At 68.8% G+C, this 57671-nt stretch carries 56 protein-coding genes and 1 riboswitch (2 of these 57 running past the window's edge); of the genes, 24 read left to right on the top strand and 32 right to left on the bottom strand.

Translation table 11 applies throughout. From position 1 onward, the window contains the following. The 4 genes from IU452_RS23195 to IU452_RS23180 form a co-directional block, all read left to right on the top strand. Nucleotides 1–332, top strand: the final stretch of a protein-coding gene (locus IU452_RS23195) for a TldD/PmbA family protein (RefSeq protein WP_416382352.1). Its footprint begins 1195 nt before the window's first position; 332 of the gene's 1527 nt are visible here — the last part of the coding sequence; its start codon lies beyond the left edge, outside the window; the stop codon is at nt 330–332. A 2-nt stretch (nt 333–334) separates the two neighbouring features. Continuing rightward, complete coding sequence (locus tag IU452_RS23190) at nt 335–1717, top strand: metallopeptidase TldD-related protein (RefSeq protein ID WP_195111319.1); 1383 nt, start codon at nt 335–337, stop codon at nt 1715–1717. A gap of 151 nt (nt 1718–1868) precedes the next feature. Further along, nucleotides 1869–2282, top strand: a complete 414-nt coding sequence (locus tag IU452_RS23185; RefSeq protein ID WP_195111207.1) for a hypothetical protein — start codon at nt 1869–1871, stop codon at nt 2280–2282. Continuing rightward, the gene (locus tag IU452_RS23180; protein ID WP_195111206.1) at nt 2282–4978 is read left to right on the top strand and encodes a hypothetical protein; all 2697 of its coding nucleotides are present in this window, start codon (nt 2282–2284) and stop codon (nt 4976–4978) included. The genes IU452_RS23185 and IU452_RS23180 overlap by 1 nt, the downstream gene beginning before the upstream one ends. A 49-nt stretch (nt 4979–5027) precedes the next feature. Here IU452_RS23180 and IU452_RS23175 read toward each other — a convergent pair whose 3' ends face one another. From IU452_RS23175 to IU452_RS23165, 3 genes are read right to left on the bottom strand one after another with little or no spacing between them, the layout of a single operon-like run. After that, nucleotides 5028–5771 (bottom strand): succinate dehydrogenase/fumarate reductase iron-sulfur subunit, encoded by a 744-nt coding sequence (locus IU452_RS23175; RefSeq protein WP_195111205.1) that lies wholly within the window; start codon nt 5769–5771, stop codon nt 5028–5030. 15 nt (nt 5772–5786) lie between these two features. Next, entirely contained in the window at nt 5787–7724 is a 1938-nt protein-coding gene (locus IU452_RS23170; protein ID WP_195111204.1) for a fumarate reductase/succinate dehydrogenase flavoprotein subunit, read from the bottom strand. A 2-nt stretch (nt 7725–7726) separates the two neighbouring features. Further along, on the bottom strand, nt 7727–8416 hold the full coding sequence (locus IU452_RS23165) for a succinate dehydrogenase cytochrome b subunit (RefSeq protein ID WP_195111203.1): 690 nt from the start codon (nt 8414–8416) through the stop codon (nt 7727–7729). A gap of 178 nt (nt 8417–8594) precedes the next feature. Between IU452_RS23165 and IU452_RS23160 the strand changes: the two genes are divergently transcribed. Next, the gene (locus IU452_RS23160) at nt 8595–9557 is read left to right on the top strand and encodes a LysR family transcriptional regulator (RefSeq protein WP_195111202.1); all 963 of its coding nucleotides are present in this window, start codon (nt 8595–8597) and stop codon (nt 9555–9557) included. Between the two features lie 38 nt (nt 9558–9595). Here the strand turns inward: IU452_RS23160 and IU452_RS23155 are convergent, their stop codons facing one another. Continuing rightward, nucleotides 9596–10105 (bottom strand): HXXEE domain-containing protein, encoded by a 510-nt coding sequence (locus IU452_RS23155; protein ID WP_195111201.1) that lies wholly within the window; start codon nt 10103–10105, stop codon nt 9596–9598. Between the two features lie 257 nt (nt 10106–10362). Here IU452_RS23155 and IU452_RS23150 point away from each other — a divergent pair, with 257 nt between their 5' ends. Both IU452_RS23150 and IU452_RS23145 read left to right on the top strand, forming a co-directional pair. Next, entirely contained in the window at nt 10363–11292 is a 930-nt protein-coding gene (locus IU452_RS23150; RefSeq protein ID WP_228818629.1) for a S1C family serine protease, read from the top strand. Between the two features lie 63 nt (nt 11293–11355). Further along, on the top strand, nt 11356–12303 hold the full coding sequence (locus tag IU452_RS23145; protein ID WP_195111199.1) for a phosphotransferase: 948 nt from the start codon (nt 11356–11358) through the stop codon (nt 12301–12303). Here the strand turns inward: IU452_RS23145 and IU452_RS23140 are convergent, their stop codons facing one another. After that, a complete protein-coding gene (locus tag IU452_RS23140) occupies nt 12304–12567 on the bottom strand; it encodes a helix-turn-helix transcriptional regulator (RefSeq protein WP_195111198.1) in 264 nt (87 codons plus the stop codon). A 76-nt stretch (nt 12568–12643) separates the two neighbouring features. Here IU452_RS23140 and map point away from each other — a divergent pair, with 76 nt between their 5' ends. Next, nucleotides 12644–13408: a type I methionyl aminopeptidase gene (map, locus tag IU452_RS23135; RefSeq protein ID WP_195111197.1), complete on the top strand. Its 765-nt coding sequence runs from the start codon at nt 12644–12646 to the stop codon at nt 13406–13408. A gap of 6 nt (nt 13409–13414) precedes the next feature. On the opposite strand, the gene IU452_RS23130 is transcribed toward map, so the two are convergent. Further along, a complete protein-coding gene (locus IU452_RS23130) occupies nt 13415–14137 on the bottom strand; it encodes a glyoxalase (RefSeq protein WP_195111196.1) in 723 nt (240 codons plus the stop codon). A gap of 111 nt (nt 14138–14248) precedes the next feature. Between IU452_RS23130 and IU452_RS23125 the strand changes: the two genes are divergently transcribed. Together IU452_RS23125 and IU452_RS23120 are read left to right on the top strand one after the other, a co-directional pair. Continuing rightward, a complete protein-coding gene (locus IU452_RS23125; protein ID WP_195111195.1) occupies nt 14249–14818 on the top strand; it encodes a PadR family transcriptional regulator in 570 nt (189 codons plus the stop codon). 9 nt (nt 14819–14827) lie between these two features. Further along, complete coding sequence (locus tag IU452_RS23120; protein ID WP_195111194.1) at nt 14828–15211, top strand: PPOX class F420-dependent oxidoreductase; 384 nt, start codon at nt 14828–14830, stop codon at nt 15209–15211. A 15-nt stretch (nt 15212–15226) separates the two neighbouring features. Here IU452_RS23120 and IU452_RS23115 read toward each other — a convergent pair whose 3' ends face one another. From IU452_RS23115 to cobN, 3 genes are all read right to left on the bottom strand, one after another. Then, complete coding sequence (locus IU452_RS23115; protein ID WP_195111193.1) at nt 15227–15607, bottom strand: PPOX class F420-dependent oxidoreductase; 381 nt, start codon at nt 15605–15607, stop codon at nt 15227–15229. Between the two features lie 99 nt (nt 15608–15706). Continuing rightward, the gene (locus tag IU452_RS23110) at nt 15707–16237 is read right to left on the bottom strand and encodes a hypothetical protein (RefSeq protein ID WP_195111192.1); all 531 of its coding nucleotides are present in this window, start codon (nt 16235–16237) and stop codon (nt 15707–15709) included. A gap of 254 nt (nt 16238–16491) precedes the next feature. Continuing rightward, complete coding sequence (gene cobN, locus IU452_RS23105; protein ID WP_195111191.1) at nt 16492–20094, bottom strand: cobaltochelatase subunit CobN; 3603 nt, start codon at nt 20092–20094, stop codon at nt 16492–16494. A 32-nt stretch (nt 20095–20126) separates the two neighbouring features. Further along, nucleotides 20127–20249: riboswitch (cobalamin riboswitch) on the bottom strand. A gap of 240 nt (nt 20250–20489) precedes the next feature. Between cobN and IU452_RS23100 the strand changes: the two genes are divergently transcribed. The 3 genes from IU452_RS23100 to cobG all read left to right on the top strand — a co-directional run bounded on the left by IU452_RS23100 (nt 20490) and on the right by cobG (nt 22385). After that, nucleotides 20490–20732 carry a hypothetical protein gene (locus IU452_RS23100; RefSeq protein ID WP_195111190.1) on the top strand — a complete coding sequence of 81 codons (243 nt, stop codon included), beginning with the start codon at nt 20490–20492 and terminating at the stop codon, nt 20730–20732. A gap of 4 nt (nt 20733–20736) precedes the next feature. Continuing rightward, entirely contained in the window at nt 20737–21057 is a 321-nt protein-coding gene (locus IU452_RS23095) for a hypothetical protein (protein WP_195111189.1), read from the top strand. A gap of 134 nt (nt 21058–21191) precedes the next feature. Then, nucleotides 21192–22385: a precorrin-3B synthase gene (cobG, locus tag IU452_RS23090; protein WP_195111188.1), complete on the top strand. Its 1194-nt coding sequence runs from the start codon at nt 21192–21194 to the stop codon at nt 22383–22385. Nucleotides 22386–22492: 107 nt separating this feature from the next. On the opposite strand, the gene ddaH is transcribed toward cobG, so the two are convergent. Further along, nucleotides 22493–23365, bottom strand: a complete 873-nt coding sequence (gene ddaH / locus IU452_RS23085) for a dimethylargininase (protein ID WP_416382351.1) — start codon at nt 23363–23365, stop codon at nt 22493–22495. A 157-nt stretch (nt 23366–23522) separates the two neighbouring features. On the opposite strand from ddaH, the gene IU452_RS23080 reads away from it, so the two are divergent. The 4 genes from IU452_RS23080 (at nt 23523) to IU452_RS23065 (ending at nt 27043) form a co-directional block, all read left to right on the top strand. Beyond that, nucleotides 23523–23960: an Lrp/AsnC family transcriptional regulator gene (locus tag IU452_RS23080; protein WP_195111187.1), complete on the top strand. Its 438-nt coding sequence runs from the start codon at nt 23523–23525 to the stop codon at nt 23958–23960. Between the two features lie 67 nt (nt 23961–24027). Further along, entirely contained in the window at nt 24028–24663 is a 636-nt protein-coding gene (locus IU452_RS23075; protein WP_195111186.1) for a precorrin-8X methylmutase, read from the top strand. Then, entirely contained in the window at nt 24660–26459 is a 1800-nt protein-coding gene (locus IU452_RS23070; RefSeq protein WP_195111185.1) for a precorrin-2 C(20)-methyltransferase, read from the top strand. The genes IU452_RS23075 and IU452_RS23070 overlap by 4 nt, the downstream gene beginning before the upstream one ends. 38 nt (nt 26460–26497) lie before the next feature. After that, nucleotides 26498–27043 (top strand): PadR family transcriptional regulator, encoded by a 546-nt coding sequence (locus IU452_RS23065; RefSeq protein WP_195111184.1) that lies wholly within the window; start codon nt 26498–26500, stop codon nt 27041–27043. Here the strand turns inward: IU452_RS23065 and IU452_RS23060 are convergent. The 4 genes from IU452_RS23060 to IU452_RS23045 form a co-directional block, all read right to left on the bottom strand. After that, nucleotides 27027–27785, bottom strand: coding sequence for a cobalt-precorrin-6A reductase (locus IU452_RS23060; protein WP_195111317.1), 759 nt, complete (start codon nt 27783–27785; stop codon nt 27027–27029). The genes IU452_RS23065 and IU452_RS23060 overlap by 17 nt on opposite strands. Further along, a complete protein-coding gene (locus IU452_RS23055; protein ID WP_195111183.1) occupies nt 27782–28396 on the bottom strand; it encodes a DUF456 domain-containing protein in 615 nt (204 codons plus the stop codon). Before IU452_RS23055 ends, IU452_RS23060 begins: the two co-directional genes overlap by 4 nt. 73 nt (nt 28397–28469) lie before the next feature. Then, a complete protein-coding gene (cbiE, locus tag IU452_RS23050; RefSeq protein ID WP_228818533.1) occupies nt 28470–29777 on the bottom strand; it encodes a precorrin-6y C5,15-methyltransferase (decarboxylating) subunit CbiE in 1308 nt (435 codons plus the stop codon). A 474-nt stretch (nt 29778–30251) separates the two neighbouring features. Further along, entirely contained in the window at nt 30252–31007 is a 756-nt protein-coding gene (locus tag IU452_RS23045) for an SDR family NAD(P)-dependent oxidoreductase (protein ID WP_195111182.1), read from the bottom strand. Nucleotides 31008–31051: 44 nt separating this feature from the next. Between IU452_RS23045 and IU452_RS23040 the strand changes: the two genes are divergently transcribed. After that, on the top strand, nt 31052–31459 hold the full coding sequence (locus IU452_RS23040) for a PPOX class F420-dependent oxidoreductase (RefSeq protein WP_195111181.1): 408 nt from the start codon (nt 31052–31054) through the stop codon (nt 31457–31459). A gap of 6 nt (nt 31460–31465) precedes the next feature. Here IU452_RS23040 and IU452_RS23035 read toward each other — a convergent pair whose 3' ends face one another. Further along, complete coding sequence (locus IU452_RS23035) at nt 31466–32593, bottom strand: M24 family metallopeptidase (RefSeq protein ID WP_195111180.1); 1128 nt, start codon at nt 32591–32593, stop codon at nt 31466–31468. Between the two features lie 85 nt (nt 32594–32678). On the opposite strand from IU452_RS23035, the gene IU452_RS23030 reads away from it, so the two are divergent. After that, the gene (locus IU452_RS23030; protein WP_195111179.1) at nt 32679–33641 is read left to right on the top strand and encodes a 5'-3' exonuclease; all 963 of its coding nucleotides are present in this window, start codon (nt 32679–32681) and stop codon (nt 33639–33641) included. 316 nt (nt 33642–33957) lie between these two features. Here the strand turns inward: IU452_RS23030 and IU452_RS23025 are convergent, their stop codons facing one another. From IU452_RS23025 to dop, 12 genes are all read right to left on the bottom strand, one after another. Next, nucleotides 33958–34629, bottom strand: coding sequence for a DUF4333 domain-containing protein (locus tag IU452_RS23025; protein ID WP_195111178.1), 672 nt, complete (start codon nt 34627–34629; stop codon nt 33958–33960). A gap of 177 nt (nt 34630–34806) precedes the next feature. Then, complete coding sequence (locus IU452_RS23020; protein ID WP_195111177.1) at nt 34807–37503, bottom strand: DEAD/DEAH box helicase; 2697 nt, start codon at nt 37501–37503, stop codon at nt 34807–34809. Nucleotides 37504–37505: 2 nt separating this feature from the next. Then, nucleotides 37506–38498 (bottom strand): twin-arginine translocase subunit TatC, encoded by a 993-nt coding sequence (gene tatC, locus IU452_RS23015; RefSeq protein ID WP_195111176.1) that lies wholly within the window; start codon nt 38496–38498, stop codon nt 37506–37508. An 89-nt stretch (nt 38499–38587) separates the two neighbouring features. Next, a complete protein-coding gene (gene tatA / locus IU452_RS23010) occupies nt 38588–38848 on the bottom strand; it encodes a Sec-independent protein translocase subunit TatA (protein WP_195111175.1) in 261 nt (86 codons plus the stop codon). 33 nt (nt 38849–38881) lie between these two features. Beyond that, complete coding sequence (locus tag IU452_RS23005) at nt 38882–39916, bottom strand: 2-dehydropantoate 2-reductase (protein WP_195111174.1); 1035 nt, start codon at nt 39914–39916, stop codon at nt 38882–38884. Beyond that, nucleotides 39913–40908: a helix-turn-helix transcriptional regulator gene (locus IU452_RS23000; RefSeq protein ID WP_195111173.1), complete on the bottom strand. Its 996-nt coding sequence runs from the start codon at nt 40906–40908 to the stop codon at nt 39913–39915. The genes IU452_RS23005 and IU452_RS23000 overlap by 4 nt, the downstream gene beginning before the upstream one ends. After that, complete coding sequence (locus tag IU452_RS22995; protein WP_195111172.1) at nt 40908–41906, bottom strand: helix-turn-helix transcriptional regulator; 999 nt, start codon at nt 41904–41906, stop codon at nt 40908–40910. The genes IU452_RS23000 and IU452_RS22995 overlap by 1 nt, the downstream gene beginning before the upstream one ends. A 98-nt stretch (nt 41907–42004) precedes the next feature. After that, nucleotides 42005–43363, bottom strand: coding sequence for a Pup--protein ligase (pafA, locus tag IU452_RS22990; RefSeq protein ID WP_195111171.1), 1359 nt, complete (start codon nt 43361–43363; stop codon nt 42005–42007). Between the two features lie 173 nt (nt 43364–43536). After that, nucleotides 43537–44337 (bottom strand): proteasome subunit alpha, encoded by an 801-nt coding sequence (prcA, locus tag IU452_RS22985; protein ID WP_195111170.1) that lies wholly within the window; start codon nt 44335–44337, stop codon nt 43537–43539. Continuing rightward, a complete protein-coding gene (prcB, locus tag IU452_RS22980; protein ID WP_195111169.1) occupies nt 44334–45173 on the bottom strand; it encodes a proteasome subunit beta in 840 nt (279 codons plus the stop codon). Before prcB ends, prcA begins: the two co-directional genes overlap by 4 nt. Before the next feature lie 14 nt (nt 45174–45187). Continuing rightward, the gene (locus IU452_RS22975; protein ID WP_062503939.1) at nt 45188–45382 is read right to left on the bottom strand and encodes a ubiquitin-like protein Pup; all 195 of its coding nucleotides are present in this window, start codon (nt 45380–45382) and stop codon (nt 45188–45190) included. A 202-nt stretch (nt 45383–45584) separates the two neighbouring features. Then, nucleotides 45585–47084: a depupylase/deamidase Dop gene (gene dop / locus IU452_RS22970; RefSeq protein WP_195111168.1), complete on the bottom strand. Its 1500-nt coding sequence runs from the start codon at nt 47082–47084 to the stop codon at nt 45585–45587. A gap of 140 nt (nt 47085–47224) precedes the next feature. On the opposite strand from dop, the gene IU452_RS22965 reads away from it, so the two are divergent. Beyond that, complete coding sequence (locus IU452_RS22965; RefSeq protein ID WP_195111167.1) at nt 47225–48424, top strand: DUF418 domain-containing protein; 1200 nt, start codon at nt 47225–47227, stop codon at nt 48422–48424. On the opposite strand, the gene IU452_RS22960 is transcribed toward IU452_RS22965, so the two are convergent. Both IU452_RS22960 and IU452_RS22955 read right to left on the bottom strand, forming a co-directional pair. Then, nucleotides 48425–49573 carry a lipase family protein gene (locus IU452_RS22960; protein ID WP_228818532.1) on the bottom strand — a complete coding sequence of 383 codons (1149 nt, stop codon included), beginning with the start codon at nt 49571–49573 and terminating at the stop codon, nt 48425–48427. It lies immediately after the preceding gene. Between the two features lie 97 nt (nt 49574–49670). After that, a complete protein-coding gene (locus IU452_RS22955; protein ID WP_324192768.1) occupies nt 49671–50399 on the bottom strand; it encodes a TetR/AcrR family transcriptional regulator in 729 nt (242 codons plus the stop codon). A gap of 100 nt (nt 50400–50499) precedes the next feature. Here IU452_RS22955 and IU452_RS22950 point away from each other — a divergent pair, with 100 nt between their 5' ends. Together IU452_RS22950 and IU452_RS22945 are read left to right on the top strand one after the other, a co-directional pair. Further along, entirely contained in the window at nt 50500–51399 is a 900-nt protein-coding gene (locus tag IU452_RS22950; protein ID WP_195111166.1) for an AurF N-oxygenase family protein, read from the top strand. Further along, nucleotides 51396–52334: a DUF4873 domain-containing protein gene (locus IU452_RS22945; RefSeq protein WP_195111165.1), complete on the top strand. Its 939-nt coding sequence runs from the start codon at nt 51396–51398 to the stop codon at nt 52332–52334. Before IU452_RS22950 ends, IU452_RS22945 begins: the two co-directional genes overlap by 4 nt. A 182-nt stretch (nt 52335–52516) precedes the next feature. Here IU452_RS22945 and IU452_RS22940 read toward each other — a convergent pair whose 3' ends face one another. From IU452_RS22940 to glnA, 3 genes are read right to left on the bottom strand one after another with little or no spacing between them, the layout of a single operon-like run. Continuing rightward, on the bottom strand, nt 52517–52873 hold the full coding sequence (locus IU452_RS22940) for a nuclear transport factor 2 family protein (protein ID WP_195111164.1): 357 nt from the start codon (nt 52871–52873) through the stop codon (nt 52517–52519). A 35-nt stretch (nt 52874–52908) separates the two neighbouring features. Next, nucleotides 52909–53289: an ArsC/Spx/MgsR family protein gene (locus IU452_RS22935; RefSeq protein ID WP_228818531.1), complete on the bottom strand. Its 381-nt coding sequence runs from the start codon at nt 53287–53289 to the stop codon at nt 52909–52911. Nucleotides 53290–53323: 34 nt separating this feature from the next. Next, the gene (gene glnA, locus IU452_RS22930) at nt 53324–54760 is read right to left on the bottom strand and encodes a type I glutamate--ammonia ligase (protein ID WP_195111163.1); all 1437 of its coding nucleotides are present in this window, start codon (nt 54758–54760) and stop codon (nt 53324–53326) included. Between the two features lie 567 nt (nt 54761–55327). Between glnA and IU452_RS22925 the strand changes: the two genes are divergently transcribed. Both IU452_RS22925 and IU452_RS39245 read left to right on the top strand, forming a co-directional pair. Then, on the top strand, nt 55328–57094 hold the full coding sequence (locus IU452_RS22925; RefSeq protein ID WP_195111312.1) for an AMP-dependent synthetase/ligase: 1767 nt from the start codon (nt 55328–55330) through the stop codon (nt 57092–57094). 19 nt (nt 57095–57113) lie between these two features. Next, a protein-coding gene (locus tag IU452_RS39245; RefSeq protein ID WP_195111162.1) for a PucR family transcriptional regulator crosses the window boundary here: on the top strand, nt 57114–57671 show its start. 636 nt of this gene lie beyond the right edge of the window; the window shows 558 of its 1194 coding nt (coding positions 1–558); the start codon lies at nt 57114–57116; the stop codon falls past the right edge of the window.

The following is a 57671-nucleotide window of genomic DNA, read 5'->3' as shown; positions in this document are numbered from 1 at the left end:
CGCGGGTGGACAACGGCATCTACATCGTCGGCGACAAGTCGTGGTCGATCGATATGCAGCGCTACAACTTCCAGTTCACCGGGCAGCGGTTCTTCCGGATCCGCAACGGCCGCTTGGCCGGTCAGCTGCGCGATGTCGCCTACCAGGCCACCACCACCGACTTCTGGGGATCCATGGAGGCCGTCGGCGGCCCCTCGACCTGGGTGCTGGGCGGGGCGTTCAACTGCGGTAAGGCGCAACCGGGCCAAGTCGCCGCGGTCAGCCACGGCTGCCCGCCGGTGCTGGTGCGGGGAGTCAATATTCTCAATACTCGGACGGAGGCCGGGCAGTGACGGTGCTACACGGCGGCGAGGTCGTCGAGCGGGCGCTGGCGGCCTCGCGCGCGGATGAGGCGATCGTGATCGTCACCGACGCACACGAGGCGTCGCTGCGGTGGGCCGGTAATTCCATGACCACCAACGGATCGTCGGTGGCGCGGGACTGGGCGGTGGTGTCGGTGGTGCGCGACGGGCCGCGCTCGGCCCGGGTGGGCAGTGTCTCCTCCACCAGCGTCGATCCGGGTGAGATCGAGGCCGTGGTGCGGGCCAGTGAACAGGCCGCGCAGGCCGCGGCCCCGGCCCGCGACGCGATGCCGCTGCTGGAATCCGACAGCGCCCCGGCGGCTTCCGACTGGGCCGCCGCGCCCGCCGAAACCGATATCGGGGTGTTCGGCGGCCTGGCCCGCGATATGGCCGCCGGATTCGACGGCGCCGATCGGCTCTACGGCTTCGCCCACCACCAGTTGCACACCACCTGGCTGGGCACCTCCACCGGCATCCGCCGCCGCTTCACCCAGCCCACCGGCTCGATCGAGATCAACGGCAAGCGCGGCGCGCCCGAGGACGCGGCCAGCGCCTGGGTCGGCGCCGGGACCGTCGATTTCACCGATATCGACGTGCCGTCGCTGCTGGCCGAACTCGGGCGGCGCCTGGACTGGTGTAAACGCCGGGTGGACCTGCCCGCCGGACGCTACGAGACGCTGCTGCCGCCCTCGGCGGTCGCCGATCTGATGATCTACATGGTGTGGTCGATGGAGGGCCGCGGCGCCCAGGAGGGCCACACCGCCTTCTCCCGCGCCGGCGGCACCCGAATCGGCGAGCGGCTCACCGGCATCCCACTCACCCTGTACTCCGATCCGAAGGCTACCGGTTTGCAATACCGGCCGTTCGTCGCGACCGCGGCCTCCTCGGAGTCGCTGTCGGTGTTCGACAACGGTTTACCGGCCGAGCGTGTCGACTGGATCCGCGAGGGCGTCATCGAATCGCTGGTGTACCCGCGCGCCACCGCGGCCGAATTCGATGCGCCCGTGACGGTTCCGGGGGACAACCTGCTCATGACCGGCGGTTCGCAGGCCTCGCTCGCCGAGATGATCGCCCGCACCGACCGGGGCCTGCTGCTGACCTGCCTGTGGTACATCCGCGAGGTCGACCCGGCGACCCTGTTGCTGACCGGCCTGACCCGCGACGGCGTCTACCTGGTCGAGGACGGTGAGGTCACCGCCGCGGTGAACAACTTCCGCTTCAACGAGAGCCCCCTGGATCTGCTGCGACGCACCGCCGAGGCGGGTGCCACCGAAACCACCCTGCCGCGCGAATGGAAGGACTGGTTCACCCGAACCGCGATGCCCCCGTTGCGGATTCCGGACTTCCACATGTCCTCGGTCAGCCAGGCCACCTAGGAGCGACCTTATTCCGCGGGCATCGGCCCGGATTCCCGCCTACTGTGGCAGAATCGCCCCACCGGCACGACAGGTTCGCCCGAGGGAACCGTGCGCGCCGCGGCCACGTCGTATCTATGACGAACGGGCACACACTCGAGGTGGGGACAGCATGGCAGAGGACGGCCGCGCGGGCTTCGGTCCACTGATCGATCAGGCCAGGACCGGCGGGGTGACACTGAAGGTCGATCCGCAGGCCTTTCTGGCGCTGGATCGCGCGATGCAGCAGCGCAAGACCGAGATCGAGGCCATGCAGCAGCTGGTGCGCAAGGTCTCCGAGCACGAATCCTGGGGTCTGGGCGAACAGTCCGGCGTCCTGACCTCGGCCCACACCCTGGTGCAGCGCTTCCGCGGGAAGGGCATGGGCGGCCCCAACAGCGCCTTCGACACCCTGCAGGACCACTGGCGGGTCGCCGACGAGTTGCAGACCCTGTTCCGCACGATTCGCCGACGCCTCGAGCAGACCGACGCCGACTTCGCCGCCCGGCTGCGCGCGGTGCAGGCCTCCACCATCGAGAGCGTGTGATGACCGACTACGACCAACCCGCGATCACCAACCGGGAAAACGTCGATGCGCTGACCCACCAGCAGATCTATGACGCGTTCCAGACGGTCACCGATCACACCGCCGATGTGGTGGGCACCTGGGAGCAGGCCCGCACGCAGTGGCGAGAGTCGACCACCACGATGCTGCAGGCCGTGCGCACGGCCGTCGACGGGCAATGGACCGGCGTGGCCGCCGATGCCGCGGTCCAGGCGCTGACGGGGTACACCACCCACGCGAGCGCGCTGGCGGATCTGTTCGAGCAGACGGGCCGGGCGGTGACCGCGACGGCGCAGGCGGCGTTGACGACCAAGGCCTACATCCCGAAACCCGTGCCGCCCACCGCGGATCCGACGCAGGATCCGACCGGGTACGACAGCCAGATGCGTGCCGCCCAGAAGGCGCAGGACGAGGCCCGGCAGGTGATGCAGCAGCACTACCTGGTCCCTTTCACCGATCAGGACGCTCGAATCCCCACCTTCCCGCCCGCAATGTCGGCGGCGGATGGAAATGGTGGTGCGGCAACGGATTCGACGGGCTCGACGGACGAGTCCGGCACAGCGGTGGCCGGTGCCCGGCCGAACACCACGGTCCCGGTGTCCGCGACCGATTCGGTAGTCGACGGCCTGTGGAGGCCGCCGACGCAAGGCGTGCCCGGTGAGACCCTCCCGGCCGCGGCCTCCGGCGAGGCCCACCTCGGTTCGCCGGTCAGCGGACTGTGGAATCCCGCTACCGGAGCCCTTCCGGGTTTGCCCGGTTCCGAGCACGGCGGGAATTCGTCGCCGGGCACTCATGGCGGTGCGTTCGCGGCAGCCCCGACCGCCCACTACGGCACACCGGGCCCCCAGCAGGGAACGCCGGGAACGCAGCAAGGGGCCGCTTCCGGCGTGCAGCAATCGGGCAATACCTCCCCGGCCGCCGAAAAACCTAGTGGCGCCTCGTCGGTCGGCTCCGATTCCGCCCAGGCCCAGAGCGGCAACGGCACACCGCCACCCCCGCCTTCCGATGCGGCGAATCGAGCTCCGCACCACCAAGTTCCGATAACGCCGACCGGCGACGCTCCGGAAGTACCTTCGGCCACCAGCCCGGACAGCTCTCGTCTCCTCGGCGACCAACCGATCGCGACGGCGCCCGCCAACAATGCCGTCACCCCTGCGACGCATCATGTCCCGGTCCCACCCGGCTCCGGCGGCGAAACGGGCGCCCCCGGAAGCAGCGGCTCACCGTCACACGGCTCGGCCCCGTCCTCCCCGGCTCCCGCACCGGCCTCCAATCCCTCTGCGCCACCACCTAATTCCCCGGTTACCGGCCCGCAGGCGCCTACGTCACCGAGTCCCGGATCGGCCGTCGGCCCCACGACGCCTGCGCCGAGCACCCAAGCACCGGCATTCGTCCCCTCTCCCCCGGCGCCCACCGCCCAAACACCGGCACCGACTTTCGGTCCCACGGCACCCGCGCCGACCGCCCAGACCCCCGCGCCGAACGCCGCAATACCGGCACCGAGCGCTCAACCACCCGCATCGACCTTCGGCCCCACCACACCGACACCCGCACCGAGCACGCAACCACCGGCATTCGGCCCCTCGACCCCTGCGCCGAGCACCCCCGGACCGAGCGCACCGGCTCCAGCTCCCGCACCGGCACCGAGCCCGGCACCCGCACCACCGCCGCCACCGAGCGCCCCGGCCCCGACACCGATGCCGCTGGCGGCGACGCTGCCACCCGTCCCGGCGGTGCCCGTACCCGGCGTGCCGATCTCCCCTCCGTCGCTCACCCCTCTGCCACCGAATCCACCGGCACCGCTGCCGAATACGCCGACCCCACCTCCTCCCCCCGCTCCGACGGCACCCGCACCGACACCGGGTGCCCCGGCACCGACACCGGCCTCCCCACCGCCGACATCGAACACCCCGGTACCACCGAACGCACCCACTCCGGCCCCCACACCGAACACACCGGCACCAACTCCCCACACCCCGAAACCCGTGCCGTTGCCGGGCCCGGGAGCACACACCCCCATGCCCGATCCGGCGAAACCCGCTGTGCCGCCCCCGGACACGCCCCCGGTCGACATCATGCCCACAGCCGGCCCGGCCGCCGCGGGCATCATCGGCGCCGCAGCGGCCTTCGCCTCCGACGACCCCGGCTACCCGATGGATCACCGGGCACCCCGCCCCCACATCCGATTCCGAAGCGAGTGGGACAAGACAGGCAAGCAGGTCGACCTGCGCCACGAATCCCACACCGCCACGGGCGAAAACGAGACCGTCCAGCCCACGCTCGGCGAAACCGCCCCCACCGATGACACGAACGCTACAGAGGCGCCCCCGGGTCTGGCCGACATCCCAGGGCTGCTCGCCCCCGCCGACCACTCCGGCACAGCAGATCGCAAGCCCGCCGAACCAGCCGCGAGCGAAACACCGCCAGAGGTCGAGCCGACGCAGGACAACGGCACCGATGCGCGCGACGATCACAGTGAACGCCCCGCACCGGAGGAGTACGCCGGTCGAGTCTTGGACGCAACATATACGCAGCAGCCCACCCCGCCCGAACGCGAAGACCGTGAACCCACGGCCCCGCACGAACCGACACCGATCCTCACCCAGGAAGACGATCACCCAGGCCAGGACGCCGACGGCGATCGCCAGGACAGCGAGGCAGAACGCCCTCAGGACTAGCAATCCCGGTGTCGTTCACAAAATAGGCTGCCCTCGTGTAAGCCCGTGGTCAGCGGCCCTTCACGGTGGCGCGCAGGAAGTCCTTGTTCAGGCTTGCGATGACGTCCTGGGGGATCTCCTTCGGGCAGGCGGCCGTGCACTCGCCGGTGTTGGTGCAGCCGCCGAAGCCCAGTTCGTCGTGGGTCTCCAGCATGTCGACGACGCGGGAGTACCGTTCCGGCTGTCCCTGGGGCAGCAGGCCGAGATGGGTGACCTTGGCGGCGGTGAACAGCATTGCCGAGCCGTTGGGGCAGGCCGCCACGCATGCGCCGCAGCCGATGCACTCGGCCGCCCGAAAAGCGGCGTCGGAGTCGGGCTTGGGCACGGGCACCGCGTGGGCCTCGGGCGCGGTGCCGGTCGGCGCGGTGATGTAGCCGCCCGCCTGGATGATCCTGTCGAAGGCCGAGCGGTCGACGACCAGATCCTTGACGACGGGAAATGCCTTGGCCCGCCACGGTTCCACCGTGATGGTCTCGCCGTCGGAGAACTTCCGCATGTGGAGCTGACAGGTCGTCGTGGCCTTCTCCGGACCGTGCGGGGTTCCGTCGATGACGAGTGAGCACATGCCGCAGATACCCTCGCGGCAGTCGTGGTCGAAGGCGACGGGTTCCTCACCCGCACCGACGAGACGCTCGTTGAGGACATCCAGCATCTCCAGAAACGAGGCGTCGGGGGAGATTTCGACGGGATAGTCGACCAGCCCTCCCCTGGCCTGCGGACCCTGCTGCCGCCAGATGCGCAGTGTGAGTTTCACGATGACACCTCGTCTTCACTTGTAGGACCGGGTGGTCGGGTGGACGTACTCGAAGGTCAACGCCTCCTTGTGGAGGGTCGGCGGCTTGCCCGCGCCGTTGTATTCCCATGCGGCGACGTAGGAGAAGTTCTCGTCGTCGCGCCGGGCCTCGCCGTCCTCGGTCCGGGACTCGGCGCGGAAGTGACCGCCCGCGGATTCGGTGCGGTGCAGGGCGTCGACGACCATGAGCTCGGCCAGTTCGAGGAAGTCGGCCACCCGGCCCGCGCGCTCGAGCGATTGGTTGAGGTCGTCGCCGGACCCCGGCACGGTGACCCGCTCCCAGAACTCCGCGCGCAGGGCGGGAATGAGTTCGAGCGCCTTGCGCAGGCCCTCCTCGGTCCGCTCCATGCCGCAGTACTCCCACATGATGTGGCCGAGCTCGCGGTGGAAGGAGTCGACGGTGCGGTCGCCCCTGATCGACAGCAGCGTGTCGATCATCGCGGTGACCCGATTCTCGGCCTGCTCGATCACCGCGTCGGGAACCTCCCCGACCGGACCGCGGGCGAGGTAGTCGCCGATGGTGGCCGGGAGGACGAAGTACCCGTCGGCCAGGCCCTGCATGAGCGCCGACGCGCCGAGCCGGTTGGCACCGTGATCGGAGAAGTTGGCCTCGCCGATCACGAACAGGCCGGGGATGGTCGACTGCAGGTCGTAGTCGACCCACAGGCCACCCATCGTGTAATGCACGGCGGGATAGATGCGCATCGGCATCTGGTACGGGTCCTCGCCCGTGATCCGCTCGTACATCGAGAAGAGGTTGCCGTACTTGGCCCGCACCGTCTGCACGCCGAGCCGCTCGATCGCCTCGGCGAAGTCGAGGTAGACGCCGAGCCCGCCGGGCCCGACGCCGCGCCCCTCGTCGCAGACGTTCTTGGCCGCCCGGGAGGCGATATCGCGCGGAACCAGATTGCCGAAGGCCGGATAGATGCGCTCCAGGTAGTAGTCGCGCTCGTCCTCGGGGATGTCGCCCGGCGCGCGGTGGTCGCGGGCCTTCTTCGGCACCCACACCCGGCCGTCGTTGCGCAGCGATTCCGACATGAGGGTCAGTTTCGACTGATGATCACCCGAGACCGGGATGCAGGTCGGATGGATCTGAGTGAAGCACGGATTGGCGAAGTACGCGCCCTGCTTGTGGGCACGCCAGGCGGCCGTGGCGTTCGATCCCATGGCATTGGTCGACAGAAAGTAGACATTGCCGTACCCGCCGGAGGCCAGCACCACCGCGTCGGCGGTGTAGGACTCGATCCGCCCGGTGATCAGGTTGCGCACGACCACGCCTCGGGCCACCCCGTCGACCATGATCAGATCGAGCATCTCGTGGCGGGCATGCAATTCGACGTTGCCCGCATCGACCTGACGCATCAGGGCCTGATAGGCGCCCAGCAGGAGCTGCTGCCCCGTCTGACCACGGGCATAGAAGGTGCGCGAAACCTGCGTGCCGCCGAAGGAACGGTTGTCGAGCAGCCCGCCGTACTCCCGTGCGAACGGAACACCCTGCGCCACACAATGATCGATGATCTGTGTGGAGATCTCGGCGAGGCGATGCACATTCGACTCGCGGGAACGGTAGTCGCCGCCCTTGACCGTGTCGTAGAACAGGCGATGCACGCTGTCGCCGTCGTTGCGATAGTTCTTGGCGGCGTTGATACCGCCCTGCGCGGCGATCGAGTGGGCCCGGCGCGGAGAGTCCTGGAAGCAGAACTGGATGACGTGGTAGCCCTGTTCACCGAGCGTGGCGCCGGCCGAGCCACCGGCCAGGCCGGTGCCGACGACGATGATCTTCTTCTTCCGCTTGTTCGCGGGGTTGACCAGCTTGGCCTCGAATTTACGGGTCGTCCAACGATCCGCGATCGGTCCGGCCGGGGCCTTGGCGTCGGCGATCGGCTCGCCGCTGATGTAGAAACTATCGCTCATCTCTATTTCACCCATCCGAATGTGACGCCGACCGGGACGGCCAGAAAGCCGACCACCAGCAGCGTCGAGACGACGGCCGCGAGCAGGTCGTAGCCGGTGTTACCGCGCCTGCCGGCCCTGCCCAGGGTCTGGAAGGCGCTGCGGATGCCGTGCCTGAGGTGCACGCCCACCAGGACCACGGCGACGACGTAGAACAGCGTGATGTACCAGTGCGACGGCGCGAAGTCGGCGACGACCTTGGCGTACGGGGTCGAGTCGTGGCCCTTCGGGTTCACCGCGCCGAAGGTCAGGTCGAGCAGATGCCAGACGATGAACAGCGCGATGATGACGCCGCCGTAGCGCATGGTGTGGACGGCATAGCCATTGGCCTGCGACTTCTTCGCGGCCGCGTACTTGACGGGCCTGGCCTGTCGCGCCCTGCGGGCGAGCGAGACCGCCGACCACAGGTGCAGGATCACGCTCGCGGCGAGCACGATTTCCACCCCCGACAGAAACCACCGAGGGGGAAGCGCGGGCTCGCCGATCGTGCGCAGCCACGCGGCGTAGTGGTCGAAGTCCGACTCCCCCAGGAAGATCTTCAGGTTCCCGGCCATGTGCGCGACCAGGTACAGCACGAGAACGCCGCCGGTCACCGCCATGACGGCCTTCTTGCCGACCGTCGAGCGGTACAGCGCCGGTATTGCGATAGCCACGAGCGGAACGTACGGCCGAGTTGTTCGGCGGGTCCAAGTCCGTGACGGTCTGGTCTCGATGGCCGCGGTCTATGAACCGAGCTGTCGCTGTAATTACTACTGCGCGTAGTCAATTCGCGGCGTGAGTCTTTTCACGCGGAATCATGCAGCGCAACCCCATAGTCCTAGGCTATCGACTGTGCAGTTGCAGCAGTTGTCGTACTTCCTGGCCGTGGCGCAGACCAGGCACTTCACCCGGGCGGCCGAGACGCTGGGGGTCGCGCAGCCCTCGCTGTCCAAGCAGATCCGGACGTTGGAGACCGAGCTCGGCGCCGCGGTGTTCAGCCGCGCCAGGGGCAATATCGCGCTGACCCCGGCGGGCGAGGCGCTGCTTCCGCTCGCCACCCGGATCCTCGCCGATGTGGACACCGCGAGGCTCGCGGTACAGGAACTCGCCGGACTGCGGCGCGGCCGGGTCAGGCTGGGTGCCACCCCCTCGCTCTGCGCCGGACTGCTGGCCGAGACCCTGCGGCGCTTCCACGACACCTACCCGGGGATCGAACTGCTCGTGGAGGAGGGCGGCTCGCGCGATCTGGTGCGAGACCTGACCAGAGGAGCGCTCGACCTAGCCCTGGTGATCCCGCCCCTTGCCGACGACACACCCCTGGTCACCAGCCCGATCCTGCGGGAGAACCTGGTCGTCGCCTCGCGGGTGGAGGACACTTCGCTGCCGAACCGCCCCCACCTGCGCATCACGGACCTGCGAGACAGGCCGCTGGTGATGTTCAGGACCGGGTACGACCTGCGCGAGGCGACGATCGCGGCCTGCCGGCAGGCCGGGTTCGAGCCCCGTTTCGCCGTCGAGGGCGGGGAGATGGACGCGGTCCTGCGGTTCGTGGAGGTGGGGCTCGGCGTGGCGGTGGTGCCGAGCATGGTCCTGGCCGGGCGGCCCGGGCTGCGCGGCACCCCGCTCTCGCCGGACGACGGGCGCGGTTCGCACAGCCTGCACCGTACGGTCGCGCTCGCCCACCGCAAGGATGTCGCCCCCACCCACGCCGCCACCGCCTTCCGCGCGACGCTGGAAGCCTTCGTGGTCGACGCGGCTGTCGGCCACAGCCTTCCGCCCGGGGTCGAGTCGCTGCTCGCTCCAGCCCCCCGGTGACGGCGAGATCGCTGGTCCCACACGGTGTTTCGGGAGGTTCAGCCGAGGAACAGCACGCCGATGGCCGCGGCGGCGACCGCGGTACCGATCGCCAGGGCGGTGATTACCTGGGGGCCGGTGAGAATGCGCTCGCGCCGGACCCAGGTGAAGACCGCGAGGGTGACCGGCAGCGCCACCGTGGCGGCGGTGACCATGCCCGGCGAGTAATCGCCGAACCAGGCCGCGCTACCGAGGTGGAACACCGCGTTGACCGCGAACTGCCATTGGAACGCGACGGCCATGATCACCCACCCGGTCCGGGCGTCCGGCCGCAGCGCCCGCCACGAGCAGAGCAGTACGAGCAGGATCAGCGGAATATGGCTGACCGCAAACTTTTCGGTGGTCAACGGCGCGAAGTGCGCGCTCACCCAGGACGCGAAACCCGGCATCTCCTCGAGGGTGTGCACGACGAACACGACGAACGGAGCCACCAGCATCAGCGGGCGCACCACCCTCGCATCGAATGCCGCACCGGACGGCGGCCGCGCGGTGGCAGATGAGACGACCATCGGAGATCCCTCCTAGAGTTAATACATGCGAATGTGACTATATATCTCAGCGGCGCGCGGTCAACCCTCTCCACTCCACGGGCACGGTTGCGCTGGGGGCGAACACGGTGGCGGGCGGCCGATTTCGGAGCATGCTGGAGGAGCAACGCTGTAATCGTGTAATCAGGGTGGTGGTCGTCGTGGACGACGAGACGATCGCATGGACCGCGAACGAGCCGGACGGACCGGATGAGGCGGCGGCCCGCGGGCCCGAACTGCTGGGCGGCACCCCGGACGCGGCAGCGCTGGACGCGTATTCGCGGACGGTGATCGCGGTGGCACGGGCGGTCACTCCGCATGTGGCCAGCGTGCAGACGCGCCGGGGCGGCGGCTCGGCGGTGGTGTTCACCGACGACGGATTCCTGCTCACCAATGCGCACGTGGTGGGCTCGGCGACCACCGGAACGATCGTCTTCGCCGAGGGAACCGAGTCGCGCTTCGACGTGATCGGCATCGACCGCCTTTCGGATCTCGCGGTCCTGCGGGCCCGCACGGGCGCCCCGCGGGCCGTGACGCTCGGCGATGCCGACGGTTTGGTGGTGGGTCAGTTGGTGGTAGCGGTCGGCAGCCCCCTGGGCCTGGCCGGTTCGGTGACCGCGGGCGTGGTCAGCGCACTGGGCCGTGCGGTGCCGGTCGGAGGCCGCCGCACGGTCCGGGTGATCGAGGACGTCATCCAGACCGACGCCGCCCTCAACCCGGGCAATTCCGGTGGTGCGCTGGCGGATTCGGCCGGTCGCGTGGTCGGGGTGAATACGGCGGTCGCCGGAATCGGCCTGGGCCTGGCGATTCCGATCAACACCACAACCCGCCGCATCGTCACCACCCTGCTCGCCGAGGGACGCGTCCGGCGCGCCTACCTGGGCGTGGTGGGCGTCCCCGCTCCCCTGCCCGCCGCCGTCGCCACCCGCACCGGCCAATCGGCCGCCCTGCGCATCATGGAGGTCGTGCGCGACGGGCCCGCCGAGCGCGCGGGTCTACGCCGCGGCGATCTGGTACTCAGCGTCGACCGCACGAAAATTCGCGACGCCCAAGGCATTCAGCGCCACCTCTTCGCCGAGGCCATCGGCCGTCCCCTCCCCGTCACCGTCCTCCGCAACGGCGCCATGGTCGACGTCATCGCCGTCCCCACGGAACTACCCCCCGACTGACGACAGCACCCGTCGCCCGACCCGGAACCCGGACACGTCGGGGCGGTGCGGGAGACTGGCCGCATGCGGGCGGCGGAGACGAAGCGCATCGGCGACCTTCTGGGCGATACCGTGCTGGATTCGCGGGCACTGGCCGGTGGTCACTCGCACGAGACCTGGCTGCTCGTGCTCTCGCAGAGGTCCGTCGTGGTCCGCTTGGGCGATGCCGATCATGCGACCGAGGCGGCGGTCATGGCCGCGGCGGAAAAGCATGTGCCCGTTCCGGCGGTGATCACCGTCCTGCCCGCGATTCCGGCGGACGAGCAGCTTCGGTCGGCCATGGTGCTCGACCATGTCGCGGGCACCCCGCTCAGCCACGTCCTGTCCGACGATTCGCTGAGTAGCACGGATTTTCACCGGCTCGGCTGCGAAGTCGGCAGGGTGGCGGCAACGGTCGGCTCGGTGCGGTTCGATCGCCCGGGCTTCTTCGCCGGCAGCGATCTCGCCGTCTCGCCGATGCCGCCGTGGTCGGAGCAACTCCCCGCGTTCGCCGACCAGTGCATGGCCGCCACACCGGAGACACGTCTGGACCTCCCGACGCGCACGGCGTGGGCCGATCTGTGCACGGCTCACTCCCCGGCCTTGACCGCGGTCGACCATCACGCCCGCCTGGTGCATTCGGACCTGAACCCGAAGAATCTGCTGGTCACCCGCGCATCGCAGCACTGGCAGGTCGCCGCCGTCCTCGATTGGGAATTCAGCTATTCCGGATGCCCCTACGCCGATGCCGCCAACATGGCGCGCTTCGGCCGCGACTATCCCGAACCGTTCCTGGACGGCTTCACCGACGCCTTCGCCGACCACCTGCCCGACGACCTCGCGGCGTCGGCCGACTTCGCCTACCTGGGCCGAGTCCTCGACATGTTCGCGATGAGCGACCTCGTCACCCGTCCGCCCGGCCATCCGGTCGCCGACCGAGCCGCCCTGCAGATCCGGCAGTGGCTCGCCACCGGCGTCCCCACGTCGCTCTGATCAGGCCGACTCGGCAAACGCCGCCGACTGCCACACCTCGGCCAGATCCTCCAGTGGCACGCCCAAGGCGCGACTGAGGCCGACGACGGTTCCGAACGCCGGGCTGGGCAGGCGACCGGCCTCGATCTTGCGCAGCGTCTCCGGGGAGATCCCGGCCGCGCGCGCGATCTCGCCGAGGTCGCGGCCCGCGCGCGTGGCCCGCAGATAGGCGCCGAGGCGGCGCCCGGCCTCGACCTGGGCGGGAGTGAGCGGCAATCGGACCATGCGGCCAGACTACGGGTTGGTATTCAAATACCGCAACCGCTATGGTCGGTATTTAAATACCGATACGGAGGTGCACATGGTCGAGTTGAAAACGACCCAGGAGATCGAGCGCATGCGGGTGACCGGGCAGTTCGTCGCCGAGGTCCTGGGCGAGCTGCGCGAGCGCGCGCAGGTGGGGGTGAATCTGCTGGAGCTGGAACGGCATGTGCGCCAGCGCATTCGGGAGCGCGGTGCCACCTCTTGCTATTGGGACTATGCCCCCTCCTTCGGCCGCGGGCCGTTCCGCAACACCGTCTGCCTGTCGGTGAACGACGCCGTGCTGCACGGACTTCCGTTCGACTACACGCTGCGCGACGGCGACGTGCTGAGCATGGATCTGGCCGTCGGCATCGACGGCTGGGTGGCCGATTCGGCGGTCACGGTGATCGTCGGCACGGGCAGCGAGGAGGACCGGCAGCTGGTCCGCGCGACCGAGGAGGCGCTCGCGGCCGCCATCGCGGTCGCCCTGCCCGGCAACCGGATCGGCGACATCTCCGCCGCGATCGCGGCCGTCGCCGAGAAGTACGGCTACCCGGTGAACACCGAATTCGGCGGCCATGGCCTGGGCCGCACCATGCACGAGGATCCCCACGTGCCCAACGACGGCCCGGCCGGGCGCGGCTATCGACTGCGGCCCGGCCTGACCATCGCCCTCGAGCCATGGTTCGCCCGCACCACCGACCGCATCGTGACCGATCCCGACGGCTGGACCATCCGCTCGGCCGACGGTTCGCGCACCGCCCATTCCGAGCACACGGTGGCCATCACCGCCGACGGGCCGCAGGTGCTGACGGCTCGCTGAGCTGGCTCACTCCCCGCCGGTGAGCCATTCCGTCAGATCGTCCGCGGCCCGAAGCTCTTTCGCCATGATCGCCCGATCCTCCGCGGACAAGCCGAGATCGGCGATATCGCGCCGCAGCGCCGCGGCACGGTCGGAATCGCCTTCAGCGATACAGATTTCGACCAGCATCGCCAGGGCCCGCCCGCGGTCCACCGGCGACGACATCGCCCCGAACCGGCCCAGGCCCGCCTCGAGCGCCCGCGCGGCCGCCTTGTCGTCGTTGCGGAAATCACGCAGATTGCGGGCGTTGTCGATCACCTTCGCCAAGCCCTCCAACGCCTTCGAGCCGAAGTATTCGATCTCCGGCTCGTCGTGACGGATGTAGATGATCGAGTTTCCGGCCGGGTCGACGACGGTGAACCGGGACTGTCCCGGCCGGAATCGCGTGATCCGCGGCGCTCCCTTGGCGGGCACGCGACCGTACTTGCCGCGCAGCGCGGCGGTGAAGTCCTTGTGCAGGTCCTCGACCTCGTCCACGTACACCAGACATCCCACGTGCGCCCGCTCCGCATCGATGCCGAGCCCCTTGGGTGTCGGGCCGAAATGCACTTCGTAACCCTCACGAGTCACGGTCGCATAGGTGTACGGCCGGAACTGTTCGCTGGTCACCTCGTAGCCGAGCGTGCGATAGAACTCGAGTGTCGCGGCCAGATCGCCGCTCCAGAGCACGGGAATCGAGGTGGCACCCACCCATCCCCTCCTTCGCCATCAGGTAATCAAATTTGACTAGCCAATGGTAGGCCCTCGACGCAGGGGAAGTCAAACTTGATTAGTATGCAGAGACCCTCGGAAAGGAGTCCCGTGTCCGCCGTCCGTCTGCTCGTCCTGGGCGTGATCCGGCTGCATCAGCCCACCTACGGGTATGCGGTCCGGCAGGAACTGCTGTCCTGGCGCGCCGAAACCTGGACCAACGTCAAGCCCGGTTCGATCTATCACGCGCTCAAACAGCTGACCCAGGAGGACAAGCTGCGCGCGGTGCGCACCGAGGACAGCAGCCAGGGCCCGGGCCGCACCCTGTTCGAGCTGACCCCGGCCGGGGAGGCGGAATTCTTCGAACGGCTCGAATCCGCGCTCGGCAGCGTCGATATGGAGGAGTTGGGGGCGGGTATCGCCTTCATGGACGCGCTGCCGCGGGAGCGCGTCGTCGAGTTGCTCACCGCACAGCGCGAGCGCGCCGCCGAGATCCGCGACGGTCTGCTGGCGATGATCCCCGAATTCCCGAACCGCTACGACGCGCCGTACTCCCCCGATCTGCTGGAGCTCTGGAGCGGTGTGTTCGCCAATTTCACCCAGTGGACCGGCCGGTTGTTGGCCCGTCTCGAGTCCGGCGAGTACCGGATGGCCGATGATCGAACGGACCGGCCGGGTTAGGCTGCCCTCGTGGACAACCCCTTCGGCGCCGTCGGCACCGCGAATTATGTTCTGCTGACCAGCTTCCGCAAGAACGGCAGCCCGGTGAGCACCCCGGTCTGGGCGGTGCTCGACGACGGGCGGCTCTACGTGTGGACGGTCTCCGACAGCTGGAAGGTCAAGCGGATTCGCCGCAATCCGGCGGTGACGCTGCAACCCTGCTCGGTCACGGGCACGCCCCGCGGCGCGGTGATCGACGGCACCGCCCGCATTCTCGACGACCCCGGCAGCGACCGGGTCCGTGCCCTGATCAAGCGCAAATACGGGCCGATGGGCTGGGTGACTGTCGCCGGAAGCACCCTCCGGCGCGGGAAACGCGGCACCCTCGGCATCGAAATCACCACTGGCGCCTGAGGGTTCGAACTCGGGTCACTCCCGGCGGTCGATCGCCAGCCCCACCGAGCGATTCTTGCCGAGGATCAGCTTGTGCCCCTGAATGGCCAGCCTGCCCAGCAGCCCGTACTTGCGCCCGACCAGCCCGCGGACCCGCTCGGTGCCCGCGGCATCGAGCACTTCGGCGGTGCCGGTCACCACCTCGCCACCTTTCGGACGGCCCCGGTTGTCGCACATCTGCAGCGTCACCGCGGCATTGCGGCGAATCCGCTTGACCTTCCACGACCTCGGGCTCGTCCACACCACGATGCGGTCGCCGTCGGGAGCCACCCACACCGGCGCGCCGACCGGAGTTCCGTCCTTCTTGTAGGTCGTCAACAGTGCATATTTGCTCTGCGCCACGTCGTTCCACGTCATAGCAGCAACGGTAGCCAGTGGCATCCCAACTCACGCCGGACATGAGTGAACCGCCGGCGCCGTGGCGCCGACGGTCCAGTTCTGCTGCCGCAACCGCGATCAGGGCTGGTTCGCGCCGACGATACCGCCGATGATGCCACCGATGATGCAGCCCGGAATCAGACCCACGATGAGGAAGATCAGGCCGATCAACACGCCGATCGCACAGCCGATCAGAACGCCGGCGACGGTCGTTCCGGCATCGCCGATGAACTGCGGCGCACCGGGTTCGGGCACCGCCGCGCTGACGGGCGTCAGCGTCAACGTGGTCGCGCTGGCGTCGACCTGCGGCGCCACGGTCACCTGCTGGCCGGTGGCGGTCTGCAGCGATGTCGGCACCGCGGCGACGACCGAGCCGTTGGGCGCCTGCACCGAGATACCCGCCGGTGTTACGACGAATTTGCCGGAGGCCAGGGTGACGGTGGCACTGGACCGGTCGGGCGCCACGGCGGCGGTATAGGCAACGCCCTGATCGACGCTGCTCACCACCGGCACCGCCGCAACGGCCGCCTCACCGTGAGCGGTGGCGGCGGCGATGCCCAGCGCGGCAGTCGAGACTGCCGCTGCGGCGGCTACTTTGGCGATTCTCATTATTTGTCACCTGCAATCGAAGAGAGCAATCCACCCCGCGACTCGGGCGTTGAACACGCGATCGGCTGATCACGGCGACTCGGGCTCGATCGCGGAGACGAATCGGGAAACGGAATCCACTTGTCTTGCCCCCGAAGGGCTTCCTGCATTCCGGCGATCGTCCCCGAATCGGTCACCGGACGATTCTCATGCTCCTCTTAAACTTCGATGGCCCAAAGCCCCTTGTTTCGGGGGACATACGCCGCCGCGGCCGCCTATTCCAGTTCGCCCTCGGTCTCCAGATACACCTGCCGCAGCCGCTGCAGCGTCTCGGCCTCGGGGTGCTCCCACAGCCCGCGTTCGGCGGCCTCGAGCAACCGTTCGGCGATCCCGTGCAGCGCCCACGGATTCGACTGCTCCATGAACTTGCGGTTCACCTCGTCGAAGACGTAACTCTCGGAGAGCTTTTCATACATCCAGTCGGCGACCACATTGGTCGTGGCGTCGTATCCGAACAGATAGTCCACCGTCGCCGCCATCTCGAACGCGCCCTTGTATCCGTGCCGGCGCATCGCCTCGAGCCAGCGGGGATTGACCACGCGCGCCCGGAACACGCGCGTGGTCTCCTCGGACAGGGTGCGGGTGCGCACGGCGTCGGGCCGGGTGCTGTCGCCGATATAGGCCTCCGGGTTCTTCCCGGTCAACGCGCGCACGGCCGCGACCATGCCGCCGTGGTACTGGAAGTAGTCGTCGGAGTCGGCGATGTCGTGTTCGCGGGTGTCGGTGTTCTTGGCGGCCACCGCGATTCGCCGGTAAGCGCTGCGCATATCGTCGGCGGCCGGGGCGCCGTCGAGGTCGCGGCCGTAGGCGTAGCCGCCCCAGGCGGTGTACACCTGCGCCAGATCGTCGTCGGTGCGCCAGCTCTTGGAATCGATCAGCTGCAGCAGGCCCGCGCCGTAGGTGCCCGGCTTGGACCCGAAGATGCGGGTGGTGGCCCGCCGCTCGTCGCCGTGTTCGGCCAGCGCGGCGCGGGCATGGGCGCGAACATAATTCGACTCCGCGGGCTCGTCCAGATCCGCGACCAGCCGCACCGCGTCGTCGAGCAGCGCCACCACATGCGGGAACGCGTCGCGGAAGAAGCCGGAGATGCGGACGGTGACATCGATGCGGGGGCGGCCCAATTCGCCGAGCGGGATCGGTTCGAGAGTGGTGACGCGGCGGCTGGCCTCGTCCCACACCGGCCGCACGCCCAGCAGCGCGAGCACCTCGGCGATATCGTCGCCGGAGGTGCGCATGGCCGAGGTGCCCCACACCGACAGGCCCACCGAGCGCGGGTATTCGCCGTGGTCACCGAGATAGCGCTGCAGCAGCGAATCCGCCATGGCCTGACCGGTTTCCCACGCCAGCCGCGACGGCACCGCCTTCGGGTCGACGGAGTAGAAGTTGCGGCCGGTCGGCAGCACGTTGATCAGCCCACGCAGCGGTGACCCACTGGGTCCGGCCGGGATGAAACCACCGTCGAGAGCGTGCAGGATGCGGTCGATCTCGACTCCGGTCTGCCGCAGCCGCGGCACGACCTCGGTGGCCGCGAACCGCAGCACGCGGCGCAGCGTATCGATCCGCTCGGCGGGAACGGCGATGCCGCTCGCGGCGATCGCCTCGTCCACCGCCTCGGGCGACCAGTCCGCGGCCTGCAGTGCGCCGAGCACCCGGCGGGCATCGGTCTCCACCACGTCCACCCGCTCGCGGGATTCGCCGCCGGATTCGTCCAGTCCCAACGCCTCTCGCAGGCCGGGCACCGCGACCTCACCGCCCCACAGCTGGCGGGCGCGCAGCATGGCCAGCACCAGATCCAGTTCGCCCTCCCCGGCCGGCGCCTGCCCCAGCACGTGCAGGCCGTCGCGGATCTGCACATCCTTGATCTCGCACAGCCAGCCGTCGACGTGCAACAGCATGTCGTCGAAGGAGTCCTCGTCGGGGCGTTCGGTCAGGCCCAGGTCGTGGTCCATCTTCGCCGCCCGCATCAGCGTCCAGATCTGCTGGCGGACCGCGGGCAGTTTGGCCGGGTCCAGGGCGGAGATGTTGGCGTGCTCGTCGAGCAGCTGCTCCAATCGCGCGATATCGCCGTAGGTTTCGGCGCGTGCCATCGGCGGGATCAGATGGTCGACGAGGGTGGCGTGGGCGCGGCGCTTGGCCTGGGTGCCCTCACCCGGATCGTTGACCAGGAACGGGTAGATCAGCGGCAGATCGCCCAGGGCGGCGTCGGTGGCGCAGGCCGCGGACATGCCCAGCGTCTTACCGGGCAGCCATTCCAGATTGCCGTGCTTGCCCAGATGCACCAGGGCGTCGGCGCCGAACCCCTCCGGGTCGGCGATCCATCGGTAGGCGGCCAGATAGTGGTGGCTCGGCGGCAGATCCGGATCGTGGTAGATCGCGACCGGGTTCTCGCCGAAACCGCGCGGCGGCTGCACCATCAGCACCACATTGCCGAAACGCAGGGCGGCGATGACGATTTCGCCCTCCGGGTCGGCGGAGCGGTCGACATACAGTTCGCCCGGTGGCGGCCCCCACGCCTCGATCACCGCCTCGCGCAACTGCTCGGGCAGCGTCTCGAACCAGGCCGCATACCGGCGGGCACCGATCCGAATCGGATTGCCCTCCAACTGTTCGGCGGTCAGCCAGTCCGGATCCTGCCCGCCCGCCGCGATGATCGCGTGAATGAGCGCATCGCCGTCGCGTTCCTCGAGTCCGGGCAGTTCCCCCGGCGCGCCGAGATCGTAACCGGCGGCCCGCATCTCGGTGAGCAGCCGGATGGCGCTGGCCGGAGTGTCCAGGCCGACCGCGTTGCCGATGCGCGCGTGCTTGGTCGGATACGCCGACAGCATGAGCGCGACCCGCCGCTGCGCGGCCGGGATGTGCCGCAGTCGCGCGTGCCGCACCGCGATGCCCGCTACCCGCGCCGCGCGCTCCGGATCCGGCACATAGCTCGACAGTCCGTCGGCGTCGAATTCCTTGAACGAGAACGGCACCGTGATGATGCGGCCGTCGAATTCCGGCACCGCCACCTGCGTGGCGACGTCCAACGGTGTCAGCCCGTCGTCGTTGTCCTCCCACTGGGCGCGGCCACTGGTCAGGCACAGCCCCTGCAGGATCGGCACATCCAGTTCCGCGAGCGCGCCGATATCCCAGGCGTCGTCGTCACCGCCCGCCGAGGCCGTCGCGGGCTTGCTGCCGCCCGCCGCGAGCACGGTCACCACCAGGGCATCGGCACCGCGCAGCGTTCGGATCAGCTCCGGCTCCGCGGTCCGCAGCGAGGCACAGTACAGCGGCAGCGGGCGGCCCCCGGCGTCTTCGATGGCCGTGCACAGTGCGTCGATATAGGCGGTGTTCCCGGCCAGGTGCTGGGCGCGGTAGTAGAGAACCGCGATGGTGGGCCCGTCGACCGGGCGGGCCGTCCGCTCCAATTCGCCCCAGTTGGGCAGTTGCATCGGCGGCTCGAAGCCGTGGCCGGTCAGCAGCACCGTGTCGGACAGGAAGTTGTGCAGCTGGCGCAGATTGTCCGGTCCGCCCGCGGCCAGATAGTTGTGCGCGTCGGCGGCCACACCGCCGGGCACCGTCGAGCATTCCATCAGCTCGGCGTCGGGTGCCATCTCACCGCCGAGCGCCACGACCGGAATACCGCTGGCGCGCAGCGCTTCCAGGCCCTCCTCCCAGGCGCGGCGACCGCCGAGGATGCGCACGATCACCAGATGGGCGCCGTCGAGCAGGGCGGGCAGATCGTCGATCAGCAGGCGGGCCGGGTTGCCGAGCCGATAGTCGGAGCCGCTGGCCCGCGCGGACAGCAGATCGGTGTCGGAGGTGGACAGCAGCAGAATCACGGTTCGGCCTTCCTCGGGTGACGCGCCCAGCACGGATGTCGCGCTCGCCGGGAGGGTCTGACTGTCACAGTGGCGCGACCGCACCGGAATTGCACCGGTTTCCTCGTTGTCGGCAAGCCCCCGGATGCTACCGCGCCCAGGTGGGCCCAACCCACAGCCGCACCCTTTGCGTACTCCCGCACCCTCTACATCGGGTGCGGAAGCACACAAAGGGTGCGGATACGTCGGTGGGCACGGGGGGTGTTTCCGCGCGACGCAGCGGGGAACCGCTCGGAGGGATCACCTGCGGTTTTCCGGTTTTCCAGGAGGCGACAGGGGCGTACGCTGTGAATATGCCGAACTCACCAGGATGGGCCAGGCGGAACCGCTTCGCTGCCTGGTCGGGAATTGTCTGCATGATGGTTGCCGTCGCGTTGCTTGCGATGGCTCTGGCGGCCGCGGCCGGGCACCACACCGGTTTCGCGCTCGTCGCCGCCGGGCTGTGTGTGGCGGTCGCGATCACGGGGCTGCTCGTCTTCCAGTCGACCGTGCGCCGCGATCATGTCGAACACCACGACACTCCACACCTGTTGTCCGACAGCTACGTTCCGGTCCCGTCGTGGAAGCGCCGCAATCGGATCGAGGAGAGAGGACGGTGACTCGATGCCCGGCACTCCGACCTGGGTGCGCCGCAACCGATTCGTCGCCTGGGCCAGCTACTTCTGCGTGCTAATCGGCTTCGCGACATTGGCCTTGGCCATCACCGCCGCGGGCAACGGGAATTACCGCTGGGCCCTGCTGGCCGGTGGGATCTGTGCCGCAACCGCCCTGGTGGGAGGCACGCTGCTGGCCACCACGGTGCACCGCGACCATGCCGAGCATCACTCTCCCCCGAACCTGCTCAACGACACCTGGGAGCGAACCCCGGCCTATGCCCGCCGCCGGGGCGCCCCACCGGAAACCCGACCACGCCGCAACGGCTGATTCTCCGATCCCCGCGCACGACCCGGCTCGCGAACTCCCGCGCTCGGCCAGGCCTCTCGACTCCCGCACCCGGCCCGGCCTGTCGACTCCCGCACCCGGCCCGGCCTGTCGACCCGCCGTAGGCTGGGTGGGTCATGACCCGATCCACACCCGACTCCTGTCCCGGCGTGCTGCGCCTGCACGAGGCCGCCGACGGACCGCTGGCCCGCATCCGGCTGCCCGGGGGCAGGCTGCGGCCCGACCAGCTGCAGACACTGGCCGAGGCCGCGCGGGACCTGGGCGAGGGCAGTATCGAACTCACTTCGCGCGGGAATGTGCAGCTGCGCCGGATCCACGACGCGGGTGCGCTGGCCGACCGGCTCGTGGCCGCCGACCTCCTGCCCAGTCCCACCCACGAGCGGGTGCGCAATATCGTCGCCTCCCCGCTGTCGGGCCGGGTGGGGGGCTGGACCGACGTGCAGCAGTTGGTCGGAGCCCTGGATAGCGGCCTGCGTGCCGCCCCCGAATTGGCCGAACTGCCCGGCCGGGTGCTGTTCACCCTCGACGACGGACGCGGCGATGTCAGCGGCCTGGGAGCCGATATCGGCCTACATGCCACCGACACCGACGAGTACGCGCTGCTACTGGGCGGCCGGGACAGCGGCATCCGCATCCCCGCCGAGGACGCCGTGCCGGTCGTGCTCGCCGCCGCCCACGCATTCCGGACCATCCGCGGCGAGCAGTGGCGCCTGCACGAGATTCCGGACGGCCCCACCCGCATCGCCGCACACCTGGGTCTCTCGCCGTCGGCCGAGCCGCTGGAATTGACTGTGCGCCAAGACATCCCGATCGGCTGGTTCGCCCAGTCCGACGACCGCGTCACCCTGGGCGCCGGAGTCGCGCTGGGCAGCCTCCCGGCCCGCACCGCCGAATTCATTGCGGCCGTGGAACGTCCGGTGATCGTGACGCCGTGGCGCGGCCTGCTCCTCACCGATCTGGACGAGTGGGCGGCCGAACAGGTGGTCCGCGTCCTGGCCCCGATGGGCCTGATCTTCGACGCCGACTCCCCGTGGCTGCAGGTCACCGCCTGCGCGGGCCGCCCCGGCTGCGCCAAATCCCACACCGATGTCCGCGCCGACGCCACCGCGGCCGTGTCCACGGGCCGCGTCCTGCCCGGACCTCCCCCACTCTCCGCCCGCGACAACCTGGACACCGATGACGTCCAGATCCCCGGCCGCCAGCACTGGTCGGGCTGCGAGCGCCGCTGCGGCCGCCCCCGCGGCGCTGTCACCGATATCGTCGCCACCCCCACCGGCTACCGCATCACCCCGCCCAGCGCACCCGACTGATCTGCAGCGCACCCGATCAACACAGATGCACCCTTTCCGCCTCTTCGCACCGTCTGCGGGGGGTGCGAAGGGACGAAAAGGGTGCGCGAGGACGTACCGTCCGGCGGTCAGGCCCGGGCGGGCGCCGCGGTGACCCGGGTCGGATGCAGTTCCAGCGTGCAGCATTTCACGCTGCCGCCCGCCTTGAGCAGTTCGGACAGGTCGATGCCGACCGGCTCGTAGCCGCGCTCACGCAGCCGGGCCGCGAGCGCGGTCGCGCGGTCGCTGAGGAAGACGTGGTACCCGTCGCAGACGCCGTTGAGGCCCAGGACCTCCGCGTCCTCGGCGGTGGCGACGATCGCGTCCGGATACAGGTTCGCCAGCAGTTCGGCACTCTCGGCACTGAATGCCGCCGGGTAGTAGGCGATCGTGTCGCCGAGCACCATGATCGCGGTATCGAGGTGGTAGAAGCGCGGATCCACCAGCTCGAGGGAGACGACCGGCATGCCGAAGAACCCCTCGACCTCCCGGTGCGCGGCCAGGGAACTGCGGAAACCCGTCCCGGCCAGGATGCGGTCGCCGACGACCGCGAAATCGCCCTCACCCTCGTTGGTCTCGCTCGCGGCGGCCACCTCGAATCCCTGGCCCGACAGCCAGCGATGATAGGCCGGACCCTCCGCGGCGCGTTCGGCATTGGCGAACCGTGCCGACAGCGCCCGGCCACCGATCACCAGACCGCCGTTGGCGGCGAACACCATATCGGGCAGGCCCGCTTCACCGTCGATCACGTCGACCCGGTGCCCGTGCCGCTCGAAGGTGGCACGCAGGGTCTCCCACTGCGCCAGCGCCCGGTCCCGATCGACCGATGTGGCGAGGTCCATCCAGGGATTGATCGCGTAGTAGACGTCGAAATGGTCGGGGCGGCACATGAGGAAACGGCGCGGCGTCGGCCGGCGGACACCGGCCGGTTCGGGGGCGTGCAGCGTGGCTACGGAGGTCAACGGGACTCCCTCGGATCGGCGCTTTCAGGACTGGATACGACGGTAAATGGCGTAGTGTTGCGTCAGAAACATCCATTCGTTGCGCAGTTGGTGCCTTCAGCGGCGATTCATTGCACCGAACAAGAGCATTCTTTGCGTCCAGGAGAGCGGGGTCACAGTGGACGACATCGACCGGCGCATCCTTGCGCATCTGCTGCGGCAGGCGCGCGCCTCGTTTCAGGAGATCGGTGCGGGCGTGGGATTGTCCGCGCCCGCGGTCAAGCGGCGCGTCGACAAGATGATCGCCGGAGGGCAGATCACCGGCTTCACCGCCCAGGTCAACCCGGCGGCGCTGGGCTGGCGGACCGAGGCCTACGTGGAGGTCTACTACCGCGACAACATCTCCCCCGCAGAACTGCGGCGCGGCCTGGAACCGATCCCCCAGGTGGTCGGCGTGTGGACGATCGCCGGTGAGGCCGACGCGCTCGTGCACGTGATGGCCACCGATATGGCCGAGATCGAGTCGACGGTGGAGCGGATCCGGGAGAACGCGCGGGTCGGGCGCACCCGCAGCAGCATCGTGATGTCGCGGCTGCTGGAGCGTCCGCGAACATGATGGCGCGCGGGCCGATTCGGCCGCCCCCTGCGCTCGGGCGTCCGGCGGCGCTTCTAGGGTGGACGCCATGTCCGACGTGCGCACCAGCTACCTCACCGACGGGGCCGAGATCTACCGGCGCTCGTTCGCGACCATCCGGGCCGAGGCCGATCTGGCCCGGTTCCCGGCCGATGTCGCGCAGGTGGTGGTGCGGATGATCCACGCGTGCGGTCAGGTCGATCTGGCCGCCGACGTCGATCACAGCGCCGAGGTGGTGGCGCGGGCCCGGGCGGCGCTACGGGGCGGAGCGCCGATCCTGTGCGATGCGACCATGGTGGCGGCCGGGGTGACCCGTCGCCGCCTTCCGGCCGACAACGAGGTGCTGTGCCTGCTCGCCGATCCGCGGGTGCCGGAGCTGGCGCGGTCCATGAACAACACCAGATCCGCTGCGGCACTGGAACTGTGGCGCGATCGGCTGGAAGGGGCGGTGGTCGCGATCGGCAATGCGCCGACCGCGCTGTTCCATCTGCTCGACATGTTCGACGCCGGCGCCCCGCGACCCGCGGCGGTGCTCGGAATTCCGGTCGGTTTCGTCGGTGCGGCGGAATCCAAACAGGCACTCGCCGAGGACGGCAGAGTCGAATTCCTGACCGTGCGGGGCCGTCGCGGCGGCAGCGCCATCACCGCGGCCGCACTGAATGCGATTGCGAGCGAACAGGAATGACCGGGAAACTGTGGGGTATCGGGCTCGGGCCCGGCGATCCGGAACTGGTGACGGTGAAGGCGGCGCGCCTGATCGGCGAGGCCGATGTGATCGCCTTCCACAGCGCCCGCCACGGGCGCAGCATCTCGCGCGGCATCGCCGCACCCTATATGCGTCCGGATCAGGTGGAAGAACATCTGATCTATCCGGTCACCACCGAGACCACCGACCATCCCGGCGGATATCAGGGCGCGATCGAGGACTTCTATGAGGAATCGGCGGCCCGGCTCGCCGCCCACCTCGAGGCCGGGCGCACGGTGGCGCTGCTGGCGGCGGGCGATCCCCTGTTCTACAGCTCCTACATGCATATGCACCGCCGCCTGGCCGATCGGTTCGACGCCGAGATCGTGCCGGGCATCACCTCGGTGAGTGCGGCCTCGGCGGCGCTGGGCACACCGCTGGTCGAGGGCGAGCAGGTGCTGACCGTACTGCCCGGCACCCTGCCCACCGACGAGTTGGCCCGCCGCCTCGCCACCACCGAGGCCGCCGCCGTCATGAAGCTCGGCCGCACCTATCCCACTGTGCGGCAAGCGCTCTCGGATTCCGGACGGCTCGACGACGCGTATTACGTCGAACGCGCCAGCACCGATCGACAACGCGTGCTGCGCGCCGCCGATGTCGATGACGCGGACGTGCCGTACTTCTCGATCGCGCTCGTGCCGGGCCCACGCCCGACCACCGAGATTCCGCTCACCCCAATCGCTTCCGCTACCTCGAGCCACTACACCTCCCCATCCACCTCGATACGGGAAGCGACCCCGGAACCGGCAACCGTCACCGAGCCCGCGCCGCGAAACCCCTGTTCCGATGTACCCTTCCCCACCTCCGGAGATACTGTGCCGCAGCGGGTTCCGCATATTGCTGCGGACACGATCGCACCGGTTCGCCGCGCCGAGCCGATCGGCAGTACCGCCGAGGCAGCCGAAGGCGCTGCACGACAGCATGTATCCTCCGTCGGCGAGGTGGTCGTAGTCGGATTGGGGCCAGGTGCGGTGGAATGGACCACCCCGGAGGTACAGCGCGTTCTCGCCGAGGCCACCGACATCGTCGGCTACACCACCTACGTGCATCGAATCCCGGTGCGGCCGGGACAACAGCGGCACGCCAGCGATAATCGCGTGGAATCCGAACGGGCCGCCATGGCCCTGGATCTGGCCAAGCGCGGCGCCCGGGTGGCGGTCGTGTCCTCCGGCGATCCGGGCGTATTCGCCATGGCAGCCGCGGTGATCGAGGAGTCCGCCGACCCGCAGTGGCGCGACGTGCCGGTGCGGGTCCTGCCCGGCGTCACCGCCGCGAGTGCGGTCGCCGCCCGGGTCGGCGCGCCGCTGGGCCACGACTTCGCCCTGATCTCACTGTCGGACCGCCTGAAGCCGTGGGAGACCGTGGCCCAGCGCATTTCGGCCGTCGCCGCCGCGGACATGGCCATCGCCGTCTACAACCCGGCCTCGTCCCAGCGCACCTGGCAGGTCGCGGCCCTGCGCGATCTAGTGCTCGAACATCGCAAACCCGATACGCCGGTGATCCTCGGGCGCGATGTCGGCGGCCCCACCGAATCCGTGCGCGTGGTCGCCCTCGCCGACCTGGACCCGGCCGAGGTCGACATGCGCACCCTGCTGATCGTCGGCGCGTCCACCACCGCCGCCTTCGAGACCCCGACCGGCACCCGGGTCTACACCTCTCGCCGCTACCGCCTCCCCCGAGCGCTCGACACGCCCGCGGGAGGCGCTCATCCGGCGCAGCCGGACATCGGCACGTAACATTCCAATGTGGAGTGTTGGCACGGGAAGGGGCGGTAGTGACCGACGGTGCGTCGAAGCGGGGGCTGAATTCCACGGCGGCATCGCTGCTGGGGTTCCTGCACGAGGGGCCGATGTCGGGGTGGGATCTGGTCAATCTCGCGCAGGAGCGGATCGGGGATTTCTGGACGATCACCCAGAGCCAGGTGTATCGGGAATTGGCGACCATGGATCGGGCCGGGTTGGTGACCAAGGGTGAGACGGGGGCACGGGAGCGGACGCCGTATCACCTCACCGAGGCCGGGCGCGAGGCGTTCGCGGAGTGGATCGCCCGCGATCCGGGCGCGGAGACCATCCGGGTTCCGCTGTTGCTGACCCTGTCGTTCGGGCGTTTCGTGGAGCCGCGGCGACTGGACCGTATCATCGCCGCCAATCGCGAGATCCACGAACAACGGCTGGCCGGCTACCTCGCCGAGGACCTCGACTCCTGCTCGGTGTACGAGCGCGCCACACTGGATTTCGGCATCCGCTACGAGCGTGCGGTGCTCGAGTGGTTCGACCGGTTGCCCGCCCTGCTGGACCGCTCGGTCACCGGTCGCGCCTGATTCCCGCCTGGAGGGCGCGTAACCAGTCCCATGCTTGCGCGGGCGATTCGACCTGACGTGCGCCCGCGGGCAGGGGCGGGCGATCGATCATCACGACCGGCCGCCCCAGGGCGCGGGCGGCGACCAGCTTCGCTGTCGTCGCCTCTCCCCCACTGTCTTTGGTGACCATTACGTCGATTTTCCGCTCGGTCAGCAGCCGCAGCTCGTCGTCCACCTCGAAAGGCCCACGGGCGAGCAGGATCTCGTGGTGAGGCGGTACCTCACCGGTCGGTGGATCGATGGCTCGGATGAGGAACCACTGACGGTCCAGGTGAGCGAAGGCGCCCACCCCCTGACGGCCGATCGTGAGGAAGACCCGATCGCCCAGTCCGGCAACGGTTTCGGCTGCGGCGCTCAGGTCCGGAACCCGCAGCCACCGGTCGCCGGGAAGCTGCTGGAAACCCGGCCGCCGGACGTGCAGCACCGGGAGATCCAGAGCGGCGGCGGCAGTGGCGGCATGCGCGGAGATGGTTCCCGCGAACGGATGGGTGGCGTCGACGAGGGCGGCGATGTCGTTGTCGGCCAGCCAATCCCGAAGCCCGTCGACCCCGCCGAACCCGCCGACGCGCACCTCCCCCACCGGGAGGACGGGCTCGCGCACGCGACCGGCGAGCGAGGACACGATCTCGAAACCTCGCTCGCCGGTGGCTTTTTCGGCCAGCTCCCGGGCCTCCCGGGTGCCGCCGAGAATCAGTACTCTCAGGGCTGCCCGCTGAAGTAGGCCTGGCCCGCGGCCAGCAGCGACGGGCCACCGGCAACCAGCAGGCCGATGACCGCGCCCAGCAGCGCGCCGGGGATCGCGCCGATACCGATGAAGAAGAAGCCGATCAGGCCGCCGATGACGGCACCGACCGCGGCGCCCAGCGAAGCGCGCTGCAGCTCGTCGAAGAACCACTGCTGCGCCGAGATGTCCTTCACCGACGCCACCGCCTCACCCTTGGGGGTGAGGGTCAGCCGGCTGCCGTCCGCGTCGACCGCGGCGGCGATCTCGGCTGTCTTACCGGCGTTCTGCACCGACAGCGGGTAGCTCATCACCACCTGACCGGCGTCGTTGGTCAGGGTGACCGCGTTGGCGCCGGTGTCGAGGGCAAACTTGCCGCCGGTCACCGTGGTGACGATCGACTTGCCCGCGTCGGCGAGCTGCGTGGTGTAACCGACACCCTGGTCCTCACCGTGCACCGCGGGTGCGGCCTGGGCCTGCACCTGCTCGGTACCCGGCTCGGCTGCGCCGGGGGCAGCGGTGGCGGTCGCGGCGGTGATGCCGGTCGCGGCGGTGGCGAGCAAAGCGGTCGCGGCGAACTTGCTGAATCTCATCTATCTCCCCATCGGGTCGTGCGCTCCGATCACGATCGGATTACGGACTGTGACACTACCCGGTGATCAAAATTCACTCACCATCTGCCGCAGGTTTTTTCGTTGTTTCCGAGTGGAAATACGGCGGGGTGTCGGGCGGTTTCACAACCGCCCACTGGGTGATCGGCAGATGCGGCCGCCAAGTGGTGAAGCCGCCGAGTGGTTCGCCGCGGTAGATCTGGAACTTGCGCAGTGAACCCCCGGAGGTGGCCGCCCAGGCGACCAGCAGGGCCTCCGATTCGGCAGTCACCGCATTGGCGACCAGGCGCCCGCCGGGACGCAGTCGGGCCCAACAGGTTTCGAAGACGCCCGGCTCGGTGAGCCCGCCGCCGAGGAAGATCGCATCGGGTGACGGGAGGTCGACGTCCAGGTCGGCGGGCACCTCGCCGCGGACGTCGATGCCGGGCACGCCCAATGCCGTTGCGTTGGCGGCGATCTGACCGCGGCGCGGTTCGGACCTCTCGAAGGTGACGGCGCGGCAGGACGGATGAGTGCGGCACCATTCGATGGCGATGGTGCCCGATCCCCCACCGACGTCCCACAGCAGTTCGCCCGGTGCCGGGGCCAGGGCCGCGAGGGACAGCGCGCGCACCTCGGTCTTGGTGAGCTGGCCGTCGCCGGAGTAGACCGCGTCCGGCAGGCCGGGCATACGGGTCAGCCGCGGCGCGGTCGGGTCGGCCGCACAGTCGATCGCGACGATGTTCAGCCGATCGCCGGGCGGCTCGGACCACGCGTGCGCCCGCCCGGTCACGAGCCGTTCGGCCGGTCCACCCAACTGTTCCAGGACGGTCAGAGTGGAGGCACCGAATCCGTTGTGCGACAACAGCTCGGCCAGCTGAGCGGGAGTCTTCTCGTCGGCCGACAGCACCAGCAGCCGCCGCCGGTCGGCCAGTTCCGGCAGCACGGTCGCCAGCGGTCGCCCGACCACGCTCACCACGGGCGTATCCGCCAGCCCCCACCCGAGCCGCGCACAGGCCAGTGACGCCGACGACGGCTGCGGCAGCACCCGCAGCGCCCTCGCACCGACCAGCTTCGCCAGCGTTACCCCGATCCCGTAAAACATCGGATCCCCGCTCGCCAGCACGCCGACCCGCGAACCCCGATGCGCCACAAGCAGATCCGGCAGCGCGGACACCAAAGGCGACGGCCACCCCACCCGCTTCGCCCACCCCACATCCCCCGGCACCATCCCGAGCTGCCGCTCCGACCCGAACAACACCTCCGCGTCACCAACCGCCCGCCGAGCCACCCCACCGAGCCCCTCCCACCCATCGGCCCCGATCCCGACAACCACGATCGGCACACCCACGGGCCACTCGATCCGCCCCGCCACCTCCGTCATCGCACCCCTCCCACCTGACGTCGACCCTCGTCCCGGCGCTGGCGCGCCGGGACGAGGGAATCTGTAGAGCGCAAGCGCGCGGCAAGAGAACTACCGGAACCCAAGCGCACGAGGGGGGAACCTATGGGGCACATATACGCGGGATGGGAACCGGTGTGGCACACGCACGTGGCAATAGAACCCGTGCAGGCGGCAAGGGAACCCGTGGGACTCTGGCGCGCCGGGACGAGGGAATCAGAAGTGTGCTGGCGCGGGTGAGAGTGGTGTGCCACCATCGTCATTCGGGCCTCCTGATCCACAATCTCTGTGGTTCCGGCAAGCTTTGGGCCAGAACAAATTGGGATTCCAGCCCGAGCATGACGAAATCACGGAGCGGTAGTGGTCCTCCGGTGACAGCGGCACCGCTGGGTCGAAGCGCCGACGGTGGCTTGGCAGGCGCAGCGGGCGGTTCTGCTTGCGGCACAGCGGTATTCCTCATCGGGGCAGTCGGCGCCAGATGGCTTGCGGTGCGAAGCGGGCGATCGCGTAGATCGGGCGCAGGATGGGCGGGACCCAGATGCGGGTGGAGCGGCGGTGTAGGGCGGTGACGACCGCGGTGGCGACCTGGTCCGGGGTGCGCGAGAACGGGGCCGGGGTCATGCCTTGGGTCATGCGGCCGGTGACGAAGCCGGGGCGGACCAGGAGGAGGTGTACGCCGGTGCCGTGCAGTGCGTCCGACAGGCCGCTCGCGAAACCGTCGAGACCGGCCTTCGCCGAGCCGTATACGTAGTTGGCGCGGCGCACTCGCACTCCAGCCACCGAGCTGAATACCGCGATCTGGCCGCTGCCCTGGGCGCGCAGCTGATTCGCCAGCACGGTGAGGATGCTGGCCTGGGCCACGAAATCGGTGTGCAGCACGGCTACCGCGGCGGCCGGATCGCGTTCGGCGCGGGCCTGGTCGCCGAGCACACCGAAGGCCAGCACCGCCACCCCGATCCGGCCGTGATCGGCGGCGATCTTCTCCAGCAGCGGCTGATGGCTCGCCAGATCGTCGGCGTCGAACTCCACCGCGTGCACGGCCGTGGCACCGGCGCGCTCGAGACGTTGCCGCTCCTCGGCCAGATCACCGCTGCGTCGCGCGGCCAGGATCACATCTCGCCCCGGCGCCAGCCGCTGCGCGATCTCCAACCCCATCTCACTGCGCCCGCCCAGCAGCAGGATCGCACCCTCGTCCACCTCGCGTCCTCGCATGGCCCACAGTCTGCCATTCCCGCCCGATTGCTACCGTCACTGGAATGACGAGCACCGACACCGGTATCGAACTGTCCCCCGCGGCCCTCGAGTTCGTCGCCGAGCGGCATCTGGCGACGCTGACCACGCTGCGGGCCGATGGCACACCCCATGTGGTGGCGGTGGGTTTCACCTGGGATGCCGAGGCTCGCACAGCCCGCGTGATCACCTCCGCCCACATGGTGAAGGTCCGCAATGTGCTGCGCCGCGGCTACGCCGCCATCAGTCAGGTGGACGGACGTCGCTGGCTCACCCTCGAGGGCCCGGCCGAGATCCTCACCGACGCGGCGGCGGTCGCCGAGGGCGAGCGCCGCTACGCCCAGCGTTACCGCATGCCCCGCGAGAATCCCAACCGGGTCGTCATCGCCGTCCGGCCCACCCGGCTGCTCTCCAGCAGCACCCTGCGCGACTGAGCCGGATCAGAGCACCGTCAGCCCGTGCGGCCGCTGGTTCATCGACTCGCAGCCGTCCTCGGTGACCACCACGATGTCCTCGATGCGGGCACCCCATTCGCCCCGGAAGTAGATGCCGGGTTCGATGCTGAAGGCCATGCCGGATTCGAGCACGATGTCGTTGCCGGACACGATGTAGGGCTCCTCGTGTACCGACAGTCCGATGCCGTGGCCGGTGCGGTGGATGAATGCGTCGCCGAAACCGGCCTGTTCCAACACATTTCGGGCCGCGGCGTCCACCGACTCGGCGGTCACCCCCGGGCGGACGGCGGCGACCGCGGCGGCTTGCGCACGCTCGAGCTCCGCGAAACGGGCGGCGATATCGGCACTCGGCTCGCCGAGCACGTAGGTGCGGGTGGAGTCGGAGAAGTAGCCGGGTGCCACCGGGCCGCCGATATCGACCACGACCACGTCGCCGGCCTCGATGCGGCGGTCGGAGACGGCGTGGTGCGGATCGGCGCCGTTGGGCCCGCTGCCGACGATCACGAAAGCGGCCGCGGTATGCCCCTCCTCGACGATGGCCGCGGCGATATCGGCGGCCACCTCGGCCTCGGTGCGACCCGGCCGCAGCCATTCACCCACCCGCGCATGCACCCGATCGATGGCCGCACCCGCCCGGCGCAGGGCATCGACCTCGCTGGCATCCTTACGCATACGCAGCTGCCGCAGCACGGGGGTGGCCGAGACCGGCAATGCGTTGAGCGCCGCGGCGATCGGCAGCAGATGCAGAGCGGGCATGGCGTCGTCGACGGCCACCCGCGCACCGGCGTTGAGGGCCGACTTCACCATCCGATAAGGGTCCAACCCGTCGACCCAGTCCAGCACCTGCAGACCCAATTCCCCGGCGGCCGAATCCTCCAGCGACGCCAGCTCCAGCTTCGGGATCACCACCGACGGCGTCTGCCCGCTCGCCGGGATCACCAGGCAGGTCAGTCGCTCGAAAGACTGGGCGCGAGAACCGATCAGGTACCGCAGATCCGGTCCCGGCGTGATCAGCAGCGCGTCCAGATGCGCGGCGCGGGTCAGCTCCGCCGCTCGCTCCAGTCGCTTGCCGTAAACCTCCGCCGCGAACCGCGACTCCGTATTCGCACTCATGCACCCGACGTTACCTGTCCGTCACGAGCGAACCACCGAGATTGCGGCGGAGGTAGGGGGCGCAGCGGCGGACTAGCCTGAGGCCATGACCTCACCTACCGCCGGTCCGCTGGTGCTGCTCGACGGGGCCAGTCTGTGGTTCCGGGCCTTCCATGCGATTCCGGAGAAGATCACCGCCCCGGACGGACAACCCGTCAACGCCCTGCGCGGATTCACCGATATGGTGGCGGCACTGGTCAAACAGCATGCCCCGAAGCGACTGGTGGTGTGCCTGGACCTGGACTGGCGCCCGCAGTTCCGAGTGGATCTGGTGCCCTCCTACAAGGCCCATCGCCTCGACGGATCCGCCGACGCCGAGCCCGGCGCGGAGGTGGTGCCCGATACCCTCACCCCGCAGGTGGACATGATCCTGCAGGTGCTGGAGGCGGCCGGGATCGCCACCGCCGGCGCCGAGGGCCTGGAGGCCGACGACGTCATCGGCACCCTCGCCACGCGGGAACGCACCGACGAGGTGATCGTCGTCAGCGGCGACCGTGACCTGCTGCAGTTGGTGCGCGACGACCCGCCGCCGGTGCGGGTGTTCTACGTGGGCCGCGGCCTGGCCAAGGCCGAACTGTACGGCCCGGCCGAGGTTTCCGCGAAATATGGTGTCCCGCAAGAGAATGCGGGCCCGGCCTACGCCGATATGGCGACGCTGCGCGGCGACGCCTCCGACGGCCTGCCCGGCGTCCCCGGCATCGGCGACAAATCCGCGGCCGCCCTGATCACGCGTTTCGGCAGCCTGGACGCGCTCATCGCCGCCGCGAAGGACCCGGACTCCGACCTGGCCCGCGGCGTCCGCGCCAAACTCACCGCCGCCGACGACTACCTGACGGCCGCCGCCCCGGTCGTCCGCGTGGTCCGCGACGCCCCCATCGACCTGTCCGGCCCCGACCTGCTCCCCACCACCCCCGCCGACCCCGACCGCCTGCACACCCTCGCCGCGGCCTACAACGCCGAAAGCCCCGTCAAACGCCTCATCACCGCCCTGGCCGCCCGCTCCGCCTGACCCTGCGGCGGAGACCCAACACAAACGCACCCGCCATTCGCAAACGCACCCCCTCCAGAGCCTGCACGGGGTGCGTCTACCAACAAAGAGTGCGGCTGAGGTTGGCCCCCTCCGCGCAGCGAGGCCCACGCAAACGCACCCGCTATTCGCAAACGCACCCCCTCCAGAGCCTGCACGGGGTGCGTTTACCAACAAAGGGTGCGGCTGGGGTGGCCCAGCGCGTAGGGAGGGCTGGGCAGACGCACCCCGTGTATGTAGACGCACCCCGGCCGGGGCCTGCACGGGGTGCGTCTTGCAAGAGGGGGTGCGGCTGGGGTTAGTTGGGGCGGCCCACCTCGTAGGTGCCGTCGTCCTTGGTGATCTTGACGGTGACCTTCTTCTGTTCGCCGCCGACCTTCAGTGAGCAGTCGAAGGTCTTGCCGATCTCGACCTTCTGGCCGGAGGGGCAGTTGACGTCCTGGACGTCGTCGATGCCGTAGGAATCCTTGAGCACCTTCTGCACGCCGCTCTGCACGGCCTTGTTGTCCAGCTTGTCGCTGCCCAGGAACACCACCGCGAGCACGACCGCCACCACGATCACGACCACCGCGGCGCCGAGGGCGATGAACAGGCCCTTCTTGGACTTCTTGGCCGGGGTGGGCTGCAGCTGCTGCTGGTCCCACGACTGCTGCGGCTGCCCCCACTGCTGCTGGGGTTGACCCCACTGCTGCTGCGGCTGGCCCCACTGCTGTTGCTGCTGGGTCGCATCCCACGGCTGCGACTGCGGCGGCTGCTGGGGCCAGGACGGCTGGCTCTGCCCCCACTGCGGCTGCGGCGCCGGGGTCCACCCGTGCTGCTGCGGGGGCTGGCCCCATTGCTGCTGCGGAGGCTGCTGACCCCACTGGCCGGCCGATCCGGGCGGCTGCTGCTGGCCGCCCCACTGCGTCGGATCGTTACCGTGTCCCTCCCCTGGACCAGGGTTGTCGTTCGGACCGTACGGGCCGCTCATCTGCCTGCCTCCACTCGCATTCGTCGTACACACACTTGCCCCCCGCGTGAGGTCACCGGTCCCTCAACCACGGTCGGTACACGAAAGCATCCAATCACAGTCGATTCACCCATGTCCGCATTGGCGGTGTTCGCCGTGCTGAGTCGACGGCGGCGTCCGCCCGTCGCGCTCCCACCGCTAGGCGGCGTCGACCGCGACCACACCGCGGCGAATCGCCCGCACCGCCTTGGCCGCGGTGGCGGCGACCTCGACATCGTCGGCGGTCTGGTGGATCTGGTCGAGCAGATCGATCACCTGCCGGCACCAGCGCACGAAATCACCCGCCGACAGCGGATTGCCCTGTTCGCCGCTGGCCAGCAGGGATTCGGCCAGTTGATCGCCGCGGGCCCATTTGTACACGCCGGTGACGAAGCCCAGATCCGGTTCCCGGGTGGGTTGCAGCTTGTGGCGGGCCTCGTCGGTGCGCAGGTCGGCCCACACGCCGACGGTCCCGCCGACCGCCCGCCGAATGGGCGCGGTCGGCCCGGACGGCCCCAGATATCCACCGGTCTCCTGCCGCGACTCGTATACCAGGATCGACACCACCGCCGCCAGCTCGGCCGCGCCCAGCCCCCGCCACACGCCCTGCCGAAGGCATTCGGCGACAACGAGATCCGCTTCGGTGTAGATGCGGGCCAGCCGCCGCCCGTCGGCGGTCACCTCACCGTCCTCGACGTAGCCGCGTTCCTCCAGCAGGCCGACGATCCGGTCGAAGGTGCGGGCCAGCGAATTGGTGGTGGCGCGCACCTTCTGCCGCATGGTCTCGGTCTCCCGCTCCAACCGGCCGTACCGCTCGCCAAGCCGAGCCAGCTGTTCCCGGTCGGGCCGGGTGTGCGCGGGATGCGACCGCAGCGCCCGCCGCAGGCTCTGCAGTTCCCGGTCGTCGGCGGCCTTCGACCGCGATCCACGGCGCTGCCGCCCCGGCGCACTGATTCCGGTGCTGCGCAGCGCCGAGGCCAGATCGCGGCGGGTGCGGGCGGTGCGGTGGTCGACGTGCCGCGGCAGCCGCATCCGGCCCAGCGGCTGCGCGGGTGTCGGGAAGTCGGCCGCCGAGATGCGTCCGGCCCACTTGTCCTCGGTGAGCACCAGCGGCCGCGGATCCCCCGGTGTCGCATCGGGTTCCAGGATCACCGCCAAACCCTGGCGGCGGCCGCTGGGGATCGCCACCACATCGCCGCGGCGCAGCGCGGTCAGCGAGGCCACCGCCGCGCCCCGGCGGTCGGCGCGGCCCTGCCGCTCCAGATCGCGTTCGCGCTGTTTGATCCGCTCGCGCAGCGAAAGGTACTCCAGGAAGCCGTCGTCGCCGATCTGCGAGCGCAGCTTGCGCAGCGCACCCTCGTTGCGCTCGATGCCCCGCACCAGCCCGACAACCGACCGGTCGGCCTGGAATTGCGCGAACGACCGCTCCAGCAGCGCGCGCGACTCCTCCGCCCCCATCCGGTCGATGAGGTTGATCGACATGTTGTAGCCCGGCCGGAAGGAGCTGCGCAGCGGGTAGGTGCGGGTGGAGGCCAGACCGGCGACCGCGCTGGTGTCGACATCGGGATGCCAGACCACCACCGCATGCCCCTCGACGTCGATGCCGCGCCGCCCCGCGCGCCCGGTCAGCTGCGTGTATTCGCCCGGGGTGAGTTCTGCGTGCGTTTCGCCGTTGAATTTGACCAGCCGTTCCAGCACCACCGTGCGGGCGGGCATATTGATGCCCAGAGCCAGTGTCTCCGTGGCGAATACGGCCCGCACCAGCCCGCGCACGAACAGGTCCTCCACCGCGTGGCGGAAGGCGGGCAGCATGCCCGCGTGATGAGCGGCCAGCCCGCGGTGCAGCGCCTCGCGCCACTCCCAGTAACCCAGCACCTCGAGATCGGTGCGCGGCAGATCGCCGGTGTGCTTATCGATGATCGCCTCGACCTCGTCGAATTCGTCGGGGCGGCTCAGGTCCAGCCGCGAGCGCAGGCATTGCGCCAGCGCACCGTCGCATCCGGCCCGGCTGAAGATGAACGTGATCGCGGGCAGCAGCCCTTCCTGATCGAGCAGCGCCAGCATCTCCGGGCGCGGCACCGATCGATAGTCGCGGCGCGGGCCGCCGCCGCGGTGGCGCGGACCGCCCCACCCGTTCATCCGGTCGGCGGCCTCCCGATGCTTGATGTAGCGCACCAGATCCTCGTCCACGACCACCTTCTGGTCGCTGGACGCGGTGTCGAACAGATCGAACAGCCGCCGCCCCACCAGCACGTGCTGCCACAGCGGGACCGGGCGGGTCTCGTCGACGATCACCGCGGTATCCCCGCGCACGGTCTCCATCCACGCGCCGAACTCCTCGGCATTGCTGACCGTCGCCGACAGGCTCACCAGCCGCACATCCGGCGGCAGATGCAGGATGACCTCCTCCCACACCGCGCCCCGGAACCGGTCGGCCAGATAGTGCACCTCGTCCATGACGACGTACGAAAGCCCCTGCAGCGCATCCGAACTCGCATACAGCATATTGCGCAGCACCTCGGTGGTCATGACCACCACGGAGGCGTCCGGATTCAGCGACTGGTCACCGGTCAGCAATCCCACCGAGTCCCGGCCGTAGCGTTCGACGAGATCGGCGTACTTCTGGTTCGACAGCGCCTTGATAGGCGTGGTGTAGAAGCATTTGCCGCCCGCCGCCAGCGCGAGGTGCACCGCGAACTCGCCGACGACGGTCTTACCCGCGCCGGTCGGCGCACATACCAGCACGCTGTGCCCGCCCTGTAAGGCCTCACAGGCCTGCCGCTGGAACGGGTCGAGGGAAAAAGTCAGTTCCGCGGCGAATGCCGCGAGTTCGCCAGTCAGCGACCGTAGTGCCACTGTCAGAGGGTATCGGAGTAATCCGACACCGGGCGCGGTGATTTCTCCGGCGCGCTGCCCGGCCCGACCGGCTCGGCCACGCCGACGGGCTGGGCCGGTTCCACCGGTGCCGACGAACCGACATCGCCCGGGCCGCCCAGCGGGGAGGCCTGGTCGTCGGACAGCTTGCTCCAGTCCTCACCCTTGCGGGCGCGGCGCCGGTCGTTGAGCCGCGCCACCTGCACCGCGACCTCGAACAGGAACGTCAGCGCGAACGCCAGCGCCAGCATGGAGAACGGATCCTGCGGGGTGACGATGGCGGCGAAGACGAACAGGCCGAAGATCATGCCGCGGCGCCACTTCTTCAGCTTCTCGTAGGTGAGCACGCCGATCATGTTCAGCCCGACGATCAGCAGCGGTGTCTCGAAGCTCACGCCGAAGATGATCAGCAGCTGGATGATGAAGCCGAAGTACTGCGTACCGCTCAGCGCGGTGATCTGGACATTGCTGCCGATCCCCAGCAGGAAGCTCAACGCGTGCGCGACGACCCAGTACGCCAGCACCGCACCGGTGACGAACAGTGCCGCACCCGCGGCGACGAAGCTGATCGCGTACTTGCGCTCCTTCGGGTACAGCCCCGGCGTGATGAACGCCCACAGCTGATACAGCCACACCGGGCACGCCAACACCACACCCGCGGTCAGGCCGACCTTGAAACGCAGCAGGAACTGCTCGAACGGCGCGGTCGCCAGCAGTCGGCAGGAACCGTCGGGGCTCAGCTCCGCGCGATGCGAGGCGGGCAGCTCACAGTAGGGGCCGCGCAGGATATCGCCGAGGCTCTCGACACCGAGGAATCCGTGCGCGTACCACAGGAATCCGAGCACCGTGGTCAACGCCACCGCGAACAGCGACTTGAGCAGCCGCGACCGCAGTTCCTGCAAATGCTCGACCAACGACATGGTGCCGTCGGGATTGGTTCTGCGCCGGCTGCGCCGGGGGTCGAACGGTATGCGCATGGATGTGAATGCCTCGCTGATCGCCTGGCGCCCGGACAAGACTCACCCCGGGACGAGTGTCCTCACCCCGGGGGAAAACGACGAACTCGCTACGCCTTGTGCGCTTCCGGATTGGCCTGCGGGGCCGGGTTGGCCGACTGTGCGGGCGGCAACTCCGCCGCGGGCGCTTGCTCCTGCGGCTTGGCCGGGGTGGCCTGCGAGCCGTCGTTGTGCATCTCACTCATCTCACTCTTGAAGATGCGCAGCGAACGTCCCAGGCCCCGGGCCGCGTCGGGCAGCCGCTTGGCCCCGAACAGCACCAGCACCAGCAACGCAATGATGAGCCAATGCGTCGCGCTGAGTGAACCCATCGAGTACCTCCAAAGACTGTGGTATGTCCGATGCTACCGGTGTCGGTCCGCGCCTTCCTTCGCCGCCCGCAACTGTGCCAGCAGTTCGGCGCCCGAGAACCGGCGGGGGTCACCGCCCTCGGCGGCGGTGATCAGCTCCACCAGCCGCGCATTCACCGGCGTCGGCACCCCGACCATCCGCCCGAGGTTCACGATTTCCCCGCTCAACCAGCCGATTTCGGTCTTACGGCCGAGTTCGAGATCGTCGGCCATGGAGCTGCGGGCCACCGGATCGACGGCCAGGACCTTCCCGGCCAGCCGGGAAAAGACCGCATCGGGGGTCGTGAGCAAGCGCACCATCAGCGCCGGCGGCAGCACGGTCAGCCGGGCCGGCCGGATGCGGGCGCGGCGCATGACCGCCAGCGCCTCGGTCTGTGCCAAGGCGAAGCAGCGCCGATAGTCGCGCTGCGCCAGTTCCGCCCGCAGCGGCTGCCCGGACAGGGCATTGATCGCGTTGTTCAGATTCAGCAGCAGTTTGGCCCACTGCACCGGGCGCAGGTCGCCGTGGCGGTCCAGCGCCAGGCCCGCGCGCCGGAACAGCGGCGCGAACTTCTCCAGCGCCGGATCGTCGGCGACGGCCAGCCCGCCCTCGGTGCCGCGATGGAACCGGCCGCCGTCGTGGTGGACGACATTGCACATCACCATGCCCGCCAGCACCACACACGACGGCACGCTCTCCCGCAGCACGGTGTCGTTGCCGATCCCGTTCTGCAGGCTCAGCACCACCGTGCCCGGCCGCACCCGCCCGACCAGCAGTTTCGCGATATCGGCTGTCTGCGCGGATTTCACCGTGACCAGCACCAGATCGGCGGTGGCCACGGAATCGGGTTCGGTGTCGACATGGAATCCGGTCGGGGCCACCCGATCGTCACCGCCGTCGAGGTCGGTCAGGCGCAGGCCCGACGCGCGGATCTCGTCGAGCAGGCGCGGGCGCCCCACGAAGGTCACATCGGCCCCCGCGGCCGCCAATTTCCCGCCCACGAAAATGCCGACGCTTCCGGCGCCGAGCACCGTCACGCGAAAGGTCAAGCGGGACCGACCTCCTCGATCACGGCCTGTTCGTATCCGGCCTCGTCGTAGGCGGCCAAGGCCGCGCTGGAACGTTCACGCACGGCGGTCACCAGTTCCGCCGGACCCAGCACCGTCACACCGGAACCGAACCCGAGCAGCAGCCGCGCCATCCAGTCCAATGTGGCGAACCGCATGGTCGCCTCCACGCTGCCGTCGGGCGCGACGGCCACCCGATGCATCGGGTACTGATCCAGCACCCAACCGTAGTCGGCGCGAATCCGCAACCGTGCCAACGGAACCGCGGGATCGTCGGAGAACAGGTCCAGGGCCGCGGATTCGTCGGTGGCGTGGCTGGGCGGGCGGGCCGGTTCGTCGAGTTCGGTGGCCTCCTCGATGCGGTCGAAACGGAACAGCCGCACGCCCTCGGCCTGCCGGCACCAGGCCTGCAGATAGGAGTTGTTGTCCACCAGCACGATTCGGATCGGGTCGACCACCCGCTCGGACACCACATCGCGGCTGGCCGAGTAGTACACCAACCGCAGCGCGCGGTTGTGGACCAGCGCCGAGCGCACCGTCGTCACCGCCGGGGCCTCGACCGGCGCCACCGGCTCGGTGTCCACTCTGCGTCCCTTGTCGCCCGCGATGGCGGCCTCGATCTTGGCCATCGCCGAATGCGCGGCGCTGGGATCGACCATGCCCGGCAGGTCCGCGATCGAGCGCAGCGCCACCAGCAGTGCCGTGGCCTCGGTCGAGGTCAGCCGCAGCGGGCGGTCGATGCCCGCGGAGAAGGTGACCTCGATGCTCTCCTCGGAGAACGACAGGTCGATCAGATCGCCCGGGCCGTAGCCGGGCAGCCCGCACATCCACAGCTGGTTGAGATCGCTCATCAGCTGTTTGGTGGTGACACCCAGGTCCGCCGCGGCCTCGGCGGCGCTGATGCCCGGGTTGGCGAGGAAGTACGGGACCATATTCAGCAACCGCGACAGTCGCGTGGAGAGCCGACTACTCATTACGAAGCACCGACCTCCGTGCGTTCGAGCACCGACCGCAGCCGGTCCATCACATCCGCGCGCAGGTCGGCCGGGGCCAGCACCAGCGCATCCTGCCCGAGCCCGGTGATCAGGCGCGCCAGCCAGTCCCGCGAGCGCACCGGCACCTCGACGATCGCACCCCGCCGTCCGCCGAGTTCGCGATCCTCCACGACCGCCCCCAGCCGCCGGATCTCCTGGCCGCGGCCGTCGGCCACCCACACCGTCGCCGACCCGGTCACGGGCGCCCCGCCGGTCACCTGGGCGACGATCTTGCGCAGGTCCACACCGTCGGGTTTGTGCACGGCGTTCTCGGGACCGTAGGCGGTGATGTCCTCGCCGATGCGCGAGAGCCGGAAGGTGCGCACCGCGTCCCGGTCGCGGTCGTGCCCGACCAGGTACCAGCGCCCGTGGTGGGTGACCACACCCCACGGTTCGACGTCGCGCATGAGGTAGGGCGCATTGTGTGAGACCCGGTGTTCGAACCGGACGGCCTGTCCGGCGTCGACGGCGGCCAGCAGTTTGCCCAGCGCCGCCTCCGAGCCCCGGGTGCGGGCCGGTACCGCGGGCACCGAGGCCATCGCGGAATCCGCCTCCACGTGCACGCCCGCCGCGCGCAGCTTCAACAGGGCGCTCTCGGCGGCATTCGCCAGCTCCGGTGACTCCCACAGCTGCACGGCCACCGCGACCGCGGCGGCCTCCTCGCTGGTCAGATCGATATCGGGCAGCTCGTAGGCGTCGCGGTTGATGCGGTAGCCCTCCTGGCTGGAGTAGCGGCTGACCGGACCGACCTCCAGGGGGATGCCCAGATCGCGCAGTTCGTTCTTGTCCCGCTCGAACATCCGGCTGAACGCCTCGTCGCTGGCGGAGTCCTCGTAGCCGGCGACGCTGTCACGGATCCGCTCCGCGGTCAGGAACTGCCGGGTCGACAGCAGCGCGATGACCAAATTCATCAGCCGCTCGACCTTGGATATCGCCACGCGATAGAGAGTAATGCGCACCCCCGCATCGATGCGCAACCATACCCACTTTTGCCCGGCCTTCGGCCAGGGACGGGGCAGAAGCGAGGCCGGGATTTCTACATCGACGCGATCAGCCGATCCACTCGCTCGTCCACCGAACGGAACGGGTCCTTGCACAACACCGTGCGCTGGGCCTGGTCGTTGAGCTTCAGGTGCACCCAGTCGACGGTGAAGTCGCGCCCGGCCTCCTGAGCGGCGGTGATGAAGTCACCGCGGAGTTTGGCGCGGGTGGTCTGGGGCGGAGTCGTGACGGCCGCGTCGACCGCCTCGTCCTCGGTGACGCGCTTGGCCAGGCCCTTGCGCTGCAGCAGGTCGAAGACGCCGCGGCCGCGCTTGATGTCGTGGTAGGCCAGATCCAGCTGGGCGATCTTGGGATCGGACAGGTCCATGTTGTAGCGGTCCTGATAGCGCTGGAACAGCTTGCGCTTGATCACCCAGTCGATCTCGGTGTCGACCTTGGCGAAATCCTGCGCCTCCACCGCGTCCAGGGTGCGGCCCCACAGATCCACCACCGCGTCGATCTGCGGATCGCGTTCGCGGTTGCGCAGATGTTCGACGGCGCGGGCGTAGTACTCGCGCTGGATGTCCAGGGCACTGGCCTGCCGCCCACCGGCCAGCCGCACCGGTCGGCGACCGGTCAGGTCGTGGCTGACCTCGCGGATGGCACGAATCGGATTGTCCAGGGCGAAGTCGCGGAACGACACTCCCGCCTCGATCATCTCCAGCACCAGCGCCGCGGTGCCCACCTTCAGCATGGTGGTGGTCTCGGACATGTTCGAGTCGCCGACGATGACGTGCAGGCGCCGGTACTTCTCCGCATCGGCATGCGGCTCGTCGCGGGTGTTGATGATCGGGCGCGAGCGGGTCGTGGCCGAGGAGACGCCCTCCCAGATGTGCTCGGCCCGCTGCGACAGGCAGAACGTGGCCGCCTTGGGGGTCTGCAGCACCTTTCCCGCGCCGCAGATGAGCTGGCGGGTGACCAGGAACGGCAACAGCACATCGGAGATCCGGGAAAATTCGCCGGCCCGCACGACCAGGAAATTCTCGTGGCAGCCGTAGGAGTTGCCCGCCGAATCGGTGTTGTTCTTGAACAGATAGATGTCGCCGCCGATACCCTCCTCGGCCAGGCGCTGCTCGGCGTCGATCAGCAATTCCTCGAGCACCCGCTCACCCGCGCGATCGTGGGTGACCAGCTGCACCAGGCTGTCGCATTCGGCCGTGGCGTACTCCGGGTGGGAACCGACATCGAGGTAGAGCCGGGCACCGTTGCGGAGAAAGACGTTCGAGCTACGGCCCCAGGAAACCACCCGGCGGAACAGATACCGGGCCACCTCGTCAGGGCTCAACCGACGGTGACCGTGGAACGTGCACGTCACCCCGAATTCGGTTTCGATCCCCATGATTCGTCGCTGCACACCATCGACATTACAGCCATGGCATGCCCGAAAGTGGCTGTGCGAGCGAGGTAATGCATACGTCTTCGCAACGATTTCGGCGAAGATGGCGACGCTGACCGGCCGAGGACAGCCGAAATGACCGGATCCCTTGCACTCGGAACGGGCGAGTGCAAGGGATCCGGGTCACACCTCTACGGATTCGACGGGTCACCCGCCGACGGTGTCTCCGGCTCCGGCTTGTCGTCGCCCTTCTTCTCCGCGGCCTTTGCCTGACCATCGGTGCCACCGGCCAGCAGCGTTTCCAAGGTGGCCCGTGAGACACGGCGGAAGGCGCGGCGGGACCGGGCCTGCTCCAGGGTCGCCACCTCGAGCGTGCCGACGCCGAGCACCCGCTTGTCCTTCTCCGGGCCCTCGGGGGCACCCTTCTTCAGCGCCTCCACCGCGACGCCGAGCGCGGCGCTCAGCTCCAGGCCGGGCCGATACGACGACTTCAGCGCGGTCACGATGGGATCGGTGTTGCCGCCCATCACCACGTATTCGCGCTCGTCGACGATGGACCCGTCGAAGTTGACCCGGAACAGCACCGAATTCGGGTCCTGCTCCGGGTACCCGACCTCGGCGATACACAGCTCGACCTCGAACGGCTTGAGCTGATCGGTGAAGATCGTGCCGAGCAGCGAGGCGAACATATTCGCCAGCATCCGGCCCGTCACGTCGCGCCGGTCGAACTGGTATCCGCGCAGATCGGCCTGCAGGATGCCGTGCCGGCGCAGGTTCTCGAACTCGTTGTACTTACCGACCGCGGCAAACCCCACCCGGTCGTAGAGCTCACTCACCTTGTGCAGCGTCGCCGACGGATTCTCGGCGACGAACAACACACCCTTGTCGTACACCAACACCACGACACTGCGGCCCCGTGCGATGCCTTTGCGCGCAAGTTCGGTCTTGTCGCGCATGATCTGTTCGGCCGACGCGTAGTACGGCAGTGTCATGCCCGTGCGCTCCCTTCCTCCGCCGCCCGCTCGTCCATGATCGTCCGCGCGATCTCGGCCAGCCGCTCGTCCGAAACCTCTTCGGCCCCTTCGGCATTGATCACGACCGCCGTGGGATAGATATTGCGCAGCAGGTCGGGACCGCCGGTGGCGGTGTCGTCGTCGGACGCATCGGCCAGCGCCTCGATGGCGATGCGCAGGGCGCGGTCCTCGTCGATATCGCGGTGGTAGGTCTTCTTCAACGACGTCCGGGCGAAGTTCGATCCGGAACCGACCGCGGTGTAGCCGAAACGCTCCTCGCTACGGCCGCCGACCACGTCGTAGGACACGATGCGACCGGCCCGTTCGGGATCGGTGGCCTCGAGGTCGTAACCGACCAGGATGGGCACCACGGCCAAACCCTGCAGGGCCGCAGGAAGGTTGTCGCGCACCATCTTCGACAGCTTGTTGGCCTTACCGTCGAAGGTGAGGGGCACGCCCTCGATCTTCTCGTAGTGTTCCAGCTCCACGGCGAACAGCCGGATCATCTCCACCGCCACGCCCGCGGTACCGGCGATACCGGCCGCGGAGAACGAGTCGGTGAGGTAGACCTTCTCCATGTCCCGGCTGGCCAGCAGGTTGCCCTGGGTAGCCCGCCGGTCACCTGCGATGAGCACGCCGCCGCGGTAGCTGACCGCGACGATGGTGGTGCCGTGCGGCGCGATGTCCGACGCCGCCCCGGCTGGGGCGGCGTCTACGGCGCGACGATAACCGTTGCCCGGCAATACTTCCGGGGCATGCTCACGCAGGTATTCGGAGAAAGAGGATAGGGCGTACCCCGTGTGGAGGAGCCGCATGGGGTCACCTGATGTCACTGGCCGCCTTTCTGAACGTATGCGCGCACGAAGTCCTCCGCATTCTCCTCGAGCACATCATCGATCTCGTCGAGTAGGTCGTCGGTTTCCTCCGCCAGTTTCTCGCGACGCTCCTGCCCCGCGGCATCGACGCCGACCGCGTCGTCGTCCTCGTCGCCGCCACCGGCGCGCTTGGTCTGCTCTTGTGCCATAGCAGCCGACCTCCTCTGTACTGATATCGGCGAGCATCGGAGAAAATCCGATGCTCGTACGTCAACACTACCCAGCAGCGGTGACAACGTGCCGGATTACATCGCAATGTGCCCCGGCCGCAACCGGCCAGCAGCCTGGTCCGAGACCCAGCCCCGTAACCCAGATCACATTTCATAACCCAATCCCCGGCGCAGCCGGGGTCTAGGTCGTCAGCTGCTCGACCAACTCCGCTGCGGTGTCGACGCCCTCGAGCAGCTTGCCCACATGCGATTTGGTGCCGCGGCGGGGCTCGAGGGTGGGGATGCGGACCAGGGAGTCACCGCCCAGGTCGAAGATCACCGAATCCCAGCTGGCGGCGGCGATATCGGCGCCGAAGCGACGCAGGCATTCGCCGCGGAAGTAGGCGCGGGTATCGGTGGGCGGGTTGGTCATGGCATCGAGCACCTGCTGCTCGCCGACCAGCCGTTCCATCGAGCCGCGGGCGACCAGGCGGTTGTACAGGCCCTTGTCCAGCCGCACATCGGAGTACTGCAGATCCATCAGATGCAGTTTCGGTGCGGCCCAGCCCAGCCCCTCGCGGCTGCGCATGCCCTCGAGCAGGCGCAGCTTGGCGGGCCAGTCCAGCAGGTGTGCGCAGTCCATCGGGTCGCGCTCGAGCAGGTCGAGCACGTGGGCCCACTTCTCCAGGATGTCGGTGACGCGCGCGTCGTCGGTGCCTTGGCGGCCGTGGAACTTCTCCACCCGGTCCAGGTAGATGCGCTGCAGGGCCAGGCCCGTCAGCTCCCGCCCGTCGACCAGGGCGACCGTGGCACGCAGCGACGGATCGTGACTGATCTGGTGCACCGCGGTGACCGGGCGGGCCAGCTGCAGATCCGACAGATCTTCACCGCCCTCGATGAGATCGAGCACCAGCGCGGTGGAGCCGACCTTGAGATAGGTGGACCATTCGGCGAGGTTGGCGTCGCCGATGATGACGTGCAGGCGCCGGTACTTGTCGGCGTCGGCGTGCGGTTCGTCGCGGGTGTTGATGATGCCGCGCTTCAGGGTGGTCTCGAGGCCGACCTCGACCTCGACGTAGTCGGCGCGCTGGGATAGCTGGAACCCGGCCTGATCACCGGACTGGCCGATGCCCACGCGACCGGACCCGCACACCACCTGGCGGGAGACGAAGAACGGGGTGAGCCCGACGATGATCTGGTTGAACGGCGTCTCGCGGCTCATCAGATAGTTCTCGTGGGTGCCGTAGGAGGCGCCCTTGCCGTCGACGTTGTTCTTGTACAGCTGCATCCGCGGCGCACCGGGCACGCTCGAGGCGTAGCGGGCGGCGGCCTCCATGACCCGTTCACCGGCCTTGTCCCAGATCACCGCGTCCAGCGGATCGGTCACCTCGGGGGCGGAGTATTCGGGGTGGGCGTGGTCGACGTAGAGGCGGGCGCCGTTGGTGAGGATCATGTTGGCCGCGCCGACCTCGTCGGCATCGATCACGGGAGCCGGTCCGTTGAGCCGGCCCAGATCGAAACCGCGCGCGTCGCGCAGCGGCGACTCCACCTCGTAGTCCCAGCGGGTGCGCTTGGCCCGCGGCACGCCCTCCGCCGCCGCGTAGGCCAGCACCGCCTGGGTGGACGTGAGAATCGGGTTGGCCGACGGCTCGGAGGGCGTGGAAATGCCGTACTCGACCTCGATTCCGATGATGCGCTGCATGAGTCGAGCCTAGGCGACGATCCACCGATGGGGGCGCGCCCGGGGTCCGGGCGGGGCAGGCAGGTCGATCTCGAGGGGTAGTGGCGGGTCACCCGAAATGGGGATGCGGCCGCCCATACGACCGTATGAGAATCGCAGGCATGTCCGAATCGCTCGCGCAACCTCTCACCTCCGATCCGGCACCGGACGCGTCCCGGACCTCGTCGCGATCGTCCCGGCTACCAGCGCTGGATGTGCTGCGCGGGATCGCTATCCTGGGCACGCTGGGGACCAATATCTGGATTCTCACCAACCCCGCGGGACTGGTCGGCTATATCGAGGGCCTCGACCCACCCGGCGGCTGGTGGCAGTGGGCCGAACGGGTTCTGCAGCAACTGGCACAGGGGAAGTTCCTCGGCCTGCTCACCATCATGTTCGGGATCGGGCTGGCCATTCAGCAGCGTTCGGCGACGCGCGCGGGGCGGCCGTGGCCCGGCGGCTATCCGTGGCGGGCGGCGCTGTTGTTTCTCGACGGCCTGCTGAACTTCCTGTTCATCGCCGAATTCGATGTGCTGATGGGCTATGCCGTCACCGGGGCCGTGGTCGCGGTGCTGCTGGCGACCAGCGACCGCGCACAGCGGCGCTGGCTGGCGGGCGCGGCGGCGGTGCACCTGGCGATGCTGACGCTGATCGCCGTGGCGATAGCCGCCGCACCGCAAGGGGTTTCGGCACCCGCTGAGCCGATGGACCCGAATCCCTATGCGGACGGGTCGTTCTGGGATCTGGTGGTCTTCCGGATGCAGCACGCGCTGACGTTCCGGCTGGAGACGATCTTCGTCTTCCCGATGTCGATCGCGCTGTTCCTGTTGGGCGCGCATCTGTTTCGGGCGGGGCTGTTCGAGGCGGCCGGGGCCCGGCTGCGGCGGCGATTGCTCGTCCTGGGCTTCGCGGTCGGCGCGCCCCTGGATCTGGTGCTGGGCGTGTGGAATCGAGACCTGATCATGATCACCCGGTACGGCCTCGCTCCCCTGGTCTCGCTCGGAATTCTCGCCCTCGTCGCCGAGTTCTACGTCCGGCGCCCGCGCACCGGATTCCCGGGCCGCCGCTTCGCCGAGGTGGGCCGGATGGCGCTGAGCTGTTACATCCTGCAGAATCTGGTCGCGTCCGTGCTGTGCTACGGCTGGGGGCTCGGATTGGCGGCGCGGGTGTCGGCCGCGGGCCGCGTCCCGTTCACGATCGCGATCTACCTGACGGTCTGCGTGACAATGGTGGTGTTCGCCCACTTCTGGCTGCGCCGGTTCGAGCGCGGGCCCGTGGAATGGCTGTGGCACACCAGCTATCGCGCATTGACCCGGCAGTGATCACTGCCCGTCCAGCGCTCGCCGCACGAAACGCAATCCGGCGTCGAAACCGTCGTTCATGATCGTGTCGTGGTCGGCATCGAAGACCTGGAACTCGTAGTGCGTTCCGGCAGCGGTGAATTCGGCGAGCAGGCTCAGGGTGAGCGGCAGCGGTACCGAGAGGTCGGCCGAACCCTGGCCGATGAAGACCGGGCGGTGGTATCCGCCGGTCGGGACCGCCGTGTACCGGGTCAGCACATCGGTGAAGGCCGGGTCGTCGAGGGGTCGGGCCAGCAGGTCGCCGATGGATCGGTCACCGACGGTGGCGGCCCATTCGGTCACGCATCGGGTCGAGATCTCGTCCATGATGCGGCGTCCCTCGGCATTGAGGTAGGGCCCGATATCGAATCCGGGCTGATTGGCGCCGAGACCGGCCAGCACGGCCGCGAGCGTGCCGGTCACGGCGTTCAGCGCGGAGCCGGGCGGAAAGCCGGGCCGGGCCAACGGCAGCAGGTGCTCGAACTGGGATGCCGGGGCCAGCGCGGCGGTGACACGGAAGTCCAGTTCGGGCGCGTAGGACGCGGCCAGGTTGCCGGTGTGCAGAGCCGCGTGCCCGCCCTGGGAGACGCCCATGACGCCCCAGCGAGGGGACAGGTCGCCGAATGCCTGTCGCGCGGCCCGGACGAGGTCGATCGTGGCGGTCGCCTCGGTGCGACCGTTCTGATAGGGGTGCACGCCCGGCGACTCGGGGCTCAGCCCGAGATAGTCGGGGGCAACGGCGGCATATCCGGCGCGATTGATGCGCAGCAGCGCGGGCGCGTCGTACGGGGCGCCGTCGGAGGAGGTCAGGCCACACCGCTGCGCCAAGCCGTTGCTGCCGTGGTCCCAGGCGACGATCGGCCAACCGCCGGCCGGGGCGGGTCCGTCGGGGAGGAAGATCAGTCCCGTGGCGGTCGTACGCCGTCCGTCGAGGGCGACCGTTCGATAGGTGACCTTGAATCCCCGATTCGTCCCGCCCCATCCGTCCGGGAGCGCATCGATCCGCACGAGTTCACCGGCTGGCGCCGCCGGCTCCGCGTGGGCCGGGGTCACCACGCCCGTCACCGCGGCGCAGGCGATGACCACACCGGCCACCGCGGCCCGCATCCGGCCGTACCTCCGCTTGTTCATGATCATCTATCCCACCAGCGGGCAGGTGGCCCGTCCAGCCCCCGGAGACACCGGCAGGGCCGCGAGCGCCTTCATCAACCGGCGGAAGACCCGAAACCTACTGCGCCGGAAGCGCTTCGGCGCGGTCGAGCAGATCCGCGACGAGGGTGTCGCGCTGCAGCGGCACGCCGAGGCTGCGGGCATTGCCCTCGAACAGGGCCAGGACGGATTCGGCGAGAATGCCTTCGACCTGATCGGAGGTCAGGGTGGTGGCCGGATCGGCACGCCAGCTGTTGACCACGCCGTCCACGAAGCCGATGATGCCGAAGGCCATCGGCCGGGCGCGTTCGGTATCGATGCCGAAGCGGGCCAGCGAGGCGGCGAACAGGTCGGCCAACCGCCCGCCGATCCGGTCGCGGGCACCGGCCAGCGCCTGCGAATCCCCGTGCGGCGCGTCCCCGGCGAGGAACCGGTGCAGATGCGGATGGCGATCCACCCAGCCCACATACGTGCCCACCGCGCCGCGCACCGCATCCTTGAGGGTGCCGTCGGCGCGCAGCGTCGGCATCAGCTCCGCCAGCAGCGACTCCAGAATCCGGCGGCGAATCTGATCGTCGAGATCGGCGCGGCCGTCGAAATGGCGATACACCACCGGGCGGGGCAGCCGCAGCCGATCCGCGATCTGCTGCACCGACACGTCGACGCCGTTCTCCTCGATCACCGCGACCGCGGCATCGAGCACCTCCGCGCGCCTCTGCTGCTTGTGCCCGTTCCAGCGGGTGGTGCGACCGTCGACGACGATCTGCGCGGCACGACGCGGCCCTGACTTCCCGCTGGACTTGGTCACATGCCAACGATACCGCCGCGCTATTGACCGTTACAGGATGTCTCACTAATCTGTGTGTAACAGCTTGTATCGGCTACTTGAGAGCGTTTGGAGGGCTGTCATGGGCAATGAGGCCACACTGCTCCCCCAGGAGTCCTTCGCGCAGCGTCTGCTGACCGGATCGGTGAAGAAGTCCTACGACCCGGTCGTCGACATGGACTGGGATGCACCGCTGGATCCGGAGAAACTGTTCCTGCCACCCGAGGTGGTCTCGCTCTACGGCACCGAGCTGTGGGAGTCGATGACACCGCAGCAGCGCCGCGAGCTGTCGCGCCAGGAGCTGGCGAATGTGCTGTCGGTCGGCATCTGGTTCGAGAATCTGCTCAACCGGCTGCTGCTGCGGGAGTTGATGAACGGCGATCCGACCAGCCGCCACTCGCACTACACACTGACCGAGATGGGCGACGAATGCCGGCACATGATGATGTTCGGTAAGCTCATCGATCGCATCGAGGCCCGCCCGTACTGGCCGAAACCTCCTGCGCGCGTGATCATCTCGACGCTGCAGCTGTTCCTGCGCGGCTCCATGACCTGGGTGGGCGCACTCGTCGGCGAGGAGATCTTCGACGCGCTGCAGCGCCGCACGCTCGACGATCCCGAACTGCAGCCACTGGTGTCGCGGGCGATGCGCATCCATGTCACCGAGGAGGCGCGCCATATCGGTTTCGCGCGCGATGCGCTGGCGCGCCGGGTGCCGACCATGTCGCGCGCCGAATTGGTCTATACGCGCCTGTGTGTCGCGGTCGCGGCGCCGCTGTTCGTCTATCTGATGACCAATCGCCACATGTACACCCGAGCGGGGCTGGACGGCCGCGTGGCCAAGCGGATCGCGGTGAACAACCCCTATGCCAAGCGCGCACTGGGCACCGGCGCGGCGAATCTGGGTGCGTTCCTGGACAAGCAGGGTTTGATCGGCCCGGTCGGCAAGTGGATCTGGCGGCGGCGGGGGCTGCTGGAATGACCGCCCGCAGGGAAGAGACCGCCGTCGCGATCGTCGGCGCAGGTGCCGCCGGGCTGAGCATGGCGAGCGAGTTGCGGCGGGCCGGGGTCGGTGAATTCGTGGTGTTCGAGCAGGCCGCGGACGCCTCCCCCGAACTGCGGCGCATTCTCGACCGCCACCACCTGAGCACTCACGTCCGGTGGCGAGCAGAGGTTGCCGCACTGGATTTCGACGAAGAGGCCGACGAGTGGACGGTGCGCCTTGCCGACCAGCGGATCTGTCGCGCCCGCGTGGTGCTGCTCGCATGCGGGCCGCGGGTCACCGATCGACACATCGCCGGAGTCGACGGGCGAACGATCGAAAACACCCGGGACACAGCGGCATTCCTCGGCCTCGCGCTGCACGGGTTCCCGAATCTGTTCTTCCTGGCCCCGCCGGATCTCGCCGCCACGCACCGCCTGCCGCAGTTCCCGCTCGAGGCCCGCACCCGATATCTCCGACACTGCGTGGACCTGCTGCTGCGCACCTCCAGCACCCGCATCGAGGTCCGCGCGGCCACCCAGCACGAGTTCGACAGGCGGCTGCGTTCCGGCTCCTATCGCCCGTCGCTGCGCCACCCCTATCCGCACCATTTCGATCTCACGGTGGCCGCGGATCGGGAACCGGCACATGAATATTCGGGCCCGGCAGTGCTCGACGCGCCCGGCGCCGAGATGCCGGTCACGGTCACCCTGAACGGACATCCGGATCCCATCGATGGCCGCTACCACTGGTACGGGCGGGTGGTTGCCGCCGACGGCGCGGAGCTGCCGGACCCCGGCCGCGGCCAGGTGTTCCTGACACTGCCCGGCGGCGCTCCGGCGGCCGGACGGCTCCAGGAGCGCGACCCGTGGGGGCACCTGCGCATCGTGGGCGTCGGCGCCCCGCCGTTCCCCCTCGAGTCGGCGCACGGCTGATCGGCGGAAGGCGGTGGGCCACAGGTAGTTCCGGCTGCCGCCGGGACGGCGAAGGATGCGGTCGACTTGATCGGGCGACGGCACCCTCCGGGACGCCGGGTCATCCCCCGCCGGTATTCCGTGGGCGAGGTCCCCGCCCCGCCGTCCCGCCGACAGCCGGAAAGCGGTGCGGGAGTGCGGATTCAGGCGGGCACCTTGTCCAGGAATCCGTGCACCTGCTTGATGCGCCCGCCTTCGAGGGCGATCACGTCGAAGCCGACGACCAGCGGCTCGGCGCCGGGCGCCCCGAGCAGCCAGGTGAACCGGGCGATGTCGTGGTGCCCGTCGACCGGGCCGAGGGTGAACTGCAGTCCGGCGAACTGCTGCTGCGCCCCGCCGATCACCTGGTCGATCGCCTCGACCCCGCCGACCTGCGCCAGCGGATCGGTGTAGGTGGCGTCGGGGGTGAACACCTCGGCGAGCAGCGCCTTGCGCTTGTCCGCGTCCTGCTCGTTCCAGGAGTCGATGTACCGCCGGGCAATGGTTTCGTATTCGCTCATGGCACAAGCATCTTCGCCCCCGCGCAGGGAGTCGATTACGCGCGAGGTAAGGGCAACGACCGCAGCGACTGCTGGTCGCGGGCGACCACCGCCCGTCCGGCGGCGACGGCCACGATCGGCCGCTGGATCAGCTTCGGGTGATCGGCCAGCGCGCCGATCCAGCGATCGCGCTCCTCGGACGTGCGCGACCAGGCGCTCATCCCCAGTTCCTTGGCCTCGTGCTCACCGGTGCGGGTGATCTCCCACGGCTCGAGGCCGAGCCGATCGAGCATGCCGCGAATCTCCGCGGCCGTCGGCGGATCCTCGAGATAGCGCCGCTCGGTGTAGGCGACTCCGGCCTTGTCCAGAACCGCCTTGGCGGCCCGACTCTTGGAGCACCGCGGGTTGTGCCAGATCTCGATCTGCTCGGATGTCATGCCCGCACCCTACCGAGGGCGGGGAAGGAGGGGCTTAGACGTCGAAGTACAGCTCGAATTCGAAGGGGTGGGGGCGGACGTTGATCTCGGCGATCTCGGTGTCGCGCTTGAGGCGGATCCAGGTGTCGATGAGGTCGGGGGTGAAGACGCCGCCCTGGGTCAGGTAGTCGTGGTCGTCCTCGAGCCTGTCGATGACCGCCGCGAGGCTCTCGGGGGTCTGCACGACCTCCGCGGATTCCTCGGGGGTGAGTTCGTAGAGGTCCTTATCGATCGGCATGGCCGGCTCGATCTTGTTCATGATGCCGTCCAGGCCCGCCATCATCATGGCCGCGAACGACAGATACGGATTGCCGGAGGAATCCGGGCAGCGGAATTCCAGCCGCTTGGCATTGGCATTGGCGCCGGTGACCGGAATACGCACGGCCGCCGAGCGATTGCGCTGGCTGTACACGAGATTCACCGGGGCCTCGAAACCGGGCACCAGCCGCTTGTAGGAATTCACCGTCGGATTGGTGAAGGCCAGCAGTGACGGCGCGTGATGCAGGAGCCCGCCGATGTAATGGCGCGCCAGATCCGACAGCCCGGCATATCCGGCCTCGTCGTAGAACAGCGCCGACCCGTCCTTCCACAACGACTGGTGGACATGCATTCCCGACCCGTTGTCACCGAACAGCGGTTTCGGCATGAACGTCACCGTCTTGTCGTACTGCCAGGCGGTGTTCTTCACGATGTACTTGTACAGCTGCAGATCGTCGGCGGCGGCGAGCAGGGTATTGAACCGATAGTTGATCTCGGCCTGTCCGGCCGTGCCGACCTCGTGATGCCCCTTCTCGAGTTCCAGGCCCGCCCGCTGCAGATTCGTGCACATCGCATCGCGCAGGTCGACATCGTGGTCGTAGGGGGCGACCGGGAAGTATCCGCCCTTCGACCGCACCTTGTAGCCGCGGTTGATGGTGCCGTCCGGGTTGTACTTCTCGCCGGTGTTCCAGTCCGCCGACGCCGAATCCACCTCGTAGAAGGAGGAATTCATGGTGGTCTCGTAGCGGACGGTGTCGAAGATGTAGAACTCGGCCTCCGGGCCGAAATAGGCGGTATCGGCGATGCCGGTGGACCGCAGATATTCCTCGGCCTTGCGGGCGACGTTGCGGGGATCGCGGCTGTAGGCCTCGCGGGTGTGCGGATCGTGCACGAAACAGTTGATGTTGAGCGTCTTGGCCGCGCGGAACGGATCCAGCTGACAGGTCCGCAGATCCGGCAGCAGCAACATATCCGATTCGTGGATCTGCTGGAAGCCGCGCACCGACGAGCCGTCGAAGGCGATGCCGGCGTCGACGAACTCGGGACCGAACATCTTCGCGGGGATCGAGAAATGCTGCTGTACGCCGGGCACATCGCAGAAACGCACGTCGACGTATTCGACTTCCTCGGCGCTGATGTACTCCAGAACTCCATCGGTGGTGGGGGTGATCACCGGTAACTCCTCATGAACTCGCGGCACGGCACTTTCCGCGAGGCGGCCCGGTCCCGGTCGGCTGCGCCCCGGTCGGATCCGACGGTCTCCTCGTCGCCGTTCCACGATACGACTTCTCGATCGACTCCGGAATGCGAATCGTCTTGTCCACCAAGATCATTCATTGCATTTCCATCGCCGCGGCCCCGCTACCGGCTCGAAGGCGCCCGGCACCGAGGAAATGGGACATTAAATAGCAATCTGCTATCACTGCCAGGCTCGTGACAGACCGGCATCGATCGAGGCATAATCTGATAAATGAGATTACCATTTTCGCCCGTTGGCCAGATCCGGAGGTGCCCCGAGGTGCCGTATCGACTGCTCGCAGCGAACACCCCTGTTCCCCGCTCGTGCACAGTGCACAAATCGGGACACTCCGGTCTGCCCGATTGCCGGTGGCGGCCCGCCCCCGTTTGAGGTCTGCTGGAGGTGACGCCGAGGTCACCGTCGTGACCTCGACCATTCGTGAACCAGAGGTAGGTTGTGAGTTCTTCGACAGCCGCGACGGACCGGATCCGACCGCGCACCATGTGCGAGGCATTCCAGAACAACGTCGCCCGCTATTCCGATCTGGTCGCAGTGCGAACCCGCGGCGACTCGGTGCGAATCACCTGGCGTGAGTACGGCTCCCGGGTCCGCGCCATCGCCACCGGGCTGGCGGCGCTGGGTATCGAGCGTGGCGACACGGTGGCCTTGATGCTGACCAATCGCCCGGAATTCCACCTCTGCGACACCGCGATACTGCACACCGGCGCCACCCCGTTCTCGGTCTACAACACCAACCCCCCGGACCTGCTCGCCTATCAGTTCGGCAATGCCGAGAACAAGGCGGTCATCTGCGAGGCCCAGTTCGCCCCGCGCGTGCTCGAGGCGGTGGAAAAGGCTGCAGCGCAAGGCCATCGGGTCGAGCACGTGATCTGCGTGGACGCCGAGGTCCCCGGCACGGTCGCCCTGGCGACGGTGGAAGCCACCGAGGCGCCGGACTTCGATTTCGAATCCAGCTGGCGGGCAGTGGATCCGGAGGATCTGCTGACCATCGTCTACACCTCCGGTACCACCGGGCCGCCGAAGGGTGTCGAGCTCACCCATACCAACTTCATGGAAAACGTCCGGATCGTCGAGGAATTCGGCGGCGGCGGCCCCGACGACCGGGTGGTGTCGTATCTGCCGGACGCGCATGCGGCCAACCGCTGGTTCGCCCACTACCTCAACATGCTCGAGGGCGGCCAGATCACCACGGTTCCCGACCTGAAGCAGGTCGCCGAGGCACTGACCGAGGTGCATCCGACCGTCTTCCTCGGCGTCCCGCGCATCTGGGTCAAGGTCAAGGCGGCCCTCGAGGAGCGGCTCGCCGCCGAAGCGAGCCCCGTGCGCCGCGCCCTGGTCGCTTGGGCGATCGACACGGGACGCAAACGGGCCCGCGCGGTCTCCGACGGCCGACCGCTCGGCACGCTGGACCGGCTGCAGTATCTGCTCGCCGACCGGCTCGTGCTGTCCACCATCCGGGCCCGGCTCGGACTGGACAAGGTGCGCCTGGCCGTCAGCGGTGCCGCGCCCATCCCGCGCGACACCCACGAGTTCTTCCTGGGTTTGGGCCTGCCGTTGTGCGAGGGCTACGGCATGACCGAGTGCACGACGGGAGCCACGCTGAACCGGCCCGAACGCATCAAGATCGGCTCCGTGGGCACCCCCCTGCCGGGCGCCGAGGTGAAGATCGCCGACGACGGCGAGGTGCTGGTGCGCGGGAAGATGGTCATGCACGGCTACCGCAAGGAACCCGAAAAGACCGCGGAGACAGTCGATTCCGAGGGCTGGCTGCACACCGGCGATATCGGCGAGATCGACGCCGAGGGCTATCTGACGATCGTCGACCGCAAGAAGGAATTGATCATCAACGCGGCAGGAAAGAACATGTCGCCGACCAATATCGAGAACATGGTCACCGAGAACACGCCCCTGGCCGGAACGGTCGCGGTCATCGGCGAGGGGCGCCCGTTCAACACCGCGCTGATCTGCCTGGACCCCGATCTGGCCGCCACCTTCGCCGAACGCAATCAGCTCCCCGACCGCGATATCGCCGCCCTGGCGAAGGATCCGCGGGTGCTCGCCAGCATCGAGGAGGGCATCGCGGCCGCCAACGCCAAGCTGTCGCGGGTCGAGCAGATCAAGAAGTACGCGGTGCTGCCGGATGTCTGGACGCCCGGCAGCGACTGCCTCACCGCCACCGGCAAGCTACGGCGTAAACCCATCGCCGCCGCATATGCCGATACCATCGAATCGCTGTACACGCCGTAAGTCCCGGACGGAGGACGCCGTGGGATCGCCGAACCGGGATCATGCCCTGGAAGCTTTGTACCAGCGCGCCGGAGTGCTGATACGGGAGTTCTCCGACTCCATGCCGCCCTATCGCACCATCCCGCGGCCTCTGGTGGCCTCCGGTCTCGAGCGTGGCGTCAAACTGAACATCGAGCTGTTCTTCGAGTTCCTGCGCCACGGGCAGATGCCCACCACCGAGGACACCCGCGAGCTGGTCGAGCTGGCCCTGGATCGAGTGCGCGACGGCGAACCGCTCGAGGAGGTGCTGGCCCGCTACCGGGTCGGCGCCGAGTACATCTTCGACCGATTGCGGGCGGCGGCCAGCCCCGACGAACGCGAGCTGATCGTCGACGCGGCCCTGCCGCTGCTGCAGTACATCACCCAGATCGTCGAGCGCATCGCCACCGCCTGCGTGCGGCGCGCTCACGACCCGCGCTGGGAACTGCTCGAGCGCCGTCGCGGCATCGCCGACGCCCTGCTGACCGGTCGCGATCCGGTGGAGTGGGCCGACGAGCCGGCGATCACCGTGCCCGATGCGTTCCTGGTGGCGGTGTTC

Source organism: Nocardia transvalensis (assembly GCF_015477765.1).
Lineage (GTDB): Bacteria > Actinomycetota > Actinomycetes > Mycobacteriales > Mycobacteriaceae > Nocardia > Nocardia transvalensis_A.
The sequence above is the reverse complement of the archived record's forward strand: the minus strand, read 5'-3'. Positions and strand labels throughout refer to the sequence as shown.

Coding starts and splice junctions, on each gene's coding strand:
- IU452_RS23185 (WP_195111207.1), top strand. CDS start 1,869: ATGGCAGAGGACGGCCGCGCGGGCTTCGGTCCACTGATCGATCAGGCC.
- IU452_RS23180 (WP_195111206.1), top strand. CDS start 2,282: ATGACCGACTACGACCAACCCGCGATCACCAACCGGGAAAACGTCGAT.
- IU452_RS23170 (WP_195111204.1), bottom strand. CDS start 7,724: ATGAGCGATAGTTTCTACATCAGCGGCGAGCCGATCGCCGACGCCAAG.
- IU452_RS23155 (WP_195111201.1), bottom strand. CDS start 10,105: ATGGTCGTCTCATCTGCCACCGCGCGGCCGCCGTCCGGTGCGGCATTC.
- IU452_RS23145 (WP_195111199.1), top strand. CDS start 11,356: ATGCGGGCGGCGGAGACGAAGCGCATCGGCGACCTTCTGGGCGATACC.
- IU452_RS23140 (WP_195111198.1), bottom strand. CDS start 12,567: ATGGTCCGATTGCCGCTCACTCCCGCCCAGGTCGAGGCCGGGCGCCGC.
- map (WP_195111197.1), top strand. CDS start 12,644: ATGGTCGAGTTGAAAACGACCCAGGAGATCGAGCGCATGCGGGTGACC.
- IU452_RS23115 (WP_195111193.1), bottom strand. CDS start 15,607: ATGACGTGGAACGACGTGGCGCAGAGCAAATATGCACTGTTGACGACC.
- IU452_RS23110 (WP_195111192.1), bottom strand. CDS start 16,237: ATGAGAATCGCCAAAGTAGCCGCCGCAGCGGCAGTCTCGACTGCCGCG.
- IU452_RS23100 (WP_195111190.1), top strand. CDS start 20,490: ATGATGGTTGCCGTCGCGTTGCTTGCGATGGCTCTGGCGGCCGCGGCC.
- IU452_RS23095 (WP_195111189.1), top strand. CDS start 20,737: ATGCCCGGCACTCCGACCTGGGTGCGCCGCAACCGATTCGTCGCCTGG.
- cobG (WP_195111188.1), top strand. CDS start 21,192: ATGACCCGATCCACACCCGACTCCTGTCCCGGCGTGCTGCGCCTGCAC.
- IU452_RS23075 (WP_195111186.1), top strand. CDS start 24,028: ATGTCCGACGTGCGCACCAGCTACCTCACCGACGGGGCCGAGATCTAC.
- IU452_RS23070 (WP_195111185.1), top strand. CDS start 24,660: ATGACCGGGAAACTGTGGGGTATCGGGCTCGGGCCCGGCGATCCGGAA.
- IU452_RS23055 (WP_195111183.1), bottom strand. CDS start 28,396: ATGAGATTCAGCAAGTTCGCCGCGACCGCTTTGCTCGCCACCGCCGCG.
- cbiE (WP_228818533.1), bottom strand. CDS start 29,777: ATGACGGAGGTGGCGGGGCGGATCGAGTGGCCCGTGGGTGTGCCGATC.
- IU452_RS23045 (WP_195111182.1), bottom strand. CDS start 31,007: ATGCGAGGACGCGAGGTGGACGAGGGTGCGATCCTGCTGCTGGGCGGG.
- IU452_RS23040 (WP_195111181.1), top strand. CDS start 31,052: ATGACGAGCACCGACACCGGTATCGAACTGTCCCCCGCGGCCCTCGAG.
- IU452_RS23035 (WP_195111180.1), bottom strand. CDS start 32,593: ATGAGTGCGAATACGGAGTCGCGGTTCGCGGCGGAGGTTTACGGCAAG.
- IU452_RS23030 (WP_195111179.1), top strand. CDS start 32,679: ATGACCTCACCTACCGCCGGTCCGCTGGTGCTGCTCGACGGGGCCAGT.
- IU452_RS23025 (WP_195111178.1), bottom strand. CDS start 34,629: ATGAGCGGCCCGTACGGTCCGAACGACAACCCTGGTCCAGGGGAGGGA.
- tatC (WP_195111176.1), bottom strand. CDS start 38,498: ATGCGCATACCGTTCGACCCCCGGCGCAGCCGGCGCAGAACCAATCCC.
- tatA (WP_195111175.1), bottom strand. CDS start 38,848: ATGGGTTCACTCAGCGCGACGCATTGGCTCATCATTGCGTTGCTGGTG.
- IU452_RS23000 (WP_195111173.1), bottom strand. CDS start 40,908: ATGAGTAGTCGGCTCTCCACGCGACTGTCGCGGTTGCTGAATATGGTC.
- prcA (WP_195111170.1), bottom strand. CDS start 44,337: ATGACACTGCCGTACTACGCGTCGGCCGAACAGATCATGCGCGACAAG.
- prcB (WP_195111169.1), bottom strand. CDS start 45,173: ATGCGGCTCCTCCACACGGGGTACGCCCTATCCTCTTTCTCCGAATAC.
- IU452_RS22975 (WP_062503939.1), bottom strand. CDS start 45,382: ATGGCACAAGAGCAGACCAAGCGCGCCGGTGGCGGCGACGAGGACGAC.
- dop (WP_195111168.1), bottom strand. CDS start 47,084: ATGCAGCGCATCATCGGAATCGAGGTCGAGTACGGCATTTCCACGCCC.
- IU452_RS22965 (WP_195111167.1), top strand. CDS start 47,225: ATGTCCGAATCGCTCGCGCAACCTCTCACCTCCGATCCGGCACCGGAC.
- IU452_RS22960 (WP_228818532.1), bottom strand. CDS start 49,573: ATGAACAAGCGGAGGTACGGCCGGATGCGGGCCGCGGTGGCCGGTGTG.
- IU452_RS22950 (WP_195111166.1), top strand. CDS start 50,500: ATGGGCAATGAGGCCACACTGCTCCCCCAGGAGTCCTTCGCGCAGCGT.
- IU452_RS22945 (WP_195111165.1), top strand. CDS start 51,396: ATGACCGCCCGCAGGGAAGAGACCGCCGTCGCGATCGTCGGCGCAGGT.
- IU452_RS22940 (WP_195111164.1), bottom strand. CDS start 52,873: ATGAGCGAATACGAAACCATTGCCCGGCGGTACATCGACTCCTGGAAC.
- IU452_RS22935 (WP_228818531.1), bottom strand. CDS start 53,289: ATGACATCCGAGCAGATCGAGATCTGGCACAACCCGCGGTGCTCCAAG.
- IU452_RS22925 (WP_195111312.1), top strand. CDS start 55,328: ATGTGCGAGGCATTCCAGAACAACGTCGCCCGCTATTCCGATCTGGTC.